Raw genomic sequence first — 57,671 nt, 5'->3', positions numbered from 1 at the left:
ATTACAGCAGCTACTTCATGCGTTAATTCATTGGCGCCACCTAAATGGCCAGAGAGTACACTAATGACATTTTCACCACGATCATCAATAACAACGACACCTGGGTCTGTCTTCTTATCCTGTAAAATCGGCGCAATCATACGAACGACTGCACCGAGTGAAATAATTAAAATTAATCCTTTATATTGCTTAAACAAAGTTGGGAGGAGCAAGCGCACTGTACCCGTAAACATTTGAATATGTTTTTGCTCCTCGTCACCATGCTCGAATTTCCCCATATAATAGAGGTCACCTTGCGAAAATGACTGTTGTATTTTTCGCCCCAGCTGCACACCATGCTTAGTAATGGCTACGATTGCATATGGATGTTGCTGGTCGACCTCTGGTAATACGCCTTCTTGTAACTCAATCACTTGTCTTCACACCTTTACGGAAGCCGTGCGTAAAGCTTGCATCGTATAATTTCGATCGATATTCATCCTTGTCATGGATATCCGGGTCTAATGCCCAGCCTGCTAAAATCATGGCATGCTTCCGGATGCCATTCACGCGCATTGCTTCATCTAGCTCAATTAACGTCGTGCGAACAATTTTTTGATCTGGCCACGTCGCACGTTGAATAACCGCAACTGGTGTATTGTCTGCCCAGCCCGCACCTTGTAGTTCCTTCACAATTTTCTTCGTTAACGTTGCACTTAAGAACAGCGCAATTGTACAATGATGACTTGCCAAGCTACGAAGTTTTTCAAATTCAGGCACCGGCGTACGTCCTTCAGCACGGGTTAAAATCAGTGTTTGCGTTAAATCAGGAATTGTTAACTCTGCACCAATTGCCGCTGCGGATGCAAATACAGAACTCACCCCAGGTATTACTTCATAGCCAATATCCTGTTTCTTTAACAGTGCCACTTGTTCCATAATCGCCCCATACATTGCAGGATCTCCGGTATGCATACGTGCGACAACTTTACCTGCATTTACATGATCTACCATCACATCGACCATTTCTTCTAAATGCATACCTGCAGTACGAATAACTTCCGCTCCCGGTTTTGCCTTCGCGATTAAATCCTCATTCACTAAAGAATCTGTGTACATGACAACATCAGCTGTTTGTAAAATCTGTAAGCCCTTCACCGTAATTAAATCCGGATCTCCAGGACCAGCACCAACTATAAAAACCTTCTTCACTATTTACGCACCACCATTAACGTTAAATATTCTAAATCGACGCCGTCTAGCTCGCGGACATCCCAAATGATTTCTTCATCTGATGTCACTTTTGTCACAACTGAGGCTTTATCGAGTAAATCTAAATCACGCAGTACTTCTAGCATCAAATCAATGACTTTCGCCACTTTAATGAAGACAACGGCATCATGACTTTCGATTGCTTGACGCATTGCATCATAATCATCGTGCGCAGGAATAATCGCAACATGATCGTCGCCATCTGCAAGCGCAATACCAAGACGCGAAGCTGATCCATTAAATGATGAAATACCAGGTACTGTACGAATTTCCACATCCGGATGCATCTCTTGCATCAGCTTCATCATATGTATGAACGTGCTATATAAAAGTGGGTCCCCCTCTGTAACGAACGCCACATCTTTGCCTTCTTGTAATTTACCATATACTAACTCTACAGATTTCGTCCATTCACGTTCAAGTACAGCCGCATCCTTCGTCATTGGAAACACAAGGCCCAACATATCCTTTTCTTCTGGATTAATATAGACTTCAACAATGCGGTGCGCATAGCTTTTACTACCTTTTAATTTTTTCGGATAAGCAATTACTGGTGACTCTTGAATGATGCGAAATGCCTTTACTGTAATTAACTCTGGATCTCCAGGGCCAACGCCTAAACCATATAAAATACCTAAGTTACTCATGATTTTCTTCCTTTCGATGTGCCGAAATAATGTAAATTGGATTGAGTGGTACAAATCTTGTCATATCTAAAATCGGTTTACTGCGAGCAAGCTGCGCTTGTAAAATATCTACTGCAAAGCCACATGCCTTAAATGCTTCCACCGCTTTATATAAATTTTCGATCGTCGCCGCATTTAAAACAATACGACCATTTGGCTTCAAGCGGTTGCAGCAAAGCTTGAGTAGCTCTACCATCTCGCCACCCGTTCCCCCGATAAAAATCGCATCTGGATCTGGGAAGTTTTCCAGTCCTGCTGGTGCTTTACTATGAATTACTGTAATATCTACGCGGAATTTCTGCTGATTTTGCAGACAGTTTTCAAGGTCTGGTGCATTTTTCTCCACCGCAAACACTTGTCCCTCTGGTGCAAGCTTCCCTGCTTCAATCGCCATTGATCCCGTACATGTTCCAACGTCCCACACAGTGCTATCCTTTTGTATTTGCATAGCATGTAGACTTAGTACCCGAATTTCCTTTTTCGTAATTAGCCCTTTATCTGGCTTACGTTGCGAAAATTCTTCGTCGTCAATGCCGAGTGCATAACGTTTCGGCACTTCCATTTGCTTTAAAATCACAACATTTAGTGGCGAAAAATCAGCTTCTTCTAACTCATCTAATGAGTACCAGCCACATTTTTCGTTGGCACCTTGTAAATTTTCCGCTACAAATGCGCGATATTCTGTCATACCAAAATGCTTTAAATAACGTGCGAGTGCATTTGGACTATTGTCTGCATCCGTTAAAAGTGCGACTTTTTTCTTGCCATCTATCCGCTGAGCCAACCCCTTCATCGAGCGCCCGTGAATACTTGTCACGTAGGCGTCTTGCCAACTCTCACCCATTTTAGAAAACGCCAATTGCATCGAGCTCATATACGGGTATACCTCAATGTCTAGCTTCTTCGCTAAATAGCCTCCGATTCCGTAAAATAACGGATCACCTGACGCTAAAATGACGATTTTACGTGTTTCGGCTGCTAGTCTTTCTACAAGTGTTGATAGGCCACCCTTAATCACGATTTTTTCTCCTGTATATGTTGGGAAAAATCCAAGTACACGTTCTCCGCCGACAAGTACCTCACTGTCTTCAATCCACTGGTTGTATTGTGGCAGTAAGCTTTCCAGTCCGTTATCCCCGATCCCAATCAATTTCATCGATGGATGCAATATTCTCAGCCCTTCCTAATAATTGTCCTTTCATCGAATAAATCGATGTTGCGAGGATCATGCCGCCCTTAATATGATGCAACGAGGAATAGCAACAAGCTTCACACAGGCGATGAAAGAAATCATCATAGCCCTTTTCTGCCATAATTTCACCGACTTGTGATGCTGTATTTGCTTCTCGAACTTCTACTTGTGTTTCTTCATCTGCACCTACATCACTAGCAAGCTGCGCCAAAAAATTAAAGTCAATGCCAGCACTTTTTGAATGCACCATCATGACACCCTGTGCAACTTTTGAAAATTTTCCCATCATGCCAACGAGAGATACTTGCTTGATGCCTTGTCGTTTACAATGCTTCAGTGTAAAGCCGACAAAATCACCCATTTCAATAAACGCTTCTTCTTGCAACTCTGGATACTGCGCCATTGCATATTTTTCACTGCGCCCTCCTGTCGTTACAACGAGATGTTCACAGCCTGCTGCTTTTGCAACACTGATGGCTTGCACGATACTTGCCATATACGCAGAACTCGAAAAAGGCACGACGGTTCCCCTTGTGCCTAATATCGAAATACCACCGATTATGCCGAGCCGTCCATTCAACGTTTTCTTCGCCATTTCCTCACCCAGCGGTACTGAAATCACAACATTTACCCCACGTGCAACTTGAAATGTTTCAAGCACTTCTTGGACAGTACCGAGAATCATTTTACGTGGTACCGGATTAATAGCTGCTTCACCTACAGGTACAGGTAAACCGGGCTTTGTGACACGCCCGACGCCAATACCTCCGTCTAAATGAATACCAGGTTTATCTGTCCAACTGACTGTCCCAATAATAAGCGCTTTATGAGTAGCATCTGGATCATCACCAGCATCTTTAATCGTTTCACAGCTTACTTCATTGCCGTCAAAAGTACATTTTTCAATGGTAAAAGTCGCATCACGCCCAACAGGTAAATGAATCGTACTCGTTTCCTGCTCTTCATTCGTAATGAGGGCAGTAAGCGCTGCCTTCGTGACAGCTGTTGCACAGGCTCCCGTTGTGTAACCATGACGCATATCTTTGGGATCCTTTTTTGCCTTCCGTTCCATTACTTTTTCGCCTGTTCGTCCGCTAAAATAGAAATGGCATTAAGTGCTGCAACCGTTACTGTACTACCGCCTTTACGGCCAACGTTTGTAATGTACGGAATTCCTTCAATTTTCAGTAACTCTTCTTTAGACTCAGCAGCTGAAACAAATCCAACAGGCATCCCAATAATTAAATCCGGCTTTGCAATCCCTTCTTTAATTAAGCGAATTAACTCAAGTAGAGCAGTTGGCGCATTACCAATGGCATAAATTCCACCCTCGTGTAAGCTCACCGCTTTTTGCATAGAAATAATCGCACGTGTTGTATTTTGCTTTTTCGCTTCAATCGAAACATCTTCATCTGCGATATAGCAGTGTAAATCTCCACCATGTTTTTGGAATCGTTTTCTACCAGAGCCACTTTCAATCATTTGCACGTCTGCAATAACATGACGGCCCGCAAGAATTGACTTAACGCCCGCTTCAAGTGCTCCCGGTGTGATAATCACACTGCGTCCTAATTCGAAGTCAGCTGATGCGTGAATAATACGACGGACAACTTTCCATTCATCTTCAGTGAAGTTATGCTCACCCATTTCCTCTGCAATAATCGCAAAGCTGTAATCATAAATTTTATCTGGGTCTACTGTTAGTGGTTTGAAATCTGTTTTAAAGTCCATTTGTGTTGCCTCCTAAAGTGTCTGTGACAGCTTGTACTACCTCTTCAAAAGTAGAATATTGCTGTCCATATTTTATATTTGGTCGTGCAATTAATATTGTTTCAATATTACAAGCCAGTGCCGCTTCAAGCTTTTCATCGACAGAACCGACCTTGCCACTTTCTTTTGTAATCATTAAAGTCACGTCATATTGACGGAACAATGCTTCATTCAATTCCTTTGAAAAGGGGCCTTGAATGGCGACGATATCCTTTTGCGCCACACCAAGTGCGTCACACTTTTCCATATTGTCGAGTCGTGGAAGCATGCGTGCGATCAGGCGAGTATTTTCTAACCCGTGCAATACTTTTGTAAAGGTCGCAAGTGTTTTACTGCCCGTTGTCAGCATAATGACACCACGTTTTTCAGCTGCTAACTGCGCGGCTGCCTCGTAATCTTTGACGACTGTAATGAGTGGATGTGCATATTGCTCATGGGCACGTTCATAGCGAATGTATGGAACATTTGCCATTTTGGCCGCAGCCATTGCATTTTTTGAAGCTTCCTCTGCGAATGGATGAGAAGCGTCAACAACGATTTTGTAGCCTTGCTCCGTTAAAATCATCGACATTTCCTGTGCCGTTAACCGACCGACTAAATGCTTAAGGCCGACTTCTTCAAGGCTTGTCGCCGCCGATTCTGTGACAACAGTCGCTGTCACATCAAAGCTCACTTCCTTCAATTCAAGCGCTAAGCTCCTTGCATCACTCGTACCTGCTAACATGAAAATCATTTCACTGGCTCCTCATGATGGTGATCGTGGTGGTCATGATCATGGTCGTGATGATGGTGATGGTGTGCGTGACCATGTACCTCTGCGTAAGCTCGGTAATTTTCTAAATCTTGCATACCTGTAGAAGTACCATTCACCGCTTGCTCAATACGCTCTAATAGGACATTTTGCAAACGCTCATGATAGCCGAAATAATCCGCAATCTGAATATCACATTCAGGATATTTTTCGTTAAATTGCTGACGCATCTCGTGCATGCGTTCCATTAAGATACCTGTAAATAAAAAGTACGGTAGCATGATGATTTTCTTGGCACCTAGTTTCACGCAACGCTCAATGCCCTCTTCCACTCGAGGATCTGTAACGCCCATAAAGGCACTTTCAACGTACTGCACAGGTAGCTTCTCCCAAAGCAAACGTGTGATTTTATAAAAATCGCCATTCGCGTATGGATCACTACCGCCACGTGCAATTAGTAAAATCGCTGTATCTTCATGGTTTGCCTCTGTGTCAAAGCCAGTCTCTGCTAAACGATCTTGTAAAATTGTAAAAATCTCTTCGTGAATACCAATCGTTTGGCCATACGTAAAGTGAACATTTGGATAATGCTCACGTGCATGCTCAATTTCTGCTGGAATGTGCAATTTCGAATGCCCTGCGTGTAGCAAGATAATTGGAATAACATGTACTTCAGTTGCGCCCTTTTTCACGCAATTCGTAATCCCTTGCTCAATATTTGGTGTGGCAAACTCTAAAAAGCATGTCTCCACTAAAAAATCTTGATCAATTCTCGGTGTCATTTGTTCAATAAATGAACGTACCTCATCATTTCCTGCTGCTAAACGGCTACCATGGCCGACAAATAAAATTGCTTTCATCTTTGCTCTCCTCACTAGTCGCCGCACGGAGCTGGCTCTACTTCTATTTTTGAAGACATATCTTGATAGTTAAAATGTAAAATCTTTTTCACACGTTTGAAATATTTAAACAAGCGTTCATTCGGATGTGCATTTGCTTTATATTCATCGATAATATTTGTAATCAGTGGAATGAGTTGTTCAGGTTCTAAGCCTTCTACAACAGGTTGTGCAGCATGAGCTGTACGACCCACTGGCTTTGCCCCAATAAAGACATCAAATTTACTTTTTCGATAAACAATGCCAATATCATCGAACACTGCACGATAGCACGCCATACCACAGCCGTTAAAACCAATGTTCAGTGTTTTTGGTAATGCTAAACCACCTAGTTTTTCTTGGATTTCCTCTGCATATGGAATTGAATCTGCCTTTTCGCCGTAACAGAAGTCACAAGCTTTTAGTGATAGCACATCCCCGATTGGTGCAAGTAAGAAGCCTACACTACGTAGCTTGGCTGTAATTTCAGACGGCTCTGTTGTTGGGATTTTTAAATGGATTTGATGGTCTGGTGTATACTCCATTGTCCCTTCTTCTCCAACTACTTCGGCTAACATCATCATTTGTGCAGGCGTGAAAAATTTATTCGCCACACCTGGACTAACAGCTAGCTCAAAAATCGACTCTATTTTTTGCTGGACTAATTTTGGTGATACTTTAACCGCACTAGTCCCCTTCACCATTGCTAGTGCTGCGGTTGCCATTTCAAGTGTTGTTTTTTTTTTCACTGGCGGGGCTGCTGTTATCGACGTCACTCGCCCCGCATTTGGATCTGCTGCAAAATCAGTACGTGCTGCGCCTGTTTCTTGATTCATCGCCCACGGTTCAGCTTCTTCTTTTAAGCGCTGATGTGGTCGTAATGGTTGTTTCTCATCACCAAGCGTATATTTACGTTGGTAGCCCCTTGGTGTAATCATTTTATTGTCATAGAAGAACGTTGAAGAGTTCCCGATAATAACCGTTGTCAGCATTCCGATATCATGATTGAGCATGTCTGATAATGTTGTCATCGTTACTTCCTGACGATCTCGGTAAGCACTTTTCACAAGTCCAACAGGTGTATCTGGCGAACGATACTCTAGTAAAATACGTTGTGCTTCTACAATTTGACGCGTACGACGGCCACTTTTCGGGTTATACAATGCGATAACAAAATCGGCCATTGCCGCGGCTTCCACACGCTTCGCAATTAAATTCCACGGCGTTAAATGGTCACTTAAACTTATCGTGCATGAATCATGCATAATCGGTGCGCCTAGTAAACTGGCACAAGAATTAATAGCAGAAATACCAGGGACGATTTCTACTTCAATACCAGTCGCTTCTGTCCAACCAAGCTCGATTAACACTTCATAGACCAGCCCGGCCATTCCGTATACGCCAGAATCTCCACTGGAAATGACCGACACGATCCCTCCCGCTTCTGCCTGACGAACGGCTTCTTGCGCACGTGATACTTCTTCAGTCATTCCCGTACTTACAATGGATTTTGCGCTAACTAAATCTTCAATCAATTCCACATATGTTTTATAACCAATAATAAATTCACTTTGTTGCAGTGCCTCTACAGCACGCGTTGTAATATGTTTGAAATCGCCCGGGCCAAAGCCAACAACGAAAATTTTTCCTTTTTGCACTGTCCAATTACCCCTCTTTCACTTTCTCAATCCCTTTAATAGCAGTCGTTTGTGCTGTTCGTTGTAACGTACCTTCACTTAGTGTAAACACATGCTCGCTATGTAAAGATTCATGATGTAAATCTTGTACAAGCGCTCTTGCATGTTCAGTCGTTGGCACTCGGTACCAATTGCCCTGCGGATATGCAATAACTACACAAGCATCCTTACATCTGCCATTACAACGTGTTCTTGTCGTATGTATTTCTTTATCAAGTGCCAGTGTTTGTATTTCATCTCGAATCACCTGTGTAATATCTTCCCCATCTTTTTTCATGCAACTACTGCCATTGCAGATAAAAAGATGCGTTTTCATGCCTTCTAAATTCCATGTTGTCAAAGTATTTCTCCCCTCATTCCTTCTAGGAAAAAGAAAAAAACCTTCACTCAAGACGAAGAGTAAAGGTTTTATTGAAGCCGAATGAACACGGATATATACAGATTCCCGCCCTCGCTTCAACTTCTCCCTCCGAAAAGTTTGCATGCCATCAATTAAGCAGGTTTCCTGACTTAAGCTTCATTTTACTTTCGCACCTTCCCAAGTTTGCACCAGTGGCATTTGCGATTTCATCAGCTATTACAGTAGCGGGGGCTGTACCGGATTCGCACCGATTTCCCTATTATCTCGAACGATTTCGAGCACTTATAGATGTAATTATATTAAATTTTTAGATTGTTAAAATATTAATAAAAACTGTTTCTATCATAGCTCATTATTCTAAAATTTCAACATCTCTTTTTTAAAATGTTCTATTCTCCATAATTTTTCGACAAATATTTCCTAGAATACTACCTGACTTTGCTTTAATTTATCAGAATTTTCTACATCAAACTTACTGAAAATAAATATTTTTCCAAAAAGGGATGGATTATTTTCCTTGAGCCGTGTTACACTTTGTCCTGAAAACTCACAACAATAACATTTTTTGGTGTAAGATGCTTACATTTTACTTAAAAGGGAAGCCGGTTCAAGTCCGGCGCGGTCCCGCCACTGTACTAGGGAGTTTTTATAGATATGTCACTGTCCAACGGATGGGAAGACCTATAAAACGATGAACTAAAGCCAGGAGACCTGCCAAAAAATACGTGACAAGTTTCAACCTACGCGGATAGGTGTGCAGCTTAGCAAATCGTTTTTCATTTGCTTTTTTTCAGCTATGCACTTTTCCAAAAAGGAGAAGTGCTTTTTTTATTGCACACGCTAAAAAAGATTCATCACCATAACTTAGGGTTGATTTCCGTTCCGACTGGGCGCTTTCCGGGGGGCGTCCGAAGAGCCGCTTCACTGGTTGCTGACGCTTCGCTTTCGCAACAAAACACAGTTTCGCTATGCTCGCTCCAGGGTCTCATCTGGGACGCTAATCCCCCAGGAGTCGCCCAGTCTCCACTACAATCAACTGGCAGTTTAAAATCAATATGCACTTTCGTCAAATGTCATCCACGACCTTTGGTGATGAATCAATAAAACAAAAGGAGGAAGAATGGTGAAATTTTCAATTTGGAAGCTTAGTTATTTCTTATTGGCATTTATCATGGTGCCAAATCGTGCATTTGCTATGCACATTATGGAAGGCTTTTTGCCGATTGAATGGGCAATTTTTTGGTGGGTCGTATCGATTCCATTTATTATTTTAGGATTACGTTCTATTCGTAAAACAATAGATGAGAATCCGGAAACTAAAATGATGCTAGGCCTTTCAGGTGCCTTTGCATTTGTCTTATCAGCTCTAAAAATCCCTTCTGTAACAGGCAGTTGCTCACATCCTACAGGTGTTGGGCTTGGTACCGTTTTATTCGGACCATTAGCAATGAGCGTGATCGGTACAATCGTATTATTATTCCAATCTTTACTTTTAGCACATGGTGGGCTAACAACATTAGGAGCAAATGTCTTCTCAATGGCCGTTGTCGGACCGTTTATCGTCTATTTTATTTTTAAAGGGGCACAAAAGATTGGCTTATCATTCTCACTAGCTGTATTCTTTGCAGCTATGCTTGGTGATTTAGGTACATATATTGTGACATCTGTTCAACTTGCACTTGCTTTCCCATCTGAAGTTGGTGGCTTTATGGCTTCACTCACTAAATTTGCTAGTATCTTTGCCTTAACACAAATTCCACTTGCAATTAGTGAAGGGATTTTAACGGTAATTGTCATGAACTTCCTGAAAAAATACAACGTCCGCGAATTAAAAGCATTACGTGTATTCTCAGCAAAGGAGGCACATTAAGATGAAAAAAAATTTACTGTTACTAGGAATTGTCGTGTTCCTTGCCATCCTTCCCCTATTCATACAAAAGGGCGCTGAATTCGGTGGTGCTGATGGAGAAGCAGAAGCAGCAATTGGTGAAATTAACGCAGAGTATGAGCCATGGTTTGAAAGTATTTGGGAGCCACCAAGTGGTGAAATTGAGAGCTTATTATTCGTGCTACAAGCTGCAATCGGTGCTGGTTTTATCGGCTATTTTATCGGTTTCATGCGCGGCAAACATAAAGAAGGTTAACAGCGATGTTACTCATTGATAAATATGCTTACATGAATAAACTAGCATCTGTTCATCCACTAGAAAAGATGACGTTTTCACTTGGGTTACTACTACTGTCGCTTTTTATTCGAGATGAACATATTTCACTCATTACATTTATCGTAATGAGTGCTTTTATCATTTTAGCCGCAAAAATCCCCTTTACGTATTATGCAAAACTACTACTGCTTCCAGGGTTTTTCCTACTCTCGAGCATAGTGACAATTTTGGTTTCTATTGCACCTTCTTCTAGTGTTTTGCCGTCACACATTTTGGATTTCCAACTGAGTACATGGACGATCTTTATCGGTACATCAAGTGTTGCAACGGCACAGGAGCTATTTTTCATCGTGCTTGGTAGCATTAGCTGTCTCTACTTTTTAATATTAACGACGTCGGTGCAGTCAATTTGCTATGTGTTACGACAATGGCGTCTACCAGTGCTATTCGTTGAATTAGTAGAATTAACGTATCGCTTCATTTTCATCTTTTTAGAAAGCATGCAAAAAATCCACCTTGCCCAGCAAGCACGACTCGGCTACCATTCGCCTATGCAGTGGCTGCGCTCTGCATCAATGCTAATTGCGGCATTATTTTCAGAAATGTTCCAGCGTAGTCGTGAATTAAATAACGCGATGCAGGCACGTGGTGGTGAGCCTGTTTACTGGCAGGAAACTGCTGCTTATAGCAAGAAAAACTGGCTCTGTATCGCTGGGATTGCCATATTATTCGTCATTTCTGGAGGGATTATCTCATGACGGAACTTTACTTTGATCTCAAGCATTTATCGTATACCTATGCAGACGGTACACATGCATTGACGAATATTACGCTACAAATTCCTAAGGGGAAGAAAATCGCAATTCTAGGTCATAATGGCGCTGGAAAATCGACATTATTTCAGCATTTAAACGGAATATTCCAACCAACATCGGGCAGTATTTCATTTTGTGGGGAAAAACTACGCTATAACAGAAAAGCGTTAAAACTATTGCGTCAACAAGTCGGAATCGTGTTCCAAGATGCCGACAATCAGCTTTTTTCTGGTACGGTCAAGCAAGACATTGCCTTCGGTCCACTCAATCTCGGTTGGTCCGCGGAAAAAATTGAAGAAAATATCGCTTGGGCCGTCGCACAAACAGAGGTTGAAGATTTACTCGAAAAGCCCATTCACTTCTTAAGTGTTGGGCAGAAAAAACGCGTCGCAATGGCTGGTGTCCTTGCGATGGAGCCTTCTGTATTACTGCTAGATGAGCCCACTGCAGGATTAGATAATTATTATGCCGCACAAGTACTACAATACTTAGCTAAATTAGAAAACGGCGAACGTACAATTTTACTTGCCACCCACGACATTCAGCTTGCTTATGAGTGGTCTGATATTATCCTTGTGATGGAAGAAGGTCAAATCATTTATAACGGTGATCCAGTCACACTCTTCCATCAAGAAGATGTACTAGAAAGAGCACACCTGGAACGACCTTGGGTATTTGAAATGGCAATCACTTTACAAAATAAAAAGTTATTCGACAAAAATATTCCCTTACCTCGTTCTAAGCATGATCTGCAACAACTAATTGAACAACTTAAAAAAAGTATGGGGTTGTCCTAAAAGAAAAGATAGTATTCTATTTTTTGATATAAAGGTGAAAATGCGCGTAGACTCCTGCGGGAACAGCACAAGACGTATGACGCAACAAACCGCGCGTAGCGAGGGTTGCGACTTACACTGTGCCCGCGGAAAGCGAAGCGGATTTTTACCATATAGAAAGGCAGTTGTTCTGCTTAAATTGACTTATTGGACTTCCCCATGCTTTTTCTTAATCAAAATATTTCACATAATTACAGTATTCATCTTGCTTCATACCTAACTTCTCATAGAGCCCACGGGCATTTACATTATCAGGTGCTGTTTGAAGTGTTACATAGCGAGCGTGCTGTTGTTGACTATACTGGAATACCATCTCAGTTAATGCCTTCCCAGCGCCTAATCCCCTCGCATCGTCTGTAACATACAAATCATTTAAAATAAACGCTCGTTGTAAAGCTACCGATGAAAAAGTTGGGTATAACTGTGTGAAGCCAACTGTTTTACCATCTTGAACAGCTAAAAAAATAATAGATTCATTTAACGCAAGTCGTAATTGTAAAAAAGCCTTTGCGCTACTCACATCTGATCCATGACCGTAAAACTGGCGATATTCATCGAAAAGTATTGTTAGATCCTCTAAATCATTCATCGTTGCACGAACTATCTCCATCATAATCCCCTTCCATTTATCATCTTGAAAATTCCTTCAAGCTTTTCTGTGAATTATACTTCGCGAAATTATCAATATCAAGTATACAATCTGCTAGTTTCATATTCTATTGACCGCCCTAAATCATTGGCCTAAAGACGTTTCGTATGCTTGCATATAGTAGATTAGGAAGGCGAAGTTCAATTTTTTGGTCAAAAATGATGGTTCTTTGAAAAACTCAATTAACCACAATAGCATCATGTAATTTTCAGGGTATTAATAATTGATGAATGGATTGATGTATTTTTATGAAAATTAGCTTTTTAACACCGGCTTACAATAGTGAAGAATGGATTTTGACAATGCTTGATAGCATTCCAAAAGAGTATGCCTATGAGATTATCGTCTGCGATGACGGCTCTACGGATCGTACTTTAGCGATATTAAAAGACTATAAAAAAAATTGCCCTTCCTTAAAAATATTAGTAAATGAAACCAACATTGGTGCAAGTGATACCTATAATCGATGCATTGCAGAAGCAACTGGTGATTATGTCGCAATCATCGATAGTGATGATCATTACTTGCCTGCAATTAGAAATGTATTGGCACAAGTTGATGGAACCTATGACATCTATTATTACAATATGTTAACGAAAGCTGGATACACTTTTATCAAAGATGAATCCAATCGTTATTCATTACCCGGGCAATTTAAAATTATCCGTAGAAGTATTATCGGCGAGGCGAAATTTACCAAAAGAACAGATATTGCCGGAGATTGGGACTTCAATTGTGCACTTATGAATTCCAATCCTACAGCCAAGTACACTGAATTATTGGCATACTGGTATAATTTCCCTAGAGAAAATTCTGAGTATGATTTGCATCTAAGAGGGCTTAAGTAATGCCTAGCAACTAGGGGGGAGGAATTTCAAGACGATGTTTAAAGATAAAACATTGCTGATAACAGGTGGTACTGGGTCTTTTGGAAACGCGGTATTGGAAAGATTTTTAATGACAGATATTAAGGAAATTCGGATTTTCTCTCGTGATGAAAAAAAACAAGATGATATGCGGATTTTATACCAAAATAATAAAATCAAATTTTTCATTGGGGATGTTCGCGATATTCAAAGCATCCATAATGCAATGTATAATGTGGATTTTGTCTTCCATGCTGCAGCCCTAAAGCAAGTTCCCTCCTGCGAGTTTTTTCCACTTGAAGCTGTTAAAACAAATGTGCTAGGCACAGATAATGTATTAACTGCTGCGATAAATGCAGGAGTAAAAAAAGTAATTTGCCTCTCTACAGATAAAGCTGCCTACCCTGTCAACGCAATGGGCATTTCAAAAGCAATGATGGAGAAAACGTTTATCGCCAAGTCCAGGATGCTAACTTCTAGCCAAACACTAATATGCGGCACAAGATACGGTAACGTAATGGCATCACGTGGATCTGTCATCCCCCTATTCATCGAACAAATAAAAGCTGACAAACCATTAACCGTTACAGACCCCAAAATGACACGATTTATGATGAGTCTTGATGAAGCTGTCGAATTAGTATTATATGCTTTTTCAAACGCAGAAAATGGAGACATAATGGTCCAAAAATCTCCGGCTGCACATATCGCTGATTTAGCGCAAGCCCTACTCGAATTATTTAATGTACAAAATAAAGTGAACATTATTGGCACACGCCATGGGGAAAAAATTTATGAGGTTCTATTAACAAAGGAAGAAGCAGCAAAAGCAATCGATATGGGTAACTTTTATAAAATACCTGCGGATAATCGTGATTTAAATTATAGTAAGTACCTTGAAGAAGGCTCTCCCAAAATTACGCTAACAGATGAATATAACTCCAATAATACAAAAATACTTTCTATAGAAGAAATAAAGGAAAAACTATTAAAACTGCCATACATTCAGGAAGAATTACATAAATGGAAGGGAGGAAAACCATGAAATTTCTAGTTCTTGGCGCAACAGGAATGGCCGGTCACACGATCACCCACTACTTACGTGAGAATGGGCATAACGTCACTACCTATTCGAGAACTCACTTACCTTTTGGCAAAAGTAGTACTGGTGATATTACGGATTCTTCTTTTTTACGGTGGATTTTACTCAACGACTATGATGTCATCATTAATTGCATCGGGGTTTTAAATGAGGCATGTGATAAAAACCCTGATAAAGCAGTTTTTCTTAATAGTTATTTGCCACACGCAATTGTCAATATATTAAAAGATACAGATACATTGTTTATTCATCTAAGTACTGACTGTGTTTTCTCAGGAAAAGCAGCTCCCTATAACGAAAAAAGCAAGCATGATGGCGAAAGTTTTTATGACTGCACAAAAAGTTTAGGAGAAATTGATAGTGACAGGCACTTAACATTCAGAAATTCGATTATTGGTCCCGATATGAAGGAAAGTGGCATTGGCTTATTTAATTGGTTCATGAAGCAGCACGGTACTATTAATGGGTACACAGGCGCAATTTGGAACGGTGTAACGACGTTAACCTTAGCAAAGGCAATAGAAAAAGCAGCAACAGAAGACCTCACTGGAATCTACCATCTCGTCAATCCTACGAATATTAATAAGTTTGATTTACTCCAATTATTCAATAAACATCTAAAAGAAAATAAGACTACTATCTTACCCTCTCTGGAAGTCAATGTAGATAAAACCTTACTCAACACCCGAAAAGATTTTTCATTTAACGTCCCAAGCTATGAAGAAATGATAATTGAAATGAGAGATTGGATATACTCGCATAAAAACTTATATCCACATTATTTCAAGTGAATCACAAAAATGATAATAATCCAACAACATTATACTGGAAACGTTTATCCATCATAAAAGCCTTGCTGAACATTTTAGTTCAATAAGGCTTTTTCATTTGAATAATTACTAGCTGTCACTTTCAGAGAACACCCCAAATCAAACTATAACGGTCTAACTGGTACACATATTTCGCAATAATGATTATTAATCATTTCTCCAGTATATCTTTCGAGGATCGGTTTGTTGTCAATTTGATAGCCACTGTTTTGTAATGTCGGAAAAATTTCTGCCCATGCTTTTTGAATATCTTCTGCAGTATGTTTGACTTTGCAAATAACATATTCTCCACCAGCTAATTCACCTTCCCAAATCGAGTCATCTATTAGATAATCCTTGGAGATCACAATACACGCATCATATCGACAGTTTTCAGGGAGGGTCATTTCCGGGTGATCTTGTGGAATTCCGAATATGATCGCCGATTCTGTCAATAAATTATTCTCCCCAGCCCATTGCTTCACCTTTTCCATTACTTGCTTGTTTGCAGGACCATATGGACCAACTTGTCGTACATATGCGATGCGATACTTTGGAAGTGTTTCAAACTCAATATTCATTTTTCCATCTTCCTTTCTGCCTTAATGTCTACTACATCTTGAATGTTAACATGTTATAAAAATATATTCATATAATTTTAAAAAGATTTAACAAATATTTTCTGGGCTCTACACTAAAATCTGCACTTTCTAGAACATTCCACTATAGGCGGACACTTTCCAAGGGGCGAGCCTTGAGCCGCTAATTCCCTAGGAGTCGCCGCCTTTCGTTCCATGCGCTTACCTATAGTGGGGTTACTCTAAAGAAAGCACATATTTCAGCAATGGAATATTTTCAAAAAATTTAATTATTACATTTAATGAACTGTAAATAGATTAGGAAAGTATAAGACATGCTCTAAGCACTGAAAAGAGTGATACATAGTTAGTTATAACTAAAATGCACCACTCCTTTTAGGTTTATATAATTATAGACAATCAATCTTAATTACAGAAATATGGTCAAAATTTTGATGAAAATTCTATTATTTCAATGGAACTTAGTTTATTTCAATCTGTATAGTATTGGTATCAAGGTTTAATCGTTCTTTCAGTTCATCAGTAATGTTAAAGGAGAATCGTTCTCCTGCTTTCATATTTGTTGCTTGATATCCCTGGCCAGTAACAACAGTTCCATCAGTCATCAATGGTGTCCAATTTGTAGTATCAAAATTTAATATTTGGTCAATATAGTTCTCACTAATTCTCCCTCTATCTATCCATTCAGATGGTAAAAAATCATAACCCCTAACTCTTTCTGAGAGTAAAATTTTCACATCACCAGTAGGAATAGTTACTTGTCCACTTTTCGGAATAGATTCTCCATTAACTGTTAAATCATAAATAATCTGATCTTGGGAAAATTTCAACATTTCTTCTTCGGTAAAATCAGCAATTATTTCTTTAATGACAGTCGCAAAATATTGTTTTTCTTCATTTAAATATTCACTTTGAGCTTGTAACGATTCTATTTCACTTGTGAGTTCTGTAATGCTTTGCTGCTCTTTATTTGCTTCACTTTCTGCTTCATCTACGGTACTTTTCGTTTCTGGCAAACTATCATCATTTTGGCATCCTATTAATATGCCACTAATTATTAGACCCAATAATGCTATGATAAAAACTTTCCTTTTTAGAATACAATTCTCTTTCACATAACACTCCCCCTTTTTATTCCAATTTTAACATGAGGAAGGAATAGTAAAAACCGTAAAGGGACTATACAATAAGTCCCTCTATGTAGAACAACTAGCTTTCTATATGGTAACAATCCACTTCGCTCTCCGCGGGCACAGCGTAAGTAACCCTCTCTACGCGCGGCTTGTTGCGACTTACGTCTTGTGCGTACTCCTGCCGCTACGTTTCACTCACGCTTTCGTCGAAAAAATGTTCCCGCAGGAGTCTACGTGGATTTTTACCTGTATATCAAAAAAACATTCTAAAAGTATTCTCGCACACTAGTTTTCTTTTAGGTAAGCTCCTTCTTAAGTTAACTAAATAAGGAGCGATTAAAATTCTACATTCAATATTTCAGTTTTTTGACAAAAAATAGCCATACTAATTGGATAAACAAAATAATTACGAATAAAATTCCTACCATTATAAAAGTTATAGTTTTTATTTCAGGAGTTTGAAATATTCCAGCTCCATCAACTTCCCTTAAACCAATAATAATTGCACCTAATGCAAAAACAACCAACCAAAAAATATTTGCAAACCACCATAATTTCATCTTATTCCCCTCTTTCTTCGAAACACACCATATCAATATATATGGAACAAATCCCAAAAATACCCATATAAATAAATGTGTGTTTATTAACCTATTTTCACCATTACCATTGAAGTGGAAAGTCGATTTCCGCTACGGGATGCTCGTTTTCCACGAGCAAGCACCCTCCGTACAATCAATTAATTTACAGGTAAGTGGTAACCTAATATTCCCCTAATTAACACATCTGAAAAGATTAATCGAAATAAGAGTTTATTGTTGTTTTATAAAGTCTCTATTTAGATTCCTATTTCCTGCAATCTTGCCGTGACTTTTTTGATCCTGTCATCAATATCTGTATCGTAGAATTTCTGAAGTCGCATTTCGCTCACGACTTTACCATCGCACATAAACAAAATACGCTCGGTCCTTGCTGCAATCTTTGCGTCGTGTGTTACAAGCATAACCGCAGTACCTTCTGAGTTAATGTCGGAAAATATGTCCATAATGTCCTGCGCGGATTTTGAGTTAAGTGCGCCAGTAGGCTCATCACCGAAAATAATTTTAGGATTGCTCATAAGTGCGCGGCATATTCCCGCACGCTGAAGCTGCCCTCCCGAAACCTGGGTAATATCACGCTTTTCCAGTTCTGCAATGCCTACCTTTTTCATAAGTGTTCTTGCTTTTTCGTTAATCTCCGAAACATTTTTTCTGTTATCGCGCATTGAAGGTAGAATGATGTTATCGAGGATATTCAAGTTTTTCAGCATAGTCGGCTGCTGAAAAACAAATCCCATTTTTGATCTGCGTATGTCGGCAAGATCATTTTCTTTGAATACAGATAAATCCTTACCGTCAAAAGTAACTTTTCCGCCGTCAATATCGTCCATTCCGCTTAGCGCAAACATCAGTGTCGATTTTCCCGATCCTGAAGGTCCCATAATCGCAACGAACTCACCCTCGTTTATTTCAACGAACACTTCGTCGAGAACACGGTATTTTTCATTGCCCTCACCGAAAGACTTTACTAAATTTTCACCAATAATGATCTTCTTCATAATCTACTCCTTAATGTTAGCGAATATTTTTATTTGTCCCGCATTAAATGTGCCAATAATGGTAGCCAGTAGCACCGAGCATATCAGCAGCAGTGGACAAAACAGATACGCCGAAAGTGGATCTACCACAAATTTAAACGTCGACGCTCCAAACGAGGAAATAATCGCACCTGCAAGTACTTCTCCAAGAGTATTTGCCAGAAGCGTGCCGAGAATAATCCCGACAACCAGCACCAATACTGAACGCGAAACATACTGTGCCGAAATATCACTGTTTGTAAAACCGAATGATTTCATCACGGCAATGGAATATCTGTCCTTTGCAACAAGCATTTTCATAAACAACAACGTCACTAATACAGTTAGTATCAACGCAACAGCAATTGCAGCCCCGGAGGCCTTTCCTATGGAGTTTATTGTTGAGCCAAATGTCTGAGTAATATAATCATCAATGCCCGAAACCTTCGCAAAATTAAATCTATCCGCATATTCCAAAACCTTACCTTCGACATGAGTTTTATCCGACAACTCCGCGGAAATAACGCTCCACATAATATCTGCCGAATTGTCGCTGAAAACGGCCTTAGCGGTTTTGCCACCGTTTGTAATGTCAGAATAAATTCCAGATACGGTAAGATTTCTCTCCTTCCCTTCAATCATCAGCGTAATTTCATCGCCAACCTTTTTACCCAGTTCACCGGCGTTAATAACCGAAAGTGCAATTTCACCTTCTGAGACCGGTGCTCTGCCGTCGGAATATTTTACAGGGAATATTGAATGATCGCCTAGCTCAATCTTTATTCTTTCCTCTGATCCGTCCCGAGCCTTAATTTTGAATGTTTTAGTCGTAAACACGGCATATTTGGATATGGATTTGTCTTTCTCCATCACCTTTGCCATTTCTGTTGCTTTATTAGAAATATTGTCAGTCTGCTGAATGTCAATGCGCATATCACTATTTCCTATCCCCATATATGTGATGAAACTTTTTGAGGAGATGGTGTTGTATAGGTTTTTTGGAACGATAATGATAAATGTTGAAATTACAAGCACAGCAAGCATTGTGGCGTAAAGACTTTTTCTTGCAAGAACATCTTTCATACCAAGGAAAATATTCGTGTTAAGCAGCCTGTTTCCGCTTAGGCAAAAATGTTTTGCGCCCGCGGATTTTCCTTGTGAAGTGCCAAAGCGTATCGCTTCTGCGGCTGATATTTTTCGAAAGCGTTTCAGCACTCTGCTTACATAAGCAATAATGGTAAGGAATACGAAAAACACACCAAATATTCCGAAAAATAATGCAGAATAAGAATTCTCACTTTCCCCCATATAAAGTCGGATATTTTCAAGAAGTAGTCCCTTGAACATAAATGAAAGTGCAAAACCAAGCGTACAACCAGCAGCCGCAATCACAGCGTATTTGGCAAGATAAATTTTTTTCATGTCGGTAACACGTAGCCCTATCGCTTTCATAACACCTATTTCTCGGTAGTCGTCTTCGATTTTCGCAAGAAGCGTAAAGCGTATGCACATAAATGCGATCGCAACGACAAGCGCACTTACAAGAAGTATGACCGCAATCATCAGCCCATCGGAAATGGCATTCAGCATTTTGGAAAGCCGATATGTAATTGTCGGTCCATTTGCTTCAAGTCCTGCAGAGGTATAAGCAGTTTCGAATGCCCCAATTTCAGACAAATCCTTTAATCTGAACTCAATCAAATATTCCGAGCTTCCAAACTCCTTTATTGCCGCGTAATCAATTTCGCTCACTAGAAACCTTTTTGACGAGGCAAGTAACGAGTTCATCTGTGAATCACGAAGAAATCCCGCAACGGTAAGGTTTTTTCCGTTTATCACAACCTTATCTCCGACTTTAGCAGTGCCGTCCTTCATATAACCTACAGGAACAAAAATCTCGCCATCAGCTACATTTATTACGTTTCCGTCAAGATCAAGGAGATAATCAAATTTTGCACTCTGTGTGCTAAAGCCGTTGTCCTGAACATTGTCCGCAAGCGAGTTTCCACCAATGACAATCTGCGCACCGTCAATATTGAGAAATTCAAGCACTTGAAATTCATCTACATTGCTGTTGTGCTCTGCGAAATCAGTAAGCCGTACAGTATCAATTCCACCCGCATGCATCTGCATAAAATGCGGCGTTTTTGCCTGCTTCATGAGTGTATCGATCCCACCAGAAAGATTGACGACAAGTATTGCCGAGAGAGAAACAAGCATTGCCGCAGCAGCAACAAATATCATTGTTGTCAGTGTTATTAGTTTGCTTTTTAAAACATCATTGCGGATTATTCTGAAATACATAAGTCACCTCTTTTTTCTCGCTTTTCAACTGATTTCAAACTTATAATGACCGAATTAATAAATAAAGGTATCCCAACGATTTTAATAAGAAATTCCGTTACTTTTTATTTCTAAATGATATTCTTATCGCCGTTAAGCCGATAAATGCCAATAATGTAATCGTAATGATTGTTAGTAATGCAACATCAGGTGAAAATACTTTGATTGCATGCCATGGTGCCCCCAAAAAATAAACGATTAACGGAAGTAGAACAATTGCAAAAATCAAGCAAAAAATACCCACGCCTGCCCATAAACCGTTTTTACGTGTTTTTTCCAACTTCGTTTTTAATAGTAAATAAATGTATATTCCAAACAGTAAACAAATAAATCCTAGGATAATAAACTGAAGAATTAGTGTGTTATCTGGAATGTCAACTGGTTCATCGCCATTTAGAATATTGATAATACCGATTTTAAGGTAATATAGTCCTTCCTCTTCTAACTGATTATTTTTATTTGTAAGAATTACTCCTCCCCAGTCCGTTTTCGGAATATAAAACATCTCTGAATGAGAATCCGGTGTAGAACCTGAATGCCAGATCATTTTATCCTGAGCGTCTGGATTTGAAATTCGTATTCCTAATCCGTAATAACGGTTTTCACCGGTTTGAATATGTGGCGTTAAGTATGAATCCATCATATTTCCACTCAAAAAATTTTTAAAATCTTTCCCACTTAATAATTTGATGTATTTGACTAGATCTTCTACATTTGCTGCAATGTATCCGTATGGTGCTCCACCATTATCATATGTTACGGAACTTTTCAGAGGTAACCCAAACCATGACTGATATCCGCTTCGATATCCCTTTTCATAAGCAGTCTTATAATCTGCTGCTGCCCCTTTCATTCCTAAAGGGGCAAACACATTTTTTCCCATGTACTCGGCATATGTTTGATTCGTAACTTCTTCAATTAGTGCTCCAAGAATTAAAAAATTGGCATTACTATATTGATGTTTTTCTCCAGGTAAAGCAGTGAGGTTAACATTTGTTAAACTCTCTACATACTTCTTTATTGCACCGAAATCTTTAGATTCTTTATCAGAGATGCTTAATCCTGTGTACGTACTAAATCCACTTGTTTGAGTAAGTAAATGTTTAATCGTTATTTGAGCTACTACATGTTTATCTTCTAATTTGAACCAAGGAATATGCTTTTGTACGGGATCGTCTAGTTCTATTATATTTTCATCGATTAATTTCATTATGGCTAAACCTGTTAATGATTTACTGATGGAGCCTATTGTAAAAGGGGTTTCTGTCGTTACTTGTTCCTCCGATTCTCCTGTTATCCCCCACGATTTTGAATAATAAATTTCATTGTTATGGACAATAGCTACCGATGCACCAGGAACTTGGTATTCCTTTAAGTACGATTCAATATAGGCGTCTAGCTGAATCTCAATATCTTGATTTGCTGAAACTAACGTGATGGGTAGAAACATATTGCAGCATAAAAAGATTAAGCTTATTTGGGTTATACATTTGAGTAACTTCATATAAAATTCACCACCTTAATACATTTAGGTTGTTCAGGTACTACCTGCCCCTCTAACACACTCACAAGAGCATGTATCTTATTCCAAAAGTATCCACACTTACAATTTATCCCTTTCTGTAATAAAAGAGTAGGTACCTAGGAATGAAATTGTATCAGTCTAGAGGCTTAGGAAGTCACTACTCCATGAAATTCTAAGAGCCACCTTATCGCTTTATAATTCTTCCTACTCTTATCTCCTTACAAAAAAACATGCAACGCATTAAATGTCATAAATCACATTTTAATCGTTGCATGTTTTTCAAAAATAAGATCTAGTACATATACTATTATTGGCAAAATAAAAAAAGTTTGAATGTAGTTTTGTATCAAATTTGCAGAGATTTGATTATTGAAATAGTCGGTCCTACTTATAATCTACTATACACCGAAAATGCATCTGTAATATTATATTGTTCTGTGTAATGATCTCCCTTAGCTCCTTCTGTAACAAGAATATATTCTTGCCCATTTACTACAGCTAGACTTGCTAGACATAAACCAGTTTCATCTGTATACCCTTTTTCCCTCCAATAATTTCTCCTTTAGGCAAATCACTTGAACTCATTTTTTAAACATTAGACTCGTAAACGTTATGCCTGCTGGATGAAGATTAGTTGGTGAAATAGAGTACCTTTCTGCTGTATAAACATCGCGAAATGTGCTGTTTGTTAATGCATATTGTAGAAGTATTGAAATATCTTTGACACTTGTATAATGATCAGGGTGATGGAGTCCTGTTGCATTCTTAAAATGAGTGTCTTCCATTCCTAGTTGTTGAGCTTTTTCATTCATTAGTTTTACAAATCCCCTCTCTGAACCTGCTATAAAATTTGCTAAACCGATAGATGCTTCTGCTCCAGAAGGCAACATAGAACCATAAAGTAAATCTTTTGCTTCTATCTCTTCATTAGGAAGGAAGCCTGCCATTGAGGCATTTGCTCCATATAAACCTGTAAATATACTTTTAGGAAGGGATATCTTTTCCTTTAAATCCGGTATATTTTCAATTGCAACTAGGACAGTCATTATCTTCGTTAGAGAAGCAGGGTAAATCTTTTCTTCACTACTCTTGTCCAGTAAGATTTTATTCTCATCTAAATTAACTAAAACGGCATTTGAACTGTAAGCCCGAAATATAAAAAATACGCACCCTTTCGGTACGTACGACGAATGGCCATCTATTTGAAATTTTTTTCAGATAGATGGCTATTTTGCACATGTGGCTTGGATAGTTTTTGACCAAGGCATGTAATCATTTAAAATTTCTGGCTCCTGATGGATTGGTAAATTCGGCAACTCTGTCATTAATGTCACTAGGTATTGATAGAAGTCGATACCATTTGCCTTTGCTGTTCCAGCCAAACTTAAAAAAATCGCATTGGCTTGAGCACCTGCTTCACTAACAGAAAAAAGTCAGTAACAATAGTTTTAGTGCTTCACCTCTAACAGTAATTTGATCTCTTTTATCTGCTCTATGTGTCGCTGTTCATGCAAATAGATTTGTTCAACCCATTGGTCCAAAGCTATTTCACCTAAAGCCGGATGCTTCACGGATTTTTCCGCCAATATGGATTTATCTTCTATTGTACTAAGAAAAGTCAGCAATTTTTTTCTTGAATCATTTAGCAAATCAATCATTTGCTGAACTTCAAATGGTGTTACATCTGGTTCAACCATTTTTGGCGCTTTAATCTTTTTCGTTCTATCCAATAATATAAGGTCGACTTTTTTACGCTCTTGTTGAGTAGGTTCACTCGCTTTTAATCCCCATGCAATATCTTTTATCGTTGACTCTTCCACTAAAACTAAGTGATGGCAAATTTGTGCTATACTCCACATATCCATATCAGGCTTACTATTAAATTGAACATCACTTAATGTGGTAATCTCTTGAACTAAGTTATTTCTCGAATTATTCAGATTGTCATTTACTAATTGATTCATGTAATTTATCCCTCCATCAGAAAATATGTACTTAGATTCTTAATATGTATATATTCTCTACGCTGAAAAGTATTCTTCGTGTCGGAAAATTCCACCAGTCATTATGACAGAGTTTATGTAATAATAAACTGGAAATTCTTAAAGCGTTCCCAGTTTTAAAATGAACATTAAAACGAACCGGAACGACAGAATCTGTTTTTTAGATTCTGTCGTTTCTTTTTTTCAAGAGTAGGTACCTTATTTATACTAGTAGCCGTATGGACGGTTGTATGGTCGGCGGTAGTACGGTGGATAGAATGGGTAGAATGGGTAGAATGGGTAGAATGGGTAAAACGGGTATTGATAACGTGGACGTCTTCTTCTATGACGTCTTCCATAACTGTCATAATAATCTTCGTAGTCATCATCGTATCTGTCATATTGGTCAAAATTCCGCATAATTTTTCCTCCTTTTAATCTCGATATAGATTATGTTATGTAAGGATTGACAGACTACGCATTTGCCTATATTAAACATTGGTAATCTTCGGTTAGTCAGATTAAATGAGATTTAATTTAAAAAATTGGGTTCATCATCATAAATAGAGGTTGATTTTAGTTCCGGATGTGCGCTTTCGCACACTCTAGGATAAATCACCAATCGTAAAAATCCCCTGCTCATTCAGCTTTTTCGCTATACTATCTCCGATAAAATGCATAGCAACGAGCTTTCATGGCACTCGCTTAACTTCACGAATAATTAACATCGTAATACCCACACGATTCTTCATATCTGACGTCATTTTTACTAATAATTTATTAGTTGTACCATATATCGAGCATAACAAATTGAATTTCCGCAAAATTTTGTTCAATATTTCCTGGGCAATTTCTAGCACTTGCTGCTCCTGCACATCCATATAATCTTCCTTATTCTGTTGATTTTTATTAAAGTGTAATCAAAATTTTGTATGTATCCCCCAAAAAACTACTTTAAAATCTATTAATCAAAAGATTCATTTTTACTATGTAGCTCTTCGATAACCTTTATGTACATTTCCTTTACTGGCTTATACGGATAATGATAGTTAATGAATATTTCAGGTGTCATAACTACCTCCTTGCATGCCTCTAGCAGCGCATGAATGACTGATTTTCTAACAAAATGAAAATTATCGTCATTTTGAGTAATCGTAAGTTGCTCACCATTGATTTCAAATGCGAGTAGCGTCGGAAATTCCCAACTATCCTTCCCTTCGTCAAAAGCATTGCCGATTATTTGCAGGACAATAAACCAATATTCCGGCATCACCTCCATTGAACCTTCAAAAAGCGTTTTACCATCATGTATTGTGATATAACCGTAATCTAGCGCATTTGTGCTCGTCACAAACTTATCCTTAATATTGTAGACAAGCGGTACATCTAATTGCTCTTGACCGTAATCGGGATTTGAAATATATGTATTTACTTGTACCATGTAAGTCACCTCTTATGTATAATTCATAATTTTTGTAATGCTTTTATCTAATTGGAAAAACTTTATTAATAGCCCTATAACCGACTTAATTACCACACCTCAAAGATATCCATTCCACTGACCATACTTAAACTGGCATTCCTCAATCTATTTTAGTATACACCTCTCAAAAACGATAGTTTACACCCATGCTGTGCAAAAAAGCTCACTGCATCTAATTATACAGTGAGCTTTTTCGAACTAATGAGGTAAGAATATTAATTGGAATGCAAATAAGATAGCGAAAACATAAAGTATTGGATGCACTTTTTTCGCTTCACCTTTAACAATTTTCAAGATAGGGTAAGTGATAAATCCAAAAGCAATACCCGTCGCAATACTTGAAGAAAGTGGCATGATCAAAATGATTAAGAATGCAGGGAACGCTTCATCCAATTTATCCCACTCGATTTCTTTGACTGTCGCAATCATCAATGTACCCACGATAATTAAAGTTGGAGAAGTAATCGCAGCAACACCAGATACAGCGCCTACTAACGGTCCAAAGAACGAAGCAATGATAAATAGAACAGCTACCGTTAAGCTTGTTAAACCTGTACGACCACCAGCCGCAACACCAGCTGAAGATTCAATAAATGCTGTTGTTGGACTTGTCCCGAACATAGACCCAACAGTTGTAGCCACTGAGTCAGCTAATAGTGCTTTACGAGCGCGAGGCAATTGATTGCCCTTCATTAAACCAGCTTGCTTCGCGACACCAACCATTGTACCTGTCGTATCAAAGAGTGTAACTAAAATAAATGAGAATACCACTCCATATAAACCATAAGAAATAACCTGACTAAATGCTTCAATTGGATTCCAAACTAAAATACCTTCTGGTAAATGAGGAAGAGCTACCACCTTATCAATATGCAATTGATTTGTAAGTGCTGCTACAATACCAGTAACCACCATACCAATAAATAATGCACCATGGATATTACGTACCATTAAAATAACCGTGATACCTAAACCAAATAACGTTAAAAGTACACCAGGAGAAGTTAAATCACCTAGCGCTACTAAGTTACTATCACTTGCGACAATTATATTAGCCATACGTAAGCCTAGGAACGCGATAAATAAACCAATACCTGCAGTAATAGCATGTTTTAAATTTTCTGGAATTGCCATGATTAGTTTTTCACGTAATGGCGTTAAAGATAAAATAATGAAAATAATCCCTGCCACGAAAACAGCGGAAAATGCTGTTATATAATCAATTTTCCCTCCAGAAGCTAACACAACAGCAGATGTGAAATATGCATTCAATCCCATACCAGGAGCAACTGCGATTGGATAATTGGCACAAAGCGCCATCCATAATGTCCCAATAACAGCCGAAATAATAGTTGCCATAAATACTTGGTCAAGTGGTACACCTGCACCCGATAAAATAATCGGGTTTACAACTACGATATATACCATTGTGAGGAATGTAGTCATTCCCGCAAGAAGTTCAGTTTTTACATTTGTACCATGTTCCTTCAAACGAAACATCATAATACCGCCTTTCTTAAACACGAACATTTTTTACAACATCAAATATAATATTCGTTTTTAAGATGAAATTCAACCCTTTTACTTAAAGTCATTATTCTTAAAATTGTCTGATTACGTATGCGTAATATAACTTGCAATTAGACGGTTTTTTTCCGAATTGTGTTAGTACCAGTTACCTTTTTAAAATTCACACACTATTAGTACCGATATTCCCAAAATATTATCAGAACATTGACAAAATTGCGATATATAAAAATAATATGATAAAATAAAGCGAAAGTAATTCCAAAAAAAGGATAAGGTGATTTATGAAGTTGATAACGGAAAATAAGGAGCAAACTATATTCAGTCACAGTGGAAATAAAATAATAACAGATAGAGAGATTGACATCATCACTAGATTAGAAGAACCGTTGATCGTGATTTTAGGTAATGTTTTAAGTAACGAAGAATGCGATGAACTAATCAATTTGTCAAAGGACAAACTAAAACGTTCAAAAATTGGAGCTTCACGCGAAGTAAATGAACAGAGAACAAGTAGTAGTATGTTTTTTGAAGAAAGTGAAAATGAATTGGTTGCTAGAGTTGAAAAAAGAATCTCATCTATTATGAATATCCCCATTGAACACGGTGAAGGCATTCAAATCCTTCAGTATACTCCTGGTCAAGAATATAAGGCTCATTATGATTTCTTTTCATCGACAAGTAAAATAGCAAACAATAATAGAATTAGTACACTCGTTATGTACTTAAATGATGTAGAACAAGGTGGAGAAACTTTTTTTCCTAAACTGAATCTTTCAGTATCGCCACAAAAAGGTATGGCGGTTTATTTCGAGTATTTCTATAACGATGAAAACTTAAACGAGTTAACTTTACACGGTGGAGCGCCCGTTATATCTGGTGAAAAGTGGGTTGCAACGCAATGGATGAGAAAACAAAGAGTAAGGTGAAAATGGCTTCTAAAAAAATCACCTAGGACTAACCCTATTCTGCAAATCTGCTGGAGGCTTTGGGCCAATAGAATGTTGGTCACTTAGGCGTTGCCACAGGACGCGGCATTCTTAGCCAGGGTTCCATTGTTCAGCAGGGGTTTGAATACCCACTGAATTAGAAATTTTGTTTGCACCCATCTCGTCACTTTTAGAGATTCAATATTTAAGAATGTTCTTCTATCTCCACAAAACCTTTCTCTCCTTTAAACAACAAAAAGGACAAACATATTATTTATGTTCATCCCAAAAGACTTTACTTAAACTCGTATTCGCATGGTATTCCCTACTGGCTTGTTATGTCTGAACCACGAAGGTTTGCACCTTTTCCAACCTTCTGCTCGATTTAACCGACAAATTTAATGATTAGCTCTTTTCTTCTATACGCTTTAAAATAAACTCGCATTTTGAAAAATTAATCAAAATGCGAGTTTAATAAAATACCCCCAAATATCATTTTGTAAAAAGGTTTGATTATCTTAAACTTCTTAAGTTCAAAAATCCTTGCTTAATTATTTGTTTAACACATCTAGTATAAGAAAAGTTAATAGTACCCACTAAACCTCTATTAATTGCTGATGCTCGATACGGTAACATCGATTTGCAACCCGCTCAACAAATTGTCGATCATGGGAGACAAAAAGAATCGTCCCTTTATAATTTTGCATAAACAGCTCTAATGCCTGAATAGCTTCAATATCTAAGAAGTTCGTTGGTTCATCAAGTATGAGGATATTGTATTCACCAAGAAATAGCTCACAAAGTTGCAAGCGAATGGCCTCCCCACCACTCAAATGACGAATACTCTTTTGTAGATCTGATCCACTAAACTGCATTGCATGTAACACACTACGAATAATCGTATCCTCATAGTTTGTTCGTGACTTCATGTATAACCATACAGATTCATCTTTTAAATGCTGATAACTCAGCTGTTGAAATTGACCAATTTTCACTTTGGGAGATAGTGAAATGCCTTCACCGTTGGCTACAATATCGTTTAACAACGTACTTTTGCCACAGCCGTTCGGTCCAGTAATCGCTACTTTTTCACCTAACGGAATTTGAAATCTCACATCTTTCAGGAGTACGCGATTCTTGATTTGAATTGTTAAACCATCTGCCATGATGGGAAACTTGTTATGCATCTCTATAGTCGGTCCCTGTTTAAAGAAAATCGGTTGTGTTTCTTTCATAGCCTCGACTTCTTGCAATTTTTCCTTTCGCTTTTCAATGGCTTTCGCAGCACGATGCACAGCTTTTTGGCTTGTGCCTTTCGATTTGGTTTCAATCATACGATTGGGTTTTGCTTTTGCATCCTTTTTTGCCTTGTTGCTTGCATTTGCGATTTTTTCAGCCTTTTTCATCTTTTGCTCTGCTGCTTTTTCAAGACGATTTTTTTCTTGCTGATATTGTTCATAGGCTTGCTTCTGCTGCCATCTTTCTTGTTCTTTTTGGATGACATAATCACTGTAATTCCCTGTGTAAACGTTAACCTTTCCATCTACTACTTCCCAAATCGTCGTCACCAATTCATCTAATACATCACGATCATGACTTATTAATACTAGTGCACCGAAATAATACTTAAGCTCTTCTTTGACAAAATTAACACCTTGTTGATCCAAATGTGTTGTCGGCTCATCGATGAGTAATGCTTCATAATAATTCGTAAATAACTGTGCTAACTTTAGTCTAGTTTGTTCGCCACCACTATGTGCATCTCTCGCCCCAAGTTTACTTTGAAGTACGATGTTCACTTCTTTGTCAGTAGGAACCTCCATTTGTTCAAAATAGCCCAGATCTACATATTGCTTTACGACACCTGTTGTTGGTGAAATTTCACTTGCTAATAATTTTAATAATGTGCTTTTTCCCGCACCATTTTTTCCAATAATACCAATTCTGTCAAACTGATGAATTGTTAATCGATCAATTGATAAAACTTCTTTATCTAAAAACGTGACATTTATATTTTCTAATTCAAAACAGATTTTTTCCATTGTAGCTACCTCCGAAATAATATTTCGTATCGATAGCTAGCATCGATACGAGCGTCTACTAAACGCTCGTATTAAAAGAATAACAGCATGTTCATATTTCATGACCTCTTATAATATTTTAATTTTTGGATGTAATGCACAGAAAATGGCTAAAACCAAAATGCCTATTCCTGATAAATAGAAATAACGTTCTACACCGATGTCATCTGCAAACAGAGCAGATAATACTAATCCAAGTGGCATAGCAAGTGAGAATACACTGCCGAGTAAGCTAAACACTCGACCTAAATATTCAGGCGCAATTTTCTCCTGTATTAACGCCATATAGATCCCATTAAAAAACGGAGCAGATAACCCCATTAAACTACACATTACAGCAAAATACATAAAACTGCTTTCTGGCAATACACCACTAATAATCAGTGCTCCCCCCATTAAAGCAAGTGAAAATGTAAAGCTCCAAACCCGCTTCTTGAATCCACCTGTCACGCCGAGTAAGATACCCCCAACCAGCATGCCAATGGCAAAAACCACTTCTACTACCGCTGCAGAAGTAATCGTCCCATTAAAATAAGACAAGCTCATTAACGGGAATAATGCACTAATTGGCATATAAAGAAACGAATAAACAGCACAAACCCAAAGTAATGCATATAAGGCTTTTTCATTCTTTAGTGCTAAAAATCCTTCACGCATTTCTTGTAAAACCTGTTGCTCTTCTGTATTCGGTAGATTTGGAATAACCACAGCGGCAACAGCTAAACTAGCGAAAATTGTCCCAATGATATCGAGATAAAAAATCCATTGTAATCCAAAAGATGCATACAACAAACCTGCTAGGGCTGGACTAATAATGAGACTTATAGATTGTAATGACTGTGTGTACCCTGCACATTTTACTAGATTTTCCTCCGGTACAAGTAACGGTGTTATAGCCTGTAATGCCGGTGTATGAAAAGCTGTGCCGACACTACGAATAAATAAAATCACAAAAATTAACCAAATAGGTAAATCCCCTGTCAGAGCGACTACTGCTAAGACCCCTGCAGCACTTGCAATAAGCATATCAGACACAATCATGGTCCATTTACGATTCCAACGATCCACCCACACACCGATAAACGCACCAAATAATGCTTGTGGTAAAAAGCCCACGAGCGTCGCCATCGATAAAATCATCGCGGATTCTGTTCGCTCTGTTAAATACCAAATAATCGCCATTTGTAGTACTGCACTTGTCACAAGGGAAATCGCTTGACCGCCCCATATTGTAAAATATTTCAGTTGCCAATTTTCAAAGTTCATCTTTCATTTTCTCTCCTCTTTTTTATTGTCAAAGAAGGCAATAAAAAAGCAGGCTTTCTCCACAAAAGTGCACAGAAGCCCGCAAAAACGCATATGAAAGAGTACTGTTCCGCTCAGAAGCGTTAACTATATCTTTCTATTCGAATCGCAAGCATGACAAAAAAGCCCATCTGCGGATGGAAAAATTCGCTTTTTTATTGCCAACTTAGCGTAAACGAACAGATTGCATATAGTTAACCCTCCTCTCCTAAATTTAGTGCTATTATACATAATTTCTTTTCAAATAACAACCATACACCTTGGATGCGACGCCTTCATAACCAACATTTTGTTGGCCCAAGCGGCTTGATGCTTGCCCCCTGGAAAACGTCCCCCTACAGCCTTGTCTTTTAAGAAAAGAAGGATCCCTCTCAAACGAAAGAGCGAGGTATTCAAAACGATTCAATCGTCGAATACCTCGCAATATGAAATGATATATACTTTATCAATGCTTAACTTGTTCTTTTGACTCAACTGACGTAGATTTTTTCCCAAGATATGCTTCAACGACCCTTGCATCTTCTAAAAGAGTCTTTGCTTCTCCACTGATAATTACTTTTCCTGTTTCCATTACATACCCATAATCCGCAACTTTTAAAGCCTGTCTTGCATTTTGTTCTACAAGAAGGACTGTAGTCCCTGCGTTTTTAATTTCTCTAATCATTTTGAAAATGTCCGCTACTATTAAAGGAGCCAATCCCATAGAAGGCTCGTCTAGTAACAATAGTTTCGGCTTTGAAAGTAATGCCCTGGCAATAGCCAACATTTGTTGCTGTCCTCCTGAAAGGGTCCCTGCGAGCTGTTCTCTTCTTTCCTTTAAAATAGGAAATTGCCCCATTACCTCTTCAATGTCTTTTCTTATATCTTTATCGTTTCGATGGTATGCTCCCATTTCAAGGTTTTCCATTACTGTCATGCTAGATAATATAGCTCGACCTTCAGGAACAAGTGCGATCCCTTTTCGAAGAAGTTGATCTGGTCTCATCCCTGTAATATCTTCTCCTAAAAACTCCACAGTTCCATTTTTCGGCTTTAATAACCCCGAAATCGATTTCATCGTAGTCGTTTTCCCTGCTCCATTTGCGCCAAGAATTGTGACAACCTGACCTTGTTCTACTTTAAGACTGACACCTTTTAAAGCCTGGATCTTCCCATAAAAAGTTTCAATACCAGTTATTTCAAGCAATTTGATCGTCCTCCTCTGAACCGAGGTATGCTTCAATAACATCTTGGTTATTCTGAATCTCTTCAGGTGTTCCTTCGGCAAGTTTCTTTCCAAAATTTAAAACGGTAATTCTATCACAAAGCTTCATAACAAAGGGCATATCATGTTCTATTAACAGTACCGTTATGCCTCTTTTTTGTACTTGTTTTATTAAATCAAACAGGTCTTCTGTTTCGGTTTCATTCATTCCCGCTGCTGGCTCATCTAATAGTAATAACTTTGGATTACTAGATAAAGCTCTAGCAATTTCAAGTCTTCTTTGCTGACCATATGCTAAATTTTCAGCAACAACGTCCTCGAATTGAGCTAAACCTACCAACTCTAGTAGCTCTTTTGCTGTTTCATACATACCCTCTTCTTCGGTACGCTGGGACTTTGTACGAAAAACACTGCGAAAAACACCGGAGCTACTTCGGCAATGTCCGCCAACCAAAACATTTTCTAGTACTGTCATTTGCGAGAAAAGTCGTATGTTTTGGTAGGTACGACAAATCCCTTTATTCGTAATTTTGTGCGGTTTTATCCCTGATATTTCTTCTCCAAGAAAGCTAATTTGCCCAGAAGTTAATGCGAACATGTTCGTGATAACATTAAACATCGTCGTTTTCCCTGCTCCATTAGGACCAATGAGACCAAAAATTTCACCTTCATTGATTTTGAAAGAAACATCAGTTAATGCAGAGATACCGCCAAAGTTTTTAGTGATGTTTTTTAATTCTAGTACCATGGTCGGACCTCCTTTTTAATTTCATATTCTTTTTAAGCCATTGCAAAATGGACGCATCAATAATACCTTGAGGACGGAATGCCATCATTAATACAAGAATTACTCCATAAATCATATAACGATATTCACTGATAAATCGTAAAGCTTCAGGCAAAATCGTCATAAAAGTTGCCCCGAATATAGCTCCCCAAATCACTTCACTACCACCAAACACTGAAAAAATTAGTATTTCTATTGCGCGATGGTATGCAAAATCAGCCGGACTAATATACGCCATTACATGAGCATATATAGCTCCAGCAAAGCCTGCCAAAATAGCCCCTTGCGTAAAGGACAATACTTTATAATAAGTAATATTTATCCCCATCGATTCGGCTGCTTTTTCATCCATTTTAATAGCAGCGAATGCGCGCCCAACACGGGATTTATTTTGTCTAATAAAGAACCATACTAGAAAGATATTAATTAACAACAAAAGAATAAGAACAAGTAAGTAAATCACCTGGTTATTCTTTAACCCAATCATATCAGGATCAAACCCCATACCAGATAGGCTTTTAAATAGCTCTCTACCTAAATGAGGAATGCCCGCAAGTCCAACTGCACCTAAGGTAACAGATTCCCAGTTCAAAAAAATCACTCGAATTACTTCTCCAAAGCCAAGTGTTGCAATTGCCAAATAGACTCCTTGAAGTCTGAGGGCAGGAATACCGATTAACATTCCCAAAATACCAGCAACTAATGCTCCGGCGATAATACCAACTATAATCGGCACATCCAAATGAATCGTTAATAATGCTGAAGTATATGCTCCTATACCCATAAACCCGGCACTACCCAAAGATAATTGCCCTGAGGAAAGAGTTATGTATATGCTAATCCCCAGAATGATATTGATCATAACAAATGAAGCTACTTGTAAATAGTATGGATTTAATATTTCACCTAACATAAAGTCACGTCACCTTCCTCCCTCAGCTGTCTTTTTACCGAATATCCCCTGAGGTCTTAATAAAAGGATGAATATGATTATAATAAAGGCTACTGCGTCTCGATATCCTGAATCCCCATAGGCAACCATCAATGTCTCTGCTATACCTAGAAGTAACCCCCCAGCCATAGCTCCTTTTACATTTCCCATACCACCTAAAATGATAATGGCTAATCCTTTAAGTCCCATTGATAATCCCATTTGTGGATTAACTGAGTTAAATGCCATCCCTACTAAAATCCCAGCAATACCTCCCATTGCAGAAGCAATAATTACTGTTGTCGTTATTGTTCTTTTTGTATTAACACCAAGAATGCTTGCCGTTTCTATATTTTCTGCAGTAGCTCGTAACGCTTTTCCAGCTTTTGTTTTCGAAAGCCAGTAAGAAAGAGCCATCATTAAAGCGACTGATATAACAAATATGACAATCTGGACGAGGTAAATAGTAATTGAACCTATTTGAAATTGGATTTCAGCAAATGCATTACGAAAAGGCTGATTTCCAGCTCCAAATAAATGATGGGAAAGATTTTCAAGGAAAATGGATATCCCAATCGTACTTATTAAAGGAGCAAGATGTGAGACTCCTTGCTTTCCTCGTAGTGGACGTAACGCAATTCGCTCTAACAAGTAACCTAGGATAGCAGTAACTCCAATCGCAGCAATAAATGCTACCCAAAGTGGCCATCCAAATATACTCGTCACCAATACTCCAATAAAAGCACCAAACATAAAAATCTCACCATGTGCCATATTAATGATCCCAAGTACACCAAAAACAAGAGTGAATCCAAGGGCAACGATGGCATATATGCTTCCTAATGTTATTCCATTAATTAGTTGTTCTAATAGCATTGTTTCTCACCCTTTAATTAATAGATTTATTTGTATTAAGGAAAGTCAAGTGTGTTGATTAACCCATTTTATCCTGCCCTGATTAAGGAAAAGGTGATTTCCGCTACGGGCTACTCGCTTTCCTGCGGGCGAGCGTCGAGCCGCTTCCTCCGCCTTGCTCCGTGCAGGGTCTCGCCTGTCTCGCTTTTCCCACGGGAGTCGAGTAGCCCTCCGCTACAATCTATAAAAGTGGCATTATTCATAAGGTAAATTTTTATGGAAAAGCTGAAGAATCACGATAAAACCATACAATTATTCCCTAATCAACACGTCAGAAGGAAAGTATTCCTTTCACCTATAACGAAATAGTAATCTTCCACTTCTATAAGACATTAATTTTAAAGTGGCAAAAGAAAATACCTTTGCCACTTTATCCAAGCCTTATATCTTACTAATTTTACTCAAATAATTGGAACTCCCCATCCTTGATGATAAGTACCGTTGGTTCCATCACCACATCTCCGTCTTTATCGAAAGAAAATTTCCCAAGAATTCCATCTAAATCTTTTATCTCTGCTAGAGCATCTCGAAGTGCATCTCTATCAGCTTCTCCAGCATTTTTTAATCCCTCTGCCATGATATATAATGCGTCATATGCTTGTGCTGCGAATTGATCTGGTTTTTTACCATATTTTTCTTCGTATTTTTTAACAAAGTCTTGAACCTTTTGATCTGGTTTCTCTCCAAACCATGGTGTAGCCACTATTAATCCTTCAGATGCTTTACCAGCAATATCAATAACTTCTGGAGAGTTAAACCCATTTCCACCTACGAAAGGTACTTCAATCCCCATTTTTCTTGCTTGATCCATAATCACAGCACCCTCATTATAAAGAGCAGAAGCTAAAATTAAATCTGGTTTTAAATCTTTAATTTTTGTCAGTTGTGCATTATAGTCAGACTGACCTTTTTGGAAAGTTTCGATTGTTACTATTTCAAGTTCCATGTCTTCTGCTACTTCTTTCATCGTGTCAAATCCTGATTTTGTAAATAGATCGTCATTACCATACAGGATTGCAACCTTTTTCACTCCGTATTTATCAACTGCTTTTTCCAAAGCAGCTGGAATAGCTAAAGATTCAGGAATTGAATTTCTAAAAACATACTCCCCTATTTGTGGAATTCCAGCAGCTGTCGTCGAAGTACCCATAATTGGAATTCCATTGATGTCAGCCTCAGGTGCCACAACATTCATTTCTGTACTTAAAGTTGGTCCTAGTAGCCCCACAATGTCATCCGAACTCATTAGTTTTTGTGCAACAGTTAAAGCTTGATCTTGCTTTCCAGCTGAGTCTTCAACAACAAGCTCAATTTTCACTTCGCCTTTTGCATTCACTTCTTCTAATGCTAAATTAAACCCATTCGTAATTGCTTCTCCATATGCCGCTCCAGGTCCAGTTAAATACGAGATAACCCCAATTTTTGCTGAAACAGTTTCTCCAGCACCTCCTGAACTATCTCCACCTGTACTTTTTGTATCAGCTCCACCACCACATGCCGCTAACAAGGTTAGCATTAATACAGAAATTAATAGATATGACATCTTTTTAATCGTTCTCATTTCTCTTCCCCCCAAAATCATATGTTTAACCTATAACTATTAAATAACACTAATATAAATATATTATTCTTAACAGTTAGAATATTCGTAGTTTTAATAATTTGTTATCTACCTTTTTTCTAGCATCATTTTTCATTCCTTTTTCGCTTTAAATCATTTTGCTAAAGAAGTAATGCACACAAGCTACTAACCGATAGATTATCTGCATTATTCCTATTTATTTTTTCAATAGTTTTTGATTTTTTAATTGCCGTATCACATCAGCTTGAACTTGATTTGCTAAAGTTCAAATAGTCCTTATTAGTAAAATCACGATCTTTTAAACAAAATAAAAAGGGACAAACATATTATTTATGTTCATCCCAAAAGTCCTTACTAAAACTTGTATTTGCATGATGTTTCCCTGTTGGCTTGGCAATATCTGAACCACGAAGAATCGCACCTTTTCCAAACTTCTGCTCAATTTGATCGACAAGTTTAATGATTGGCTCTTCTTTTACATAATCTTCAAAGTTAAAGAATGTTAGCTGCTGTGTCGTTTCTTTAATATCACTGACATTCGATACAGTGACACCAAGTAATCGAACGGGCTCTTCGTTCCAATGCTTATTAAATAGATTCCATGCTTGCTCGGCAATATCTTCTTTTGAATGTATCGCGTTATTCATTGATTTACTTCGCGTATAAGTCTCCCAATCAGCTGTTCGAATCATAACACTGACAGTAACACCAGCAAGTTTCTTTGCCTGTAATCTTTCAGCTACCTTTCCAGAAAGCGTTGAAATTATTTCATATAATTCATCTCTTTCCGTCACATCATAGGCAAACGTTGTTGAATTTCCTACACTTTTCGTATCGTAAATGGCATCAGGATCAACAGGTCTGTCATCTACCCCATTGGCCTTTTGCTTCATACGGGGTCCGTTAATGCCAAAGTTTTGTTTTAATAGATATTCATCAGCTGCAGCGAGTTCCCCGATTGTTTGAATACCTAACTTTTTCAACTTCTCTGCAGTACTTTTTCCGACCCCATGCATCTCAATCACATTTAATGGCCACAACACTGCTGGCACATCCCGCTTACGCAATACCGTAATACCCATCGGCTTTTTCATATCACTTGCCATCTTCGCCAAAAATTTATTCGGCGCAATACCAATTGAACAAGGCAATTGTAGTTCAGTCCAGATTCTATCTTGCAAATTTTGAACGTGTTGCAATACATTTTGCCCCTCAACAATAGGAAGTTGCAAATACCCTTCATCAATTGAAACTGGTTGAAGGATTTCGCTATATTCTTTTAACATATTAAAAAAGGCCTTCGACGCAGCTCGATAACGATCAAAATTAGGCGGTATTACAATAAGCTCCGGACATTTTCGCCGTGCCTCCCCGACATTCATGGTTGTATAAACACCTTTTGCCCTTGCTTCATAGCTACATGTAATAATGATCCCTCTACGTTCCTTTGGATTTCCCGCGATTGCAACTGGTTTTCCCTTTAAAGTAGGATCGTAAATTTGTTCGACAGAGGCATAAAAGCAATTAAGGTCAATATGTAAAATGATTCTTCGTTTGTTCATAGGTAATCACCTCATTTACTCAACTAAAGTTACTTTTCAAATTTCGAATACTACGGAATATTACTTGTACGTCCCTCTACATTAGGATTTCTATACTATCGTATCAAATGCTTTTTCGAAAATATAACGAAAAGCAATAAGTGCATACATTATATCACCTTTATCAATACTAAATTCGGCCGTTCTATTATCAAATTGAGCTGAATGCTGAATTGAATTACTTCTAACAATCCTTACATTCACAATGGAAACGAAAAATCCCTCAAAACATATATTTTTGACAATTTTTTGTCTTTACAAAAAAACTATGTCACTTTTTGTAGTTTTATGTCGAATCTTATGTAATATGAAATACGATTTATGAAAAAAATCTTTTAATATCATTCTTGAAAAACTAAAAGTTCTATATCATGGCTATTACTTATAAGATGTCTTTTTGTGAATCATTCAACAAGGAATGTAAACAAGGTTTACATATCAAAAACTTATCGTAATAAAATGACCATTCTTAATTGGAGGAAACTGATATGTTTTGGATACAATTTTTAATTTTGCTAACCTGTATCTTTATTGGTGCTAGGATCGGTGGACTTGGTCTCGGAGTAATGGGTGGTGTTGGATTAGCAATCTTTGTATTTGTTTTCGGTCTTCAACCTACATCCGCTCCTATTGATGTTATGCTGATGATTTTATCTGTAATTACGGCTGCAGGTGCTCTTCAAGCCGCCGGAGGTATGGAATATCTCGTTCATATTGCTGAGAAAGCATTAAGAAAAAATCCTAAATGGATTACATTCATCGCACCTATCGTTACTTACGTGTTTACTTTTTGTGCAGGAACAGGACACGTTGCATACTCGGTTTTACCAGTTATCGCCGAAGTATCCCGAGAATCTGGTATTCGACCTGAAAGACCTATGTCAATCGCAGTCATTGCATCACAGCAAGCAATTACAGCCAGTCCTATTTCTGCAGCGACTGTAGCATTATTAGCTTTATTAGCTGATTTCCAAATTACTTTACTAGATATTTTAATGATTTCTATTCCTTCTACTTTTACCGGCTGTATGATCGCTGCATTTGTTGTGAGTAGAAAAGGAAAAGACCTTCCAGACGATCCAGTTTATTTAAAACGCTTAGAAGAAGGCTTAGCTCCTATTAAAAAAGATAAAAAAGCATTCAATCCAACGAATGCTTCAAAACTTTCTGTTGTATTATTCTTACTTGCCGCAGTATTAATTGTTGTTCTAGGTTCATTTGAAAAATTACGTCCAGGTTGGGATATTGACGGCGTATTTACACCTATGTCTATGCCTGTTACCATTGAAATCGTTATGCTGACAATTGCTGCTTTAATCATTATTTTTGGTAAAGCAAATGTTGACGAAATTGTTTCTGGTAGTGTGTTTAAAGCCGGAGCTTCAGCAGTTGTAGCGATTTTCGGTATCGCGTGGATGGGTGACACATTCTTCAATGGTAATGCTGAACTTATTAACAGTTCGATTTCTGGACTAGTCACAGCAGCCCCTTGGTTATTTGCTATAGCATTATTTGTACTTTCTATTTTGCTATACAGCCAAGCAGCAACAGTTCGAACACTAATGCCTCTTGGTGTAACACTTGGTATTAGCCCAGCATTATTAATTGCCATGTTCCCAGCTGTTAATGGTTACTTCTTCATTCCAAACTACCCGACAGTTGTTGCAGCCATTAACTTTGACCGTACCGGCACAACTAGAATTGGCAAATATATTCTCAACCATAGCTTCATGCTCCCTGGTTTAGTTTCAACAATCTCTGCAGTCGTCATTGGGATTTTACTAAGCTCTGTTTTACTCTAGATCCTTTATTTAAATGTCGCTTTTTATTCTTTATGTGATTCAAGATTACGTATTAATGAATCACTCGGAGTTACATTACTCCTTAATTTTTAACATCAACATATACAAAGTGCAGTTCACTAGCGCAATTATCTATTATGGATAATTGCGTTTTTTTTGGAAAAGAAACTCTCAAGACAATTGAATGCAATAAGACGAGGGATTATAAGGTTTCAAATTAGCTTAAGCAACAAAGTACTACAAAAGAAATGATTTCTATTTCAATTCCCCACAATAAAAACACTTTAGAATATTCCGATCAATTTTCATTAGTGGAAAATGATAAGATAAAATGATTGAGGCACAAAAAATAAATAAATAAAAAATTTGTTGTAACGAATCAGCAAATTTCTGGATATATAGATGATTGGCTTTCAAAAGACTTGGTTCAGAATAGCAAAATTCGCATTAGAAAGGAGGTAAATCGTGGATAAAGAAAATATATATCAAGAATATGGGGACTTTGTTTTTAGGTATTTATTAACCCTTACAAATGATAGTCAATCTGCTGAAGATTTAACGCAAGAGACGTTCTATCAAGCCATTAAGTCCATTGACAAGTTTCATCATAACGGAAATGCAAAATTTTCTACATGGCTTTGTTCAATCGCCAAAAACGTTTGGTTACAAGAAATGAATCGCGAAAAAAACAAGCACCAGTTAGTGAACTCTCTAAGTGATGAAACGCCTATATTTTATAATTTAGAAGATGAATATTTTAAAAATGAAGACAAAATTAGTTTTTATAAAAAAGCTCAACAACTGAGCGAGATAAACCGTGAAATACTTTATCTCAGATTATTAGGGGATTTATCTTTTAAAGAGATTGGCACCATTTTGGGCGGAACAGAAAACTGGGCAAGAGTAACATTTTATCGTGCAAAACAACAAATCAGAAAAGGTGGGGAAAATTATGAATCATAGCGTTTTTAAAGATTTAATCCCGGGCTACATAGAAAATTTAACAAGCAAAGAGACAAATAAACAAATAGAAAAACATATGGAACAGTGTGAGGATTGCCGACAGTATGTAAAGGACATGCAGGAAGACTTGTTGGTGGAACGTACCCATGAGCAAAAAAAGGAGGATAAAAATATCGACTTTTTAAAAAAGGTACGATCAAAAAACAGGAAAAAGATTTTCATTATTGTAGGATCACTACTATCCATTTTCATCGGTTGGTTCTTCTTCTTTGACCAAATGTGGATTGCAGATGAAAAGGACATACAAACAACCGTCAAACAACAAGGGTCAACGGTTACGCTGTCCTTTCAAACGAAAAATGACAATCGTTATCTTTTAGCGATGCCAATATGGTATCAAAATTCCATCGATGAGATCATTATTTACGAAAAGTGGAATGATTTTTCAGAACCAGCCAGGATTTTAAAAGATGGAAGCAATTTCACGTTTACATTTTTAGATGAAAATACATTAATACTGCACGATGGTGAAGAAAAGAAACTAACAGACGAAGACAAAGTACGCATTCGATATAAAAATAGTAAGGAAGAGATACTATTAAAGGATTTATACAAACTAGAAAATAAAAGTAAATAATATGAACATGAATAAACCAGTTGCTACATTAATCCTAGATTATTCACCGACCAATATTAAATCCCGCAGAAAAGCTAAAAGTCAGCTTTTCTGCGAGATTCTCTTTTCCACTTAAAATATTCTAATTCTTTCCCTCAGTTCCTTTTGCGAAAAATTAACTTCAAATCCTATATGGATGAGGTTTATTCAGTCGTATGTAATCCTCTAAGTCTCCATGTACATAACAATAAAGCAATTAAAATCGTTAAGATTAACGGGAAAATAGACATCATCCCCCATTGATCACTACATAAATTCAAATAGCCCCAAGTTGCAGGAAACACTTTACCAATCATTTGCAAGGCATTTGGTAGCATATCAACTGAAAACATAATACCTGAAAGCATAACGGATGGTAGAAATACTAGCTGTGAAATCATTGTTAACTTTGAAGTGCTTTTCACAAACAACCCAAGTATTACACCTACTGAAAGAGATGTAATAATAAAAAGCTCAAGCGTCACAAAATAGCTGAATAGATTAGCAGGGACACTCGCATTAAAGACAATTTGAGCGATGAAAAATAGCATGATGCTCATAATCGATAGATGAATCAGTCCAGAAATGAAATTATTTACCGCTCCTGTCCAAAGTGGAACTCCCCCAACCCTATATGCTTTCCTTATATCGCTGTTGTAAAACTCTACAAGAGATGTTGGTGTACCTATAATTGCACCCATTGTCACACCAAAAACCGTCATAGATTGAATTAGCGTTTTATAAGCATTAGGATCTATTGAAGTAAAAATGCCACCCATGAATAGAAAGAAAATAAGTGGGATAATATAATAAGTTAGTAATATACCTTTACTGCGAAAATCCAACTTCCATTGCAAGCCGATTCCATATAAAAATGCACTCATACTTTTACCCCCTTCGCAATATCCATAAAACTCTGTTCCAAGCTGGTGTGTTCAATTTTTATATCCTGCATAGAATCGTTTTGCTCTCTTAACAATGTTGTTAATTCATATAGTCCCTCTTCTAATTTATCCGTCTCGAATATTTGGTAATTTTGATGTTCTCCTATATAGGAACAAGATACGAGATCATTCATTTCTAGGGGATTGGATAATTTAATATGCATTCTATACTTATCTTGCTTTTTCTTAGTTAGCTCATACACTGTACCAATAAAACCGATATTGCCATTGTTCAGTATTGCCAGTCGATCACACAGTTCCTCCACTTCAGCCATATCATGGCTTGACATAACAACTGTTTTCCCTCTTTTTTTAAGATCTTTTATTTCTGCATGTAATGCTACCCGTCCCTCTACATCGAGACCTGCTGTAGGCTCATCAAGAAAAACAATATCCGGATCACCGATCATTGCCATGACTAAATGTAATCTCCGTTTTTGCCCTGTTGATAGTTCTTTATATTTTTTATTTAAAATCAAATCTACATTCAATCTTTGAACAAGTGCCATATCAATAGTAGTAGCGTGCCATTTGGCAATTAGTTTTATTGCTTCAATTACTTTAATGTTCGTAGGCAATGATGCAATTTGAAGTTGCACACCAATTTTCCCGTGAATCTCGATCGTTCCATTATACGTTCGAAGTCCTTCCATACATTCAATAGCTGTCGTCTTTCCAGCCCCATTGGTGCCAATTAAGGCAAAGATCTCTCCACGTTTAATGGCAACAGATATGCCGTTAAGTACCACTTTATCGCCATATTGTTTTGTTAATGAGTCGATATTAATAATTGTAGTCAACATAATCCCTCCATTTTTGAAATGCAAACACTCCATCTTTAAAATAAGCCACGATTACTTGATTAAGAAGATTATTAACACACTACTTCATCTATTTAAAAGGCATTCATTAGTACAGAAAAACGCTTCTCATCCATTATATCTAATTTTTATAATTAAAGTTAAATATTTCAAATTAAGGCTCGGCACTATACCTTTGAGTTGATTTCCGTTCCGGCTGGGCGCTTTCCGGGGGGCGTCCAGCCTCCACTCCAATCAATGAGCATTCCAAAATCAATATACCTTTTTAGCAAATATCATGCCCCTCTTTTGGTGATGAAGCAAAATTAAACTATATTATTGGAGTCAACGTTTTTTGTATAAATGACAATCTCATGTATTAATTCCATGGTGAAATTCAGGGATGTACATTAAATAAAAAAAGCAGCATCAGATTGAACTGAATGCTGCCTTGAATTATTCTCATTACTTTTGGATTGCTTCTAACAATCTTAAACTTTCTTGTACTTGCTCTGCTGTTAACTGATGCGTCACAATATAGCGGTTACGTTCATGTTTAGAACATTCGATTGTACAACCACCTAAATGCTTCGCTTCATTTTCTTCAGATGCTAAAATCTTTTTATTACACTCAGGATTCGCGCAGTTAATGTTACGCTCACATGGTGTGCCGTCAAAATGGTCCTTACCAACAATCGTTGGTGCCACTTGGTTAATCGGCACGACTAGTCTTTCATCAAATACGTAGCATTGCCCATTCCAAAGCTGCCCTTTTGCGACAGGATCTTTCCCGTATGTGACAATCCCACCATGTAATTGACCTACATCTTCATAACCTTCACGTACTAGCCAGCCAGAAAATTTCTCACAGCGAATGCCACCTGTACAGTAGGTTAAAATACGTTTACCCTCAAGTGCATCCTTGTTTTCTCGAATCCACTCTGGCAAATCGCGGAATGTTTCCACATCTGGACGAATCGCCCCTTCGAAATGACCAACATCATATTCATACGTATTACGCGCATCAATAACGATCGTGTCTTCCTGTTGCATTTGCTCGTAAAAGTCTTTTGGCTCCACATAACGACCTGTTAATTCCAGTGGGTTAATATCATCCTCTAAACTTAAATGTACAAGCTCATTTTTAGCACGAACATGCATTTTTTTAAACGCATGATGCTCTGCCTCATCTATTTTAAAGACAATTCCTTTGAATAATGGGTTATTTTCCATCATTGTCATATAAGCTCTAGTTTGATCCTTTGTACCAGACAGTGTACCGTTAATACCCTCTTTGGCTACTAAAATTCTTCCCTTTAATTCGAGCGCCTTACAATCCGCTAAATGCTCAGCAGCAAATTGCTCCGGGTCATTAATGTCTGTGTAAAAATAATACAGTAATACTTGATAATCCATTTCTTTTCCACCTATCATTCATATTTACAGGATACAACCTGATAGCGGCAATAAAAAACATCCAGTACTGCATAACCATTACCAATTATATAAGTAGAAAAAACAAATATAGAGTCAGTTATGTATACTTGATGCAGTTATAATACCTACTTTTCAATTTGAAAAGTATATTTAAATAATATAGTAAATGTTCGGATCAAGCCTCAGCTAAAAGGCTGATATTTTAAGAAACTATATCCACTAACTTAATGCCCTACCGCAAATAACCTGGTTTATGTATGAATCTACCGCTCAACATATAACAATAATGTATTCGTCAACACTGTTGATTTCATAGCTGCTACTAAAAACTTCAGTGAGTTCGCCAATATTTCTCCCCTACTTTTAAATCATTAGAGCTGCTAGTACATTTCCTTACTTATTAATTCCCCCACAAAAAACACCCTAATCATTAAATCAGCCATTCTTACTGTTTGTTATTTGTAATTTCTCATTAAAGACAATTTTATACACCTCAAACAAATCCCGTATTTTACCAAGAGATAAGTTACTCTTCACAAAAAAATAATGTATAACATACTATTTTTTCGGGTGTGTTGATTAAGGAAATATCGGGTTGTTATTTACCAATAAAATAGTTAATTCCGTATTCAATACTAGCATACATTACTTCTTTTATTGTTGATTGTAGCGGAGGGTGCTCGACTCCTGCGGGAAATACAAGCATACCGAGACCCTGCACGGAACGAAGTGGAGGAAGCGGCTCGGTGCTTGCCCGCGGAAAGCGAGCATCCCGTAGCGGAAATCAACTTCCCTCTTTAATAGTAATGGCTAAATTGGTTAATAAACACTCCTGCTATTTTTTAATAACCTTATGTAGTAAATTCCCGTGTTATTTCAAAGCGTTACATAAAAATTGTAAAGACACTTCATTAAATTCCACAGCTTGATCTACATTACATACATGACCGCTGTCTTTTAAAATCACTAATTTACTTGATGGTTGCTCTTTCACTAAACGCTTAACAGGTTCTAAAAATACATAATCCTCGTCTCCCATAATATAGAGTGACGGAATCTTTGTGTCCTTTTCATTTATTTTCACTAAATATTTTGCGACACCACCGGTTAATGTTAACCAACGTAAAAATTCTCTATTCTTAATTTTTTTTGCCTCTTGAATAAATAAATGGCGTGAAGATTCATGGGTTTTTCTCGGCATTAAAATCCACGCGAATATTTTATATAACCACATAAACGGAATCATTTTTTTAAACGTATTAGCTATACCAAGTAAAAAATGCAGTCTAGGTGTAATACGTATCACAGCGCCTGCTAGTAACATCGTGTGGAAACGTTCTGGATTCGTTTCAGCTAGTTGACGAATTAACATCGTCCCTAGTGAAATCCCTACAAAATGGGCCTTTTCAATCTTTAATGAATCTAGCACGTCTAGAATATCCTGGCTAACTAATTCAAGTGTATATTTAGTCGGACTGTTCGTAATCATACAATCTCCATGACCTCGAAGATCGACTACCAAGACATTAAAATGTTTGCGATATGCTCGAATTTGCTTGAACCAAATTGTCGAGCTACCACCAGCTCCATGTACTAAAACTACCCACTCTTTGTGTTGTTGGCTATATATTTTATAATTTAACAAGTACTTCTCATCCTTTGATAATCTAACTTATACTATCATTACGAATAATAGCATGTAATGGTTTCATTTTTTACGTATATTTCTAGTAATTTTGATGTTTTTTCGACATTTAAAAGCAAATGATTGAGCAGGATTATCAATAAAGATAGCGTCAATTTGTTCTACTGTTAATCCTAGCTCTTTCATTTTCGGCTTTAATGTAGATAAAGCATAAGCAACCCCTGGACCACCCTTACCCCATAAATCAATGGTGAAAGCGGCATTCAATTGAACGACCATAATAATTACATAGTGACAGCAAATTTTTTTTGGATTATTTCAAGACAGTAGACAAATAATTGTTAAATTTCTTTTTTATAAGTATAATTTCATATAAACTTCACATTTTTTTGATAAAATGATGATTGATAATAGAATAGTAATATTTATTGTCCATCTAGAGGAAAGTTCAGGAGGGTTTATTTTGAAACATATTTTTACTGCAGCTATAACAGTCTTACTAGTAATGTCTCTTTCAACTAGTGCATTTGCTCACTCGCATTTGGGAGGATCAAATCCAGCAGATGGTGAAGTTATAACGGAACCGTTAAATGAAATCGTGCTAAATTTTGACGGTCAAATTGAACAAGGTAGCTTTATTGATGTAACAACCGCCTCGGGTCAAACTATTGAACTAAAAGAAACTATTATTGGTGAGGGTACATTAACAGGAACTGTTGCTGAGCCACTTCCAAATGACGAATATAAAGTTAATTGGAGTATTATTAGTAAAGATGGTCATCCATTAGAAGGTAATTTTTCATTTACAGTAAATGATCCAGTTTCTAAAACTGTAGAAAAAGAACCGTCAGAAACAACGAATGCTGTTGAAGAAAAAACAGAAGCACCTTCAGCAGAAGAAGGAGAAAAAAATTCATCTTCTACGACAGTAATTCTAGTTGTACTTTTAGTTATCCTTGTAGCAGGTGGTTTCTTCTTCCTTACTAGAAGAAAGAAATAATTTATGGGTATATTAGTAATCATTAGTCAGGCACTTTTATATTTATTTTTTTCGATCTTAGTTGGAAGTTTTATTCTTCTACTTGTCCCAAGCAACTATCGTCCTGACATAAAAATTTCAAAACGCTTGTTACTTATTAGTGCGATAGCTATACCAGTTCTATCCTTTATACCAGTACTAGAGAGTGTATTATATATCGCTCCACGCTTAGGTTTTCTTGAATCGCTTAAAATCGTTCTAACAACCTACACAGTTGGGAATGCATGGGACTTTACCCTACTTGGCTCCGTTGTGTTAGTTCTATTAATTTCTTTGACGAGAATTCCTGAAAAGGGCATCTTCGCTTATTTAGGAACATTCGTTACATTTTTATTAATTTTAACAATTGCTTGGTCAAGCCATGCGGGCGCTATTGATCCAATCATGGGTATTATTAGCGACTTTCTTCATCTAGCCGCGGTAAGTATTTGGGTTGGGATTTTACTAATAATAGCTTGGTGTTCGACTAATCAAAAAAATTGGCTCGAATTTTTAAGCTGGTTTTCGATGGTCGCTTTTGTCTGTCTAATAGCTACGGCTCTTAGTGGACTGTTTCTAATGGAAGTAATGGTTGATGGATATATCGATTCGTGGATGGTATCGTATGGACAAGGATTATTATTAAAACATTTATTCCTACTCCCCCTTGTTTTTTATGCTTTGGTGAATGGTTTAATTGTTAAATATAAACTATCTAAAGATGCTTCATTCAACCCCATTCCTTGGATTCGTGTCGAAGGATTTATATTATTGACCATTTTCACAATTACAGCTATTTTTTCACAACAATCACCACCTCATGGCCATTATTTAACGAATGATGCGGTGTCACCTTTATTCCGTCTATTTCACGCTGACTTCATCAATTCAACTAATACAATTGGCTTTGCTTTAAACTTAAACACTTTACTATTCTTTTTCCTATCTCTTTTGTTTATAGGATTAATAGTATTATCCATCTTCAAAAAAGCATCGATACTTGTATCTTTTCTGTTTAGTTGCTTATTTGTAAGCAGTTTATACTTTATGTTAATGGTGAGTGTGGTAATTCGCTAAAAGGAGAGTGACTCAATAATTAATAAATTGAGTCGCTCTTTTTTAGTACTTATTCCTTTCTAATATCTAAAAATCACACCCTATTATCGTCAATTCAACTTGATGATAATAGGGTGTAATTTATTTGCATACACGACATCGACAATATGCAAAATTGACAAAAACGACCTACAACTTATTTTTAAAATGGTCGTTTAAACAGAAGACACTATTTTTATTTTGAGCGACTAATAGAAATCTCTATGTACTATTAAATGACTGGGTCAGTTCAAAGCATACTCATGTTATAAAGAGTCTGAGTTTACTAAAGCAGCATTCGCAAAAATTGTTCAAAATTCACGCCTGCCTCACGCGAAACTTGCTCCTTCGACGTAGCTTTAATCGCAGCCGCTAAAAACGCCTCTGCAAGTTTCATTGACTCTACTAAATCCTGCCCGCGCATAATGCCACCCATAATGACTGATGCAAACAAATCACCTGTGCCTGAATAGCTCTCGCCGTTATAGTCGCGGATACTATAAAATGAACGATCTGCATCAATATACATATTGCCTACATAACGCTTGTTCGCAACTGCTGGCGGCGGATTCAAACCGGTAATAATAACGTTAGCACCAGTTACTTGCTGTAGCTGATGGCCCGCTTCATCTAGTGCCTTAAAATAATCCGAATCGTCTTGATAGCTCTGTAGCTTCTCATACGACAAACCTGTAAGCAAGCAGCACTCTGTAACATTTGGTGTAATAATGTCTGCACGCTTCACTAGCTCCTTCATACGATCAAGTAAGTCGCCAGTAAACATTTTATACACCTCGCCCATATCCCCCATCACTGGATCGACAAGTAGCTTCGTTTCACTCGAGTGAAACACGCTTAAAAACTGAAAAATGTTATCGATTTGCTCTTTTCCTGTCACAAAGCCTGTGTGAATGCCATCAAAGTTCGCCCCAAGCTTGCTCCACTCATACACAAAGTTGTCCATCTTTGGCGTTAAATCCTCACAATAAAAGCTCGGATACCCTGTTTGCGCTGTTAAAATCGCAGTTGGCAATGGCACCGCCTGAACACCCATCACCGACAGCACAGGTATCGCAGCCGTTAACGAGCACTTCCCAAAGGATGAAATATCCTGAATTACAGCAACTTTTTTCATCATACTCTCCACCTAACTAATACTGCTTATACTCAATTCATCCTATCATAATTAGAAAGATACGAAAATACACACAACTTAAATTCGAGAGATGAAAAATTATTATACATAGAAACCAATCTGACCTTTAACATTTTTATATAATTGGCACTTTTACAATAGTCAGTCCTTTGCTAAAGTAAAAATTATCAAAAAATTCATCATAGTGAGGAAGATACAGATGCAAAGTATACAAAGTCAACCCTATACAAAACCACGCACGAAAACATTTGATTTAGTGATTACAGCAATTTTAGCAGCACTTGTATTCGTGGCAACAATGTTCATCAATCTTAAACTACCATTCGGGCAAGGCGGGCTTATCCATTTAGGAACAGCCATGCTTTTCATCACGGCAATTTTATTTGGTCCTAAAAAAGGGGCACTTGCTGGAGCAATTGGGATGGGATTATTTGATATCGTAGGTGGTTGGTTAATTTGGGCACCAACCACAATTATCTCCCGCGCATTACAAGGATTCATCGTAGGGAAAATTGCTTGGTCTATAGGACATCGAGGCGACCACATTGGATTAAACATTTTAGGCGCAGTTGTTTCAATGCCAGTGATGATTGCTGTATACTACATTGGGCAAGCAATTATGTTCAAAAGCTGGATTGCGCCTATGGCATCAATTCCAGGGGACGTAATCCAAAACGTTGTCGGTTTACTAATAGCAATTCCAGTATGTATCGTGCTGAAAAAAACACCTTACTTCAAAAAGAATTTTTAGTACGCACAAAATAAACACGCAATCTTTCTGTTTTGCTTGCAAGATGGCGTGTTTTATTATTTTCTAAAGTAAGCGTCCCAGGAGGGAGTTTTGCATCCTTTTGGAACGTTGGTATTAGTGGTTTTGTAAGAAATGATGTGTAGAATTTGTGTAGAACTTATTTGGCTAAAATGAGTTACCCAAAATTACATCACTTTACTTGAAGTCTAATGAAAAAACCATCATTTCCTTAAACAATGTATGACAATAAAAAATTTATAAAATTTATTTTTTCATTACGAAGATATCTTCTAACACGAGATGTGCATTTGCAAACTGTTGCATATAAAATGCATGTTTTTTTCCAGATTTATAATCTGTAGAGCCATTTCTTAATTCTCTTATTGCACTTAATGAATCAGTTTTTAAATTATTAAGTGTTTCCACTATTGTATCTTGAGAAATATTTAATAAATGTTTCTTAGAAATTAAATGTGCTAATAATTTTCCATTTCTCCGGGCGTCATCAATAATAAATCCTTCCTCATTTTCTATCTTAAAGAGAGTTTTTAAATGATTTGTTTTTAGTACTATAAATCCATTTGAATATGCTTTCTCACCAACCCACATTTCTGTATCTTCAACCAATAATAGATAGCCATTATCGCTTAAACTTTTTAATAACAAGTTGTCAGGACTAAATAAACTAAGCCACTCTGATGGATCTATTTCATGTAGGACATTACACAACAAAATCACATCAAAAGACTCTTTATGAAAACTCAACAATCTCTCATTATTATTAAAGTATTTATTTTCTATTAAACCATACGACATTTCTATTTCATTAATACAATGCTCCTTGTCTGAATCCTCAATATCATAAGCTACATAATCAAATCTGGAGGATACTTCTTTTCCAGATATATTGAATCCATCTCTTAAAGTTGCTAATAATCTACCCTTACCTGCTCCGAAATCTAATATTTTTAATACATTATCAGGCTTCACTTGAGAAAGAACTCTTCTTATTTGATTTGTTTGAGGGTCGGACTTATCAGCTTCAACAACACTTGGAGGACAAAGACATTCAAAAGCATATTGTATGTTAGCATATAGAGCTGGTAATCCTAAAAAGTTATGTAGTTTATCTATCTGATCAGATCCACCCATTAACCCTTCTAAAATTTCTTCAGGAGCTCTCCCTGAGTACTTAATTTTACCATCTTCAACAAAATGAAGGGTGCAGTTCTCGTTAAAATAGCTTATAAGTGGAACGGAATGTGTTGCAATCAGTATTTGTCCTATTTTTAAATTTTCAAGCTTTTTTATAATATTTATTAATGCTGAAGGATGAAAATAGTTCTCAGGTTCATCAAGTAATAAAATGACAGGCTCACCTTCATGATCTTCTATTTTGAAAATGGCGATACATAATTGTAAAATTACTGATTGACCTTTAGAAAGATTACAAGAATGTAAAGGTCTATTAAACAATTGAGCCTCACCTAATGGCGATCTCGTAATTTGGGTTCCTAATAATTCTTCAATAATATCTGAGAGCCTCTGATAATCTCTCAAATAAGGTCCTTTAATTTCTTCTTCAACTTCACAATCTTGATGAGTAAGGTTATAGTGATTATCTTGAAAAAATTGTATTAACGCAAAGGCATATTCATTTATTTTGTTAATATAAGTTGTACGTAGCATTTCATCTATTTCAAATTTTGTGTATTTTCTATTGTCTATTAAGTCAGGCACTTCTGGAATAAAACTAACATAAGGCACTACACCATCACTTATTTCTCGATCAAGCATTATCCAGGATTTTAGTTCTTCTAATTCTTTTTCCAATATCTTGATTTCATTTTCAATAATCGGTAAATCATGGTGATCTTTATCCATGATAGCTGCCCAATGTTCATTTTTCTTACTATTTATCTGAGCTTCTTTTTCTTTAAGCATTTTTGGCCATTCTGTTAAAGCTAAACCAATCCTATTCAATAATCTTGATTTTCCTGACCCATTTTTTCCAGCGAAAATAACAAATTTACCCAACTTCTTTAATTCTACATCTCCCAAACCATCATCCCACATATTATTATTGGGCAATTTTAAACTTTTAATTAACATATGCTCTATCCTTTCTTTCATTTATTACTCAATTTAAAGTGTTCAATTGTTAACTTTTTAAGGTGCGCATAACGGCAAGGTATTAATATACTTAAAATCCAGATTATCCAAAAACCCATAACTATTATTTACATGCGTCCCAAAGGAATAGCTTTTTCCTACTATAGCGGTAATCTACCTAAAAGAGCAACGAAAGAACTTCACTCCATTTTCGTCATACCAATTAACTTGATATCTAAGTTAATACGTAAATTAAAAACATCCTCGCGCGTAATACTACCAATTTCCGTGCTAAATTCACTTTCTATGTTGCGTACAAATCCTAAACGACCAGCTAAATAACTTCGATCTCCAAACATACTTACTATTTCAAATACCGGATTCAAAGCTTTTTCGAATCCTCGATCATCTACCAAGATAGCAATTTCATCACTATAATCAAAAAAATCATAGCCTTCTGCATTTAAAATTTTTTTTAACTCCTGATCTAATATGTCCTCTGTTTCATTATGTAATTGCAGGATCTCCGCTTGGATTTTCATGATTTCTGTATTAAAATATAGCAAATAAATTTGTAACATTGTCCACCTCATTCATAATATTTGTATAAAAAATTTAATGCTTTATTGCAACTTTTTGAAGAGAAAAGTAGTAATATAGATTATAGCATATTTATATGCAAGAACTTTTGTTCGTTTTTCATTAGTTCTTAATCAAGGAGATGAAAACATGATTTTTAAAAAAGGTGAATTGTTTAACGGCCCCGGCGGTTTAAGTTTAGCAGCAAAAAACACGGTCGTTATCCATCCCGAAACAAATGAAGAATTCCGCATTGAACATACTTGGTCAAATGACTTCGATCAAAACGCTTGTCGCACATTTGCACTTAATATCTGTGGCGATGAAAACGATCCAAGTGTTATTTGTGGCCCCGTTGAAAACCTACCGATTGGTGATCGCTCTATATTAAAAGACATTGATTGCTTTGCTTTCGGTTTCCCATGTAATGATTATAGCAATGTTGGGGAAAAAAAAGGCTTAACCGGTACATTTGGACCTCTGTACAGCTACGGTATTAAAGTATTAAATGAATACAAACCAAAATTCTTTGTTGCCGAAAATGTTGGGGGCTTACAAAGTGCAAATGAAGGACGAGCTTTCATTCAAATTTTAAAGGAATTAGAATCCCCAGGTGATGTTGAATACGTTGTTACACCACATTTATATAAGTTCGAAGAATATGGTGTTCCTCAGGCAAGACATCGAATTATTATTGTTGGTATTCGTAAAGATCTTGCCGAACAAGGAATCGAATTTAAAGTCCCTGCACCAACGACACCTAATTCAGCTGATTATAAAACATGTAAAGAGGCTATAATAAATCCTCCGATACCTGAGGACGCACCAAACCATGAAATGCCTCGTCATACACCCAAAGTAAAGGAAATGCTGAGTTATATTCCACCAGGTGAAAACGCTTGGTATCTTGGCATTCCAGAAGAACTCCAGTTAAATGTAAAAGGCGCTCGTTTAAGTTCTATTTATAAACGTCTTGATCCGACACGTCCAGCCTATACCGTAACAGGTAGTGGTGGTGGTGGTACTCATATGTATCACTGGGATGAAACACGTGCTCTAACGAACCGTGAACGCGCACGTTTACAAACATTCCCAGATGATTTTGTCTTTATAGGTAGTAAAGAAGCTGCCCGTAAGCAAATTGGTATGGCTGTACCACCCGCGGGTGCCCAAATTGTCTTTGAAGCCATTTTAAAATCATTTGCAAAAATCGCTTATGAGTTCGTTGAACCAACAAAGAAATTCCAATTAGAGAATTTACAAAAAGAAAAAGCTAAAAAAGTAGAGAAAAACGAGATCAATTCGGAGGAAAAGCAATTAGCCTTTAATTATTAAGAATGGCTTTCTGATATATTAATCCCTTCACGGATAACTCAAGTTTCCCGCTTTCTAAAGGAGTGTTAACTTGGATAAAATTACACACAATCAGATTTTAAGAAAATTTAATGCTTACAAGGGGAAAAGGTTATCTGGAGCTATTGAATTAAAAAATCTACCTGCAGACGAATACGTTGATCAGCCCCACATTTTAAATGATCTAGTAAGAGGATTTTATAAGCCTAGTAAGGAAAACTTTATACTCTCTTTTAGACCTACAGAAAAAATAGAGAATTATGGACCCCAGATCATTTGGGAAGATGAAGAGAATGGCGTCTTCAAAGAAATACGAATGCTTGCTCCAAATAAAGAAAAGGATGTAAGAAAAGCTGGCGATATTCGAGCTGCTGAATTTAATATGGCAAACCATATTCCTGTAGGTATAATACAACACTTTGCGGAATTAGGAGCTGAATACCGAATTTTAGGTCTTGGCCTAATCGTAGAGAAATTAGTGGATCGCGGCAATATAATTTTTTTAGTGAAACCACTAGAACTATCAGATGAAGATTACTTAGATTTAGTCCGATTCCCTGATAGTAGTGCTGAACAAAGTCCGGCTATTACATCGGATGATAGCTCAGTAAATAACGATATCTCTACTGAGGGTTCTAGGCTAGCCCAATATAGAGTTGGACAACAAAAATTTAAAGCCTTATTGCTTAATAAATTTGATAACTGTCAATTATGTAGCATCAAAGCGAAACACTGCCGAGCAAGCCATATTAAACCTTGGAAATCCTCAAATAATCGAGAACGTCTGGATGTTAATAATGGTTTACTATTATGCCCAAATCACGATCATTTATTTGATAGAGGGCTAATCACATTTAATAATGATGGAAAAATCCTTATATCTGATAACATTGATGAAAGTTCCTTAAATGACTTTAGATTAAATGCTGACTTACGTATTGAAATGTCTCTCGAAAAGAACAACTATATGGCCTATCATAGAAATTTTAAATATATCCAAAATTAAAACTTTCATATTAAAGCAGGTAGGGATATTAGTAATACCCTATCTGCTTATATTTTTTTTATGTAACATTTCCTTTCTATGGAGGAATGGACAACATATAAAGTGAACGAGTTCACAAAGGGATTTTACATAAGTTCGAAGCATTAAAAGGCGAAACCCACTTTGGGTAAATGTATATTAAAGGCGTGAGCAAAGAACAACGTGTACCAGCCGATCAATTTGTAGAAGATGATCTTATTTCACGCGATTTAATTCGTGGTTTCTATAAACCAGTTGGCATGCAATTATTAATCTCTTATCAAGCAACTGAATCAGATGAAAACTAAGGGCAACAAATTATCTGGAAATATAAAGCGTGTCATGAATTTGAAACAATTAAAATGAGGCCCCCGAGTAACACAAAAGAAAATCGAAAAAGAGTGACATACGGCTACACGTTACAATTTGGAAATCAGACCCCAATTGGCATCCTTCATATAGTAAAAAAAGGCGTTAATACGATGTTGGGATTAGAAATGATTATCAAAGAAAATGCGCAAGATTTCTTCATCGTGAAACACTACTAAATCAATACCTTAACTTCTACTTCTGTAGTAAAAAAAGTGAGAATCGCCAGTCAATTAACAATGAACGATGAAGAATTAATTACGGAAGTCCAAAACAAGGAAAATAAAAGAAAGTACAAGCCGAGTTTCGTAAATTGCTCCTAACGAAATACAAATCGTGTGCCTTATGTGGTGTAGAATTCGATCATACATGCGCGAGTCATAGCTAGCCACGGATGTCTAGTACCGATTTCGAACATTTGGACAAACATAATGGCCTATTATTATGCCCAAACGATGATAACTTGTTTGACAAGGGGCTGATTACATTTAAAGAAACTGGCAAACATCCAAATTCCCAGTATCCTTTCACCGTTACAATAAATGAGTTTTAACGTCAACTCAATGTTACAAATTCAAGTAAGTATTGAAATGCAACA

The 57,671-nt window shown here is 37.2% G+C and carries 57 protein-coding genes, 1 pseudogene and 2 riboswitches (1 of these 60 running past the window's edge); of the genes and pseudogenes, 18 read left to right on the top strand and 40 right to left on the bottom strand.

Annotation, left to right across the window (positions count from 1 at the left end; all coding sequences use genetic code 11):
• The 10 genes in view from ACIQ2D_RS04970 to ACIQ2D_RS04925 are tightly spaced (at most 14 nt apart) and all read right to left on the bottom strand, a layout consistent with a single transcriptional unit that may run on beyond the window.
• Positions 1-413, bottom strand: partial view of a cobalt-precorrin 5A hydrolase gene (locus ACIQ2D_RS04970; RefSeq protein ID WP_402860290.1) — the 5' end (the start) only. 709 nt of this gene lie to the left of the window's left edge; 413 of the gene's 1,122 nt are visible here — the first part of the coding sequence; its start codon is at positions 411-413; the stop codon falls past the left edge of the window.
• The gene (gene cobM / locus ACIQ2D_RS04965; protein WP_402860287.1) at positions 406-1,191 is read right to left on the bottom strand and encodes a precorrin-4 C(11)-methyltransferase; all 786 of its coding nucleotides are present in this window, start codon (positions 1,189-1,191) and stop codon (positions 406-408) included. Before cobM ends, ACIQ2D_RS04970 begins: the two co-directional genes overlap by 8 nt.
• On the bottom strand, positions 1,191-1,898 hold the full coding sequence (gene cobI, locus ACIQ2D_RS04960) for a precorrin-2 C(20)-methyltransferase (RefSeq protein WP_402860284.1): 708 nt from the start codon (positions 1,896-1,898) through the stop codon (positions 1,191-1,193). Before cobI ends, cobM begins: the two co-directional genes overlap by 1 nt.
• Positions 1,891-3,093, bottom strand: a complete 1,203-nt coding sequence (gene cbiE / locus ACIQ2D_RS04955; RefSeq protein ID WP_402860636.1) for a precorrin-6y C5,15-methyltransferase (decarboxylating) subunit CbiE — start codon at positions 3,091-3,093, stop codon at positions 1,891-1,893. The genes cobI and cbiE overlap by 8 nt, the downstream gene beginning before the upstream one ends.
• Entirely contained in the window at positions 3,068-4,201 is a 1,134-nt protein-coding gene (locus ACIQ2D_RS04950; protein ID WP_402860281.1) for a cobalt-precorrin-5B (C(1))-methyltransferase, read from the bottom strand. The genes cbiE and ACIQ2D_RS04950 overlap by 26 nt, the downstream gene beginning before the upstream one ends.
• Positions 4,201-4,860, bottom strand: a complete 660-nt coding sequence (locus ACIQ2D_RS04945) for a precorrin-8X methylmutase (protein WP_402860278.1) — start codon at positions 4,858-4,860, stop codon at positions 4,201-4,203. The genes ACIQ2D_RS04950 and ACIQ2D_RS04945 overlap by 1 nt, the downstream gene beginning before the upstream one ends.
• Positions 4,850-5,632, bottom strand: a complete 783-nt coding sequence (cobK, locus tag ACIQ2D_RS04940) for a precorrin-6A reductase (protein WP_402860275.1) — start codon at positions 5,630-5,632, stop codon at positions 4,850-4,852. The genes ACIQ2D_RS04945 and cobK overlap by 11 nt, the downstream gene beginning before the upstream one ends.
• Positions 5,629-6,510 (bottom strand): sirohydrochlorin chelatase, encoded by an 882-nt coding sequence (locus ACIQ2D_RS04935; protein ID WP_402860272.1) that lies wholly within the window; start codon positions 6,508-6,510, stop codon positions 5,629-5,631. The genes cobK and ACIQ2D_RS04935 overlap by 4 nt, the downstream gene beginning before the upstream one ends.
• Before the next feature lie 14 nt (positions 6,511-6,524).
• Entirely contained in the window at positions 6,525-8,186 is a 1,662-nt protein-coding gene (cobJ, locus tag ACIQ2D_RS04930) for a precorrin-3B C(17)-methyltransferase (protein ID WP_402860269.1), read from the bottom strand.
• 7 nt (positions 8,187-8,193) lie between these two features.
• Positions 8,194-8,565, bottom strand: a complete 372-nt coding sequence (locus ACIQ2D_RS04925) for a (2Fe-2S) ferredoxin domain-containing protein (protein WP_402860266.1) — start codon at positions 8,563-8,565, stop codon at positions 8,194-8,196.
• Positions 8,566-8,704: 139 nt separating this feature from the next.
• Positions 8,705-8,885: riboswitch (cobalamin riboswitch) on the bottom strand.
• 250 nt (positions 8,886-9,135) lie between these two features.
• A riboswitch (cobalamin riboswitch) is annotated at positions 9,136-9,319 on the top strand.
• A 387-nt stretch (positions 9,320-9,706) separates the two neighbouring features.
• Here ACIQ2D_RS04925 and ACIQ2D_RS04920 point away from each other — a divergent pair.
• The 4 genes from ACIQ2D_RS04920 to ACIQ2D_RS04905 are packed head-to-tail and all read left to right on the top strand — an operon-like array spanning position 9,707 to position 12,363.
• Positions 9,707-10,456, top strand: coding sequence for an energy-coupling factor ABC transporter permease (locus ACIQ2D_RS04920; RefSeq protein WP_402860263.1), 750 nt, complete (start codon positions 9,707-9,709; stop codon positions 10,454-10,456).
• 1 nt (position 10,457) lies between these two features.
• Positions 10,458-10,730, top strand: coding sequence for an energy-coupling factor ABC transporter substrate-binding protein (locus tag ACIQ2D_RS04915; RefSeq protein WP_402860260.1), 273 nt, complete (start codon positions 10,458-10,460; stop codon positions 10,728-10,730).
• Between the two features lie 5 nt (positions 10,731-10,735).
• Positions 10,736-11,509: a cobalt ECF transporter T component CbiQ gene (gene cbiQ / locus ACIQ2D_RS04910; RefSeq protein WP_402860257.1), complete on the top strand. Its 774-nt coding sequence runs from the start codon at positions 10,736-10,738 to the stop codon at positions 11,507-11,509.
• Positions 11,506-12,363, top strand: a complete 858-nt coding sequence (locus tag ACIQ2D_RS04905; protein WP_402860254.1) for an energy-coupling factor ABC transporter ATP-binding protein — start codon at positions 11,506-11,508, stop codon at positions 12,361-12,363. The genes cbiQ and ACIQ2D_RS04905 overlap by 4 nt, the downstream gene beginning before the upstream one ends.
• Positions 12,364-12,571: 208 nt before the next feature.
• Here the strand turns inward: ACIQ2D_RS04905 and ACIQ2D_RS04900 are convergent, their stop codons facing one another.
• Positions 12,572-13,012: a GNAT family N-acetyltransferase gene (locus ACIQ2D_RS04900; RefSeq protein WP_402860251.1), complete on the bottom strand. Its 441-nt coding sequence runs from the start codon at positions 13,010-13,012 to the stop codon at positions 12,572-12,574.
• 287 nt (positions 13,013-13,299) lie between these two features.
• Between ACIQ2D_RS04900 and ACIQ2D_RS04895 the strand changes: the two genes are divergently transcribed.
• The 3 genes from ACIQ2D_RS04895 to ACIQ2D_RS04885 are packed head-to-tail and all read left to right on the top strand — an operon-like array spanning position 13,300 to position 15,810.
• Entirely contained in the window at positions 13,300-13,899 is a 600-nt protein-coding gene (locus tag ACIQ2D_RS04895) for a glycosyltransferase family 2 protein (protein WP_402860248.1), read from the top strand.
• 34 nt (positions 13,900-13,933) lie between these two features.
• Entirely contained in the window at positions 13,934-14,962 is a 1,029-nt protein-coding gene (locus ACIQ2D_RS04890; protein ID WP_402860245.1) for a polysaccharide biosynthesis protein, read from the top strand.
• Positions 14,959-15,810: a dTDP-4-dehydrorhamnose reductase family protein gene (locus ACIQ2D_RS04885; RefSeq protein WP_402860242.1), complete on the top strand. Its 852-nt coding sequence runs from the start codon at positions 14,959-14,961 to the stop codon at positions 15,808-15,810. Before ACIQ2D_RS04890 ends, ACIQ2D_RS04885 begins: the two co-directional genes overlap by 4 nt.
• A 143-nt stretch (positions 15,811-15,953) precedes the next feature.
• On the opposite strand, the gene ACIQ2D_RS04880 is transcribed toward ACIQ2D_RS04885, so the two are convergent.
• The 13 genes and pseudogenes from ACIQ2D_RS04880 to ACIQ2D_RS04820 form a co-directional block, all read right to left on the bottom strand.
• Positions 15,954-16,409: an AraC family transcriptional regulator gene (locus ACIQ2D_RS04880; RefSeq protein ID WP_402860239.1), complete on the bottom strand. Its 456-nt coding sequence runs from the start codon at positions 16,407-16,409 to the stop codon at positions 15,954-15,956.
• A 479-nt stretch (positions 16,410-16,888) separates the two neighbouring features.
• Positions 16,889-17,542: a hypothetical protein gene (locus ACIQ2D_RS04875; RefSeq protein ID WP_402860235.1), complete on the bottom strand. Its 654-nt coding sequence runs from the start codon at positions 17,540-17,542 to the stop codon at positions 16,889-16,891.
• Positions 17,543-17,910: 368 nt separating this feature from the next.
• Positions 17,911-18,120, bottom strand: a complete 210-nt coding sequence (locus tag ACIQ2D_RS04870) for a DUF3923 family protein (protein ID WP_402860232.1) — start codon at positions 18,118-18,120, stop codon at positions 17,911-17,913.
• Between the two features lie 278 nt (positions 18,121-18,398).
• Positions 18,399-19,157 carry an ABC transporter ATP-binding protein gene (locus ACIQ2D_RS04865; RefSeq protein WP_402860229.1) on the bottom strand — a complete coding sequence of 253 codons (759 nt, stop codon included), beginning with the start codon at positions 19,155-19,157 and terminating at the stop codon, positions 18,399-18,401.
• Between the two features lie 3 nt (positions 19,158-19,160).
• Positions 19,161-21,479 (bottom strand): ABC transporter permease, encoded by a 2,319-nt coding sequence (locus tag ACIQ2D_RS04860; protein ID WP_402860226.1) that lies wholly within the window; start codon positions 21,477-21,479, stop codon positions 19,161-19,163.
• A 97-nt stretch (positions 21,480-21,576) separates the two neighbouring features.
• The gene (locus ACIQ2D_RS04855; protein ID WP_402860223.1) at positions 21,577-23,022 is read right to left on the bottom strand and encodes a serine hydrolase domain-containing protein; all 1,446 of its coding nucleotides are present in this window, start codon (positions 23,020-23,022) and stop codon (positions 21,577-21,579) included.
• 602 nt (positions 23,023-23,624) lie between these two features.
• Positions 23,625-24,140, bottom strand: a complete 516-nt coding sequence (locus ACIQ2D_RS04850) for a D-alanyl-D-alanine carboxypeptidase family protein (RefSeq protein WP_402860633.1) — start codon at positions 24,138-24,140, stop codon at positions 23,625-23,627.
• Positions 24,141-24,269: 129 nt separating this feature from the next.
• A pseudogene (locus ACIQ2D_RS04845) lies at positions 24,270-24,476 on the bottom strand (transposase domain-containing protein); the annotation flags it as partial.
• A 15-nt stretch (positions 24,477-24,491) separates the two neighbouring features.
• A complete protein-coding gene (locus ACIQ2D_RS04840) occupies positions 24,492-25,007 on the bottom strand; it encodes a DinB family protein (RefSeq protein WP_402860218.1) in 516 nt (171 codons plus the stop codon).
• A 246-nt stretch (positions 25,008-25,253) separates the two neighbouring features.
• Positions 25,254-25,445: a hypothetical protein gene (locus ACIQ2D_RS04835; protein WP_402860215.1), complete on the bottom strand. Its 192-nt coding sequence runs from the start codon at positions 25,443-25,445 to the stop codon at positions 25,254-25,256.
• A gap of 272 nt (positions 25,446-25,717) precedes the next feature.
• Positions 25,718-25,906, bottom strand: coding sequence for a hypothetical protein (locus tag ACIQ2D_RS04830; protein WP_402860212.1), 189 nt, complete (start codon positions 25,904-25,906; stop codon positions 25,718-25,720).
• A gap of 83 nt (positions 25,907-25,989) precedes the next feature.
• A complete protein-coding gene (locus ACIQ2D_RS04825; protein ID WP_402860209.1) occupies positions 25,990-26,466 on the bottom strand; it encodes a hypothetical protein in 477 nt (158 codons plus the stop codon).
• Positions 26,467-26,706: 240 nt separating this feature from the next.
• Positions 26,707-28,008 (bottom strand): NCS2 family permease, encoded by a 1,302-nt coding sequence (locus ACIQ2D_RS04820; RefSeq protein WP_402860206.1) that lies wholly within the window; start codon positions 28,006-28,008, stop codon positions 26,707-26,709.
• 311 nt (positions 28,009-28,319) lie between these two features.
• Here ACIQ2D_RS04820 and ACIQ2D_RS04815 point away from each other — a divergent pair, with 311 nt between their 5' ends.
• Positions 28,320-28,964 (top strand): 2OG-Fe(II) oxygenase, encoded by a 645-nt coding sequence (locus tag ACIQ2D_RS04815; protein WP_402860203.1) that lies wholly within the window; start codon positions 28,320-28,322, stop codon positions 28,962-28,964.
• 596 nt (positions 28,965-29,560) lie between these two features.
• Here the strand turns inward: ACIQ2D_RS04815 and ACIQ2D_RS04810 are convergent.
• The 8 genes from ACIQ2D_RS04810 to ACIQ2D_RS04775 all read right to left on the bottom strand — a co-directional run bounded on the left by ACIQ2D_RS04810 (position 29,561) and on the right by ACIQ2D_RS04775 (position 39,331).
• A complete protein-coding gene (locus ACIQ2D_RS04810) occupies positions 29,561-31,006 on the bottom strand; it encodes an Msr family ABC-F type ribosomal protection protein (RefSeq protein WP_402860200.1) in 1,446 nt (481 codons plus the stop codon).
• A 108-nt stretch (positions 31,007-31,114) separates the two neighbouring features.
• Entirely contained in the window at positions 31,115-32,311 is a 1,197-nt protein-coding gene (locus ACIQ2D_RS04805) for an MFS transporter (protein ID WP_402860197.1), read from the bottom strand.
• Between the two features lie 484 nt (positions 32,312-32,795).
• Positions 32,796-33,536 (bottom strand): ABC transporter ATP-binding protein, encoded by a 741-nt coding sequence (locus tag ACIQ2D_RS04800; protein WP_402860194.1) that lies wholly within the window; start codon positions 33,534-33,536, stop codon positions 32,796-32,798.
• Entirely contained in the window at positions 33,529-34,302 is a 774-nt protein-coding gene (locus tag ACIQ2D_RS04795; protein WP_402860191.1) for an ABC transporter ATP-binding protein, read from the bottom strand. Before ACIQ2D_RS04795 ends, ACIQ2D_RS04800 begins: the two co-directional genes overlap by 8 nt.
• A complete protein-coding gene (locus ACIQ2D_RS04790; protein ID WP_402860188.1) occupies positions 34,274-35,254 on the bottom strand; it encodes a branched-chain amino acid ABC transporter permease in 981 nt (326 codons plus the stop codon). Before ACIQ2D_RS04790 ends, ACIQ2D_RS04795 begins: the two co-directional genes overlap by 29 nt.
• A gap of 9 nt (positions 35,255-35,263) precedes the next feature.
• Positions 35,264-36,148, bottom strand: coding sequence for a branched-chain amino acid ABC transporter permease (locus tag ACIQ2D_RS04785; protein ID WP_402860185.1), 885 nt, complete (start codon positions 36,146-36,148; stop codon positions 35,264-35,266).
• A 436-nt stretch (positions 36,149-36,584) separates the two neighbouring features.
• On the bottom strand, positions 36,585-37,748 hold the full coding sequence (locus ACIQ2D_RS04780) for an ABC transporter substrate-binding protein (protein WP_402860182.1): 1,164 nt from the start codon (positions 37,746-37,748) through the stop codon (positions 36,585-36,587).
• 347 nt (positions 37,749-38,095) lie between these two features.
• Positions 38,096-39,331 carry a DNA polymerase IV gene (locus ACIQ2D_RS04775; protein WP_402860179.1) on the bottom strand — a complete coding sequence of 412 codons (1,236 nt, stop codon included), beginning with the start codon at positions 39,329-39,331 and terminating at the stop codon, positions 38,096-38,098.
• Positions 39,332-39,858: 527 nt separating this feature from the next.
• Here ACIQ2D_RS04775 and ACIQ2D_RS04770 point away from each other — a divergent pair.
• The 3 genes from ACIQ2D_RS04770 (at position 39,859) to ACIQ2D_RS04760 (ending at position 42,772) form a co-directional block, all read left to right on the top strand.
• Positions 39,859-41,172: an anaerobic C4-dicarboxylate transporter family protein gene (locus ACIQ2D_RS04770; RefSeq protein ID WP_402860176.1), complete on the top strand. Its 1,314-nt coding sequence runs from the start codon at positions 39,859-39,861 to the stop codon at positions 41,170-41,172.
• Positions 41,173-41,637: 465 nt separating this feature from the next.
• Positions 41,638-42,135 (top strand): RNA polymerase sigma factor, encoded by a 498-nt coding sequence (locus tag ACIQ2D_RS04765; protein WP_402860173.1) that lies wholly within the window; start codon positions 41,638-41,640, stop codon positions 42,133-42,135.
• The gene (locus tag ACIQ2D_RS04760) at positions 42,125-42,772 is read left to right on the top strand and encodes a zf-HC2 domain-containing protein (RefSeq protein ID WP_402860170.1); all 648 of its coding nucleotides are present in this window, start codon (positions 42,125-42,127) and stop codon (positions 42,770-42,772) included. Before ACIQ2D_RS04765 ends, ACIQ2D_RS04760 begins: the two co-directional genes overlap by 11 nt.
• A 182-nt stretch (positions 42,773-42,954) precedes the next feature.
• Here ACIQ2D_RS04760 and ACIQ2D_RS04755 read toward each other — a convergent pair whose 3' ends face one another.
• The 5 genes from ACIQ2D_RS04755 to ACIQ2D_RS04735 all read right to left on the bottom strand — a co-directional run bounded on the left by ACIQ2D_RS04755 (position 42,955) and on the right by ACIQ2D_RS04735 (position 47,895).
• Complete coding sequence (locus ACIQ2D_RS04755; RefSeq protein ID WP_402860167.1) at positions 42,955-43,674, bottom strand: ABC transporter permease; 720 nt, start codon at positions 43,672-43,674, stop codon at positions 42,955-42,957.
• The gene (locus ACIQ2D_RS04750; protein WP_483869743.1) at positions 43,671-44,534 is read right to left on the bottom strand and encodes an ABC transporter ATP-binding protein; all 864 of its coding nucleotides are present in this window, start codon (positions 44,532-44,534) and stop codon (positions 43,671-43,673) included. The genes ACIQ2D_RS04755 and ACIQ2D_RS04750 overlap by 4 nt, the downstream gene beginning before the upstream one ends.
• 465 nt (positions 44,535-44,999) lie before the next feature.
• Positions 45,000-45,950 carry an oxygen-dependent tRNA uridine(34) hydroxylase TrhO gene (gene trhO, locus ACIQ2D_RS04745; protein WP_402860162.1) on the bottom strand — a complete coding sequence of 317 codons (951 nt, stop codon included), beginning with the start codon at positions 45,948-45,950 and terminating at the stop codon, positions 45,000-45,002.
• 892 nt (positions 45,951-46,842) lie between these two features.
• Entirely contained in the window at positions 46,843-47,616 is a 774-nt protein-coding gene (locus ACIQ2D_RS04740) for an alpha/beta fold hydrolase (protein WP_402860159.1), read from the bottom strand.
• Positions 47,617-47,679: 63 nt separating this feature from the next.
• Positions 47,680-47,895, bottom strand: coding sequence for a phosphotriesterase family protein (locus ACIQ2D_RS04735; protein ID WP_402860156.1), 216 nt, complete (start codon positions 47,893-47,895; stop codon positions 47,680-47,682).
• Between the two features lie 184 nt (positions 47,896-48,079).
• Between ACIQ2D_RS04735 and ACIQ2D_RS04730 the strand changes: the two genes are divergently transcribed.
• Together ACIQ2D_RS04730 and ACIQ2D_RS04725 are read left to right on the top strand one after the other, a co-directional pair.
• Positions 48,080-48,616 (top strand): copper resistance CopC family protein, encoded by a 537-nt coding sequence (locus ACIQ2D_RS04730; protein ID WP_402860153.1) that lies wholly within the window; start codon positions 48,080-48,082, stop codon positions 48,614-48,616.
• A gap of 3 nt (positions 48,617-48,619) precedes the next feature.
• Complete coding sequence (locus tag ACIQ2D_RS04725) at positions 48,620-49,711, top strand: copper resistance D family protein (protein ID WP_402860150.1); 1,092 nt, start codon at positions 48,620-48,622, stop codon at positions 49,709-49,711.
• A gap of 304 nt (positions 49,712-50,015) precedes the next feature.
• Here ACIQ2D_RS04725 and ACIQ2D_RS04720 read toward each other — a convergent pair whose 3' ends face one another.
• Positions 50,016-50,864: a pyridoxamine kinase gene (locus ACIQ2D_RS04720; RefSeq protein ID WP_402860147.1), complete on the bottom strand. Its 849-nt coding sequence runs from the start codon at positions 50,862-50,864 to the stop codon at positions 50,016-50,018.
• 220 nt (positions 50,865-51,084) lie between these two features.
• Here ACIQ2D_RS04720 and ACIQ2D_RS04715 point away from each other — a divergent pair, with 220 nt between their 5' ends.
• Positions 51,085-51,636 carry an ECF transporter S component gene (locus ACIQ2D_RS04715; RefSeq protein WP_402860145.1) on the top strand — a complete coding sequence of 184 codons (552 nt, stop codon included), beginning with the start codon at positions 51,085-51,087 and terminating at the stop codon, positions 51,634-51,636.
• A 264-nt stretch (positions 51,637-51,900) separates the two neighbouring features.
• On the opposite strand, the gene ACIQ2D_RS04710 is transcribed toward ACIQ2D_RS04715, so the two are convergent.
• The gene (locus tag ACIQ2D_RS04710) at positions 51,901-53,748 is read right to left on the bottom strand and encodes an AAA family ATPase (RefSeq protein ID WP_402860143.1); all 1,848 of its coding nucleotides are present in this window, start codon (positions 53,746-53,748) and stop codon (positions 51,901-51,903) included.
• 200 nt (positions 53,749-53,948) lie between these two features.
• Complete coding sequence (locus ACIQ2D_RS04705) at positions 53,949-54,329, bottom strand: hypothetical protein (RefSeq protein WP_402860140.1); 381 nt, start codon at positions 54,327-54,329, stop codon at positions 53,949-53,951.
• A 148-nt stretch (positions 54,330-54,477) separates the two neighbouring features.
• Here ACIQ2D_RS04705 and ACIQ2D_RS04700 point away from each other — a divergent pair, with 148 nt between their 5' ends.
• The 4 genes from ACIQ2D_RS04700 (at position 54,478) to ACIQ2D_RS04685 (ending at position 57,626) form a co-directional block, all read left to right on the top strand.
• Positions 54,478-55,662, top strand: coding sequence for a DNA cytosine methyltransferase (locus ACIQ2D_RS04700; RefSeq protein WP_402860137.1), 1,185 nt, complete (start codon positions 54,478-54,480; stop codon positions 55,660-55,662).
• 70 nt (positions 55,663-55,732) lie between these two features.
• Complete coding sequence (locus ACIQ2D_RS04695; protein WP_402860134.1) at positions 55,733-56,686, top strand: HNH endonuclease; 954 nt, start codon at positions 55,733-55,735, stop codon at positions 56,684-56,686.
• A 185-nt stretch (positions 56,687-56,871) separates the two neighbouring features.
• Positions 56,872-57,012: a hypothetical protein gene (locus ACIQ2D_RS04690; protein ID WP_402860131.1), complete on the top strand. Its 141-nt coding sequence runs from the start codon at positions 56,872-56,874 to the stop codon at positions 57,010-57,012.
• 455 nt (positions 57,013-57,467) lie between these two features.
• A complete protein-coding gene (locus tag ACIQ2D_RS04685) occupies positions 57,468-57,626 on the top strand; it encodes an HNH endonuclease (protein WP_402860128.1) in 159 nt (52 codons plus the stop codon).
• The last annotated feature ends 45 nt before the right edge of the window (positions 57,627-57,671 follow it).

Origin of the sequence: Lysinibacillus sp. NPDC097287, assembly GCF_044761695.1 — a bacterium.
Lineage (GTDB): Bacteria > Bacillota > Bacilli > Bacillales_A > Planococcaceae > Lysinibacillus.
The sequence above is the reverse complement of the archived record's forward strand: the minus strand, read 5'-3'. Positions and strand labels throughout refer to the sequence as shown.

Excerpts from the sequence above, each read along its gene's own strand:
- cobK (WP_402860275.1), bottom strand. The coding sequence starts at position 5,632 with ATGATTTTCATGTTAGCAGGTACGAGTGATGCAAGGAGCTTAGCGCTT.
- ACIQ2D_RS04860 (WP_402860226.1), bottom strand. The coding sequence starts at position 21,479 with ATGTATTTCAGAATAATCCGCAATGATGTTTTAAAAAGCAAACTAATA.
- ACIQ2D_RS04720 (WP_402860147.1), bottom strand. The coding sequence starts at position 50,864 with ATGAAAAAAGTTGCTGTAATTCAGGATATTTCATCCTTTGGGAAGTGC.
- ACIQ2D_RS04705 (WP_402860140.1), bottom strand. The coding sequence starts at position 54,329 with ATGTTACAAATTTATTTGCTATATTTTAATACAGAAATCATGAAAATC.
- ACIQ2D_RS04755 (WP_402860167.1), bottom strand. The coding sequence starts at position 43,674 with ATGAGTGCATTTTTATATGGAATCGGCTTGCAATGGAAGTTGGATTTT.
- ACIQ2D_RS04805 (WP_402860197.1), bottom strand. The coding sequence starts at position 32,311 with ATGAACTTTGAAAATTGGCAACTGAAATATTTTACAATATGGGGCGGT.
- ACIQ2D_RS04735 (WP_402860156.1), bottom strand. The coding sequence starts at position 47,895 with ATGGTCGTTCAATTGAATGCCGCTTTCACCATTGATTTATGGGGTAAG.
- ACIQ2D_RS04780 (WP_402860182.1), bottom strand. The coding sequence starts at position 37,748 with ATGAGAACGATTAAAAAGATGTCATATCTATTAATTTCTGTATTAATG.
- trhO (WP_402860162.1), bottom strand. The coding sequence starts at position 45,950 with ATGGATTATCAAGTATTACTGTATTATTTTTACACAGACATTAATGAC.
- ACIQ2D_RS04815 (WP_402860203.1), top strand. The coding sequence starts at position 28,320 with ATGAAGTTGATAACGGAAAATAAGGAGCAAACTATATTCAGTCACAGT.
- ACIQ2D_RS04835 (WP_402860215.1), bottom strand. The coding sequence starts at position 25,445 with ATGCGGAATTTTGACCAATATGACAGATACGATGATGACTACGAAGAT.
- ACIQ2D_RS04870 (WP_402860232.1), bottom strand. The coding sequence starts at position 18,120 with ATGAAATTATGGTGGTTTGCAAATATTTTTTGGTTGGTTGTTTTTGCA.
- ACIQ2D_RS04770 (WP_402860176.1), top strand. The coding sequence starts at position 39,859 with ATGTTTTGGATACAATTTTTAATTTTGCTAACCTGTATCTTTATTGGT.
- cobI (WP_402860284.1), bottom strand. The coding sequence starts at position 1,898 with ATGAGTAACTTAGGTATTTTATATGGTTTAGGCGTTGGCCCTGGAGAT.
- ACIQ2D_RS04725 (WP_402860150.1), top strand. The coding sequence starts at position 48,620 with ATGGGTATATTAGTAATCATTAGTCAGGCACTTTTATATTTATTTTTT.
- ACIQ2D_RS04865 (WP_402860229.1), bottom strand. The coding sequence starts at position 19,157 with ATGAAGAAGATCATTATTGGTGAAAATTTAGTAAAGTCTTTCGGTGAG.
- ACIQ2D_RS04950 (WP_402860281.1), bottom strand. The coding sequence starts at position 4,201 with ATGGAACGGAAGGCAAAAAAGGATCCCAAAGATATGCGTCATGGTTAC.
- ACIQ2D_RS04685 (WP_402860128.1), top strand. The coding sequence starts at position 57,468 with ATGTCTAGTACCGATTTCGAACATTTGGACAAACATAATGGCCTATTA.
- ACIQ2D_RS04900 (WP_402860251.1), bottom strand. The coding sequence starts at position 13,012 with ATGGAGATAGTTCGTGCAACGATGAATGATTTAGAGGATCTAACAATA.
- ACIQ2D_RS04830 (WP_402860212.1), bottom strand. The coding sequence starts at position 25,906 with ATGGATGTGCAGGAGCAGCAAGTGCTAGAAATTGCCCAGGAAATATTG.
- ACIQ2D_RS04855 (WP_402860223.1), bottom strand. The coding sequence starts at position 23,022 with ATGAAGTTACTCAAATGTATAACCCAAATAAGCTTAATCTTTTTATGC.
- ACIQ2D_RS04795 (WP_402860191.1), bottom strand. The coding sequence starts at position 34,302 with ATGGTACTAGAATTAAAAAACATCACTAAAAACTTTGGCGGTATCTCT.
- ACIQ2D_RS04895 (WP_402860248.1), top strand. The coding sequence starts at position 13,300 with ATGAAAATTAGCTTTTTAACACCGGCTTACAATAGTGAAGAATGGATT.
- ACIQ2D_RS04945 (WP_402860278.1), bottom strand. The coding sequence starts at position 4,860 with ATGGACTTTAAAACAGATTTCAAACCACTAACAGTAGACCCAGATAAA.
- cbiQ (WP_402860257.1), top strand. The coding sequence starts at position 10,736 with ATGTTACTCATTGATAAATATGCTTACATGAATAAACTAGCATCTGTT.
- ACIQ2D_RS04920 (WP_402860263.1), top strand. The coding sequence starts at position 9,707 with ATGGTGAAATTTTCAATTTGGAAGCTTAGTTATTTCTTATTGGCATTT.
- ACIQ2D_RS04840 (WP_402860218.1), bottom strand. The coding sequence starts at position 25,007 with ATGAATCAATTAGTAAATGACAATCTGAATAATTCGAGAAATAACTTA.
- ACIQ2D_RS04890 (WP_402860245.1), top strand. The coding sequence starts at position 13,934 with ATGTTTAAAGATAAAACATTGCTGATAACAGGTGGTACTGGGTCTTTT.
- ACIQ2D_RS04825 (WP_402860209.1), bottom strand. The coding sequence starts at position 26,466 with ATGGTACAAGTAAATACATATATTTCAAATCCCGATTACGGTCAAGAG.
- ACIQ2D_RS04935 (WP_402860272.1), bottom strand. The coding sequence starts at position 6,510 with ATGAAAGCAATTTTATTTGTCGGCCATGGTAGCCGTTTAGCAGCAGGA.
- ACIQ2D_RS04700 (WP_402860137.1), top strand. The coding sequence starts at position 54,478 with ATGATTTTTAAAAAAGGTGAATTGTTTAACGGCCCCGGCGGTTTAAGT.
- ACIQ2D_RS04760 (WP_402860170.1), top strand. The coding sequence starts at position 42,125 with ATGAATCATAGCGTTTTTAAAGATTTAATCCCGGGCTACATAGAAAAT.
- ACIQ2D_RS04905 (WP_402860254.1), top strand. The coding sequence starts at position 11,506 with ATGACGGAACTTTACTTTGATCTCAAGCATTTATCGTATACCTATGCA.
- ACIQ2D_RS04715 (WP_402860145.1), top strand. The coding sequence starts at position 51,085 with ATGCAAAGTATACAAAGTCAACCCTATACAAAACCACGCACGAAAACA.
- ACIQ2D_RS04880 (WP_402860239.1), bottom strand. The coding sequence starts at position 16,409 with ATGAATATTGAGTTTGAAACACTTCCAAAGTATCGCATCGCATATGTA.
- cbiE (WP_402860636.1), bottom strand. The coding sequence starts at position 3,093 with ATGAAATTGATTGGGATCGGGGATAACGGACTGGAAAGCTTACTGCCA.
- ACIQ2D_RS04785 (WP_402860185.1), bottom strand. The coding sequence starts at position 36,148 with ATGCTATTAGAACAACTAATTAATGGAATAACATTAGGAAGCATATAT.
- ACIQ2D_RS04915 (WP_402860260.1), top strand. The coding sequence starts at position 10,458 with ATGAAAAAAAATTTACTGTTACTAGGAATTGTCGTGTTCCTTGCCATC.
- ACIQ2D_RS04790 (WP_402860188.1), bottom strand. The coding sequence starts at position 35,254 with ATGTTAGGTGAAATATTAAATCCATACTATTTACAAGTAGCTTCATTT.
- ACIQ2D_RS04820 (WP_402860206.1), bottom strand. The coding sequence starts at position 28,008 with ATGTTTCGTTTGAAGGAACATGGTACAAATGTAAAAACTGAACTTCTT.
- ACIQ2D_RS04810 (WP_402860200.1), bottom strand. The coding sequence starts at position 31,006 with ATGGAAAAAATCTGTTTTGAATTAGAAAATATAAATGTCACGTTTTTA.
- ACIQ2D_RS04710 (WP_402860143.1), bottom strand. The coding sequence starts at position 53,748 with ATGTTAATTAAAAGTTTAAAATTGCCCAATAATAATATGTGGGATGAT.
- ACIQ2D_RS04885 (WP_402860242.1), top strand. The coding sequence starts at position 14,959 with ATGAAATTTCTAGTTCTTGGCGCAACAGGAATGGCCGGTCACACGATC.
- ACIQ2D_RS04775 (WP_402860179.1), bottom strand. The coding sequence starts at position 39,331 with ATGAACAAACGAAGAATCATTTTACATATTGACCTTAATTGCTTTTAT.